General features: G+C 68.5%; 44 protein-coding genes and 5 pseudogenes (1 of these 49 running past the window's edge). 27 read left to right on the forward strand and 22 right to left on the reverse strand.

What is annotated here, in order from left to right; all coding sequences use genetic code 11:
• Window positions 1-248 precede the first annotated feature (248 nt).
• The gene (locus tag B0I31_RS35525; RefSeq protein ID WP_245950673.1) at window positions 249-1,529 is read left to right on the forward strand and encodes a PP2C family protein-serine/threonine phosphatase; all 1,281 of its coding nucleotides are present in this window, start codon (window positions 249-251) and stop codon (window positions 1,527-1,529) included.
• A gap of 720 nt (window positions 1,530-2,249) precedes the next feature.
• A complete protein-coding gene (locus tag B0I31_RS35530; protein WP_245950674.1) occupies window positions 2,250-3,374 on the forward strand; it encodes an AI-2E family transporter in 1,125 nt (374 codons plus the stop codon).
• A 994-nt stretch (window positions 3,375-4,368) separates the two neighbouring features.
• Here B0I31_RS35530 and B0I31_RS35535 read toward each other — a convergent pair.
• Window positions 4,369-4,641: a GlsB/YeaQ/YmgE family stress response membrane protein gene (locus B0I31_RS35535; RefSeq protein ID WP_106619804.1), complete on the reverse strand. Its 273-nt coding sequence runs from the start codon at window positions 4,639-4,641 to the stop codon at window positions 4,369-4,371.
• Between the two features lie 430 nt (window positions 4,642-5,071).
• On the opposite strand from B0I31_RS35535, the gene B0I31_RS35540 reads away from it, so the two are divergent.
• From B0I31_RS35540 to B0I31_RS35590, 11 genes are all read left to right on the forward strand, one after another.
• Window positions 5,072-5,665, forward strand: coding sequence for a hypothetical protein (locus tag B0I31_RS35540; RefSeq protein ID WP_146174072.1), 594 nt, complete (start codon window positions 5,072-5,074; stop codon window positions 5,663-5,665).
• A 243-nt stretch (window positions 5,666-5,908) separates the two neighbouring features.
• A complete protein-coding gene (locus B0I31_RS35545; RefSeq protein ID WP_146174073.1) occupies window positions 5,909-6,232 on the forward strand; it encodes a hypothetical protein in 324 nt (107 codons plus the stop codon).
• A 78-nt stretch (window positions 6,233-6,310) separates the two neighbouring features.
• A complete protein-coding gene (locus B0I31_RS35550; RefSeq protein WP_106619807.1) occupies window positions 6,311-6,796 on the forward strand; it encodes an antibiotic biosynthesis monooxygenase family protein in 486 nt (161 codons plus the stop codon).
• The gene (locus tag B0I31_RS35555) at window positions 6,793-7,401 is read left to right on the forward strand and encodes a SchA/CurD-like domain-containing protein (protein WP_181320704.1); all 609 of its coding nucleotides are present in this window, start codon (window positions 6,793-6,795) and stop codon (window positions 7,399-7,401) included. The genes B0I31_RS35550 and B0I31_RS35555 overlap by 4 nt, the downstream gene beginning before the upstream one ends.
• Window positions 7,398-7,787 carry a cupin domain-containing protein gene (locus B0I31_RS35560; RefSeq protein WP_106619809.1) on the forward strand — a complete coding sequence of 130 codons (390 nt, stop codon included), beginning with the start codon at window positions 7,398-7,400 and terminating at the stop codon, window positions 7,785-7,787. Before B0I31_RS35555 ends, B0I31_RS35560 begins: the two co-directional genes overlap by 4 nt.
• Window positions 7,784-9,040: a beta-ketoacyl-[acyl-carrier-protein] synthase family protein gene (locus tag B0I31_RS35565; protein ID WP_106619810.1), complete on the forward strand. Its 1,257-nt coding sequence runs from the start codon at window positions 7,784-7,786 to the stop codon at window positions 9,038-9,040. Before B0I31_RS35560 ends, B0I31_RS35565 begins: the two co-directional genes overlap by 4 nt.
• Complete coding sequence (locus B0I31_RS35570) at window positions 9,037-10,272, forward strand: beta-ketoacyl synthase N-terminal-like domain-containing protein (protein ID WP_106619811.1); 1,236 nt, start codon at window positions 9,037-9,039, stop codon at window positions 10,270-10,272. Before B0I31_RS35565 ends, B0I31_RS35570 begins: the two co-directional genes overlap by 4 nt.
• 1 nt (window position 10,273) lies before the next feature.
• Entirely contained in the window at window positions 10,274-10,516 is a 243-nt protein-coding gene (locus B0I31_RS35575) for an acyl carrier protein (RefSeq protein ID WP_106619812.1), read from the forward strand.
• A gap of 1 nt (window position 10,517) precedes the next feature.
• Window positions 10,518-10,976, forward strand: coding sequence for an SRPBCC family protein (locus B0I31_RS35580; protein WP_106619813.1), 459 nt, complete (start codon window positions 10,518-10,520; stop codon window positions 10,974-10,976).
• Entirely contained in the window at window positions 10,961-11,290 is a 330-nt protein-coding gene (locus B0I31_RS35585) for a TcmI family type II polyketide cyclase (RefSeq protein WP_106619814.1), read from the forward strand. The genes B0I31_RS35580 and B0I31_RS35585 overlap by 16 nt, the downstream gene beginning before the upstream one ends.
• Entirely contained in the window at window positions 11,283-12,869 is a 1,587-nt protein-coding gene (locus B0I31_RS35590) for an FAD-dependent monooxygenase (protein WP_106619815.1), read from the forward strand. Before B0I31_RS35585 ends, B0I31_RS35590 begins: the two co-directional genes overlap by 8 nt.
• Before the next feature lie 375 nt (window positions 12,870-13,244).
• Here B0I31_RS35590 and B0I31_RS35595 read toward each other — a convergent pair.
• The 5 genes and pseudogenes from B0I31_RS35595 to B0I31_RS35615 form a co-directional block, all read right to left on the reverse strand.
• Window positions 13,245-13,736 (reverse strand): annotated as a pseudogene (locus B0I31_RS35595) (IS3 family transposase); the annotation flags it as partial.
• Between the two features lie 140 nt (window positions 13,737-13,876).
• Window positions 13,877-14,275: a transposase gene (locus tag B0I31_RS43180; protein ID WP_425444463.1), complete on the reverse strand. Its 399-nt coding sequence runs from the start codon at window positions 14,273-14,275 to the stop codon at window positions 13,877-13,879.
• Between the two features lie 187 nt (window positions 14,276-14,462).
• Window positions 14,463-14,909, reverse strand: coding sequence for a hypothetical protein (locus tag B0I31_RS35605; RefSeq protein WP_181320707.1), 447 nt, complete (start codon window positions 14,907-14,909; stop codon window positions 14,463-14,465).
• A complete protein-coding gene (locus tag B0I31_RS43235; RefSeq protein WP_483880263.1) occupies window positions 14,903-15,142 on the reverse strand; it encodes a hypothetical protein in 240 nt (79 codons plus the stop codon). The genes B0I31_RS35605 and B0I31_RS43235 overlap by 7 nt, the downstream gene beginning before the upstream one ends.
• 194 nt (window positions 15,143-15,336) lie before the next feature.
• Window positions 15,337-15,846 (reverse strand): annotated as a pseudogene (locus B0I31_RS35615) (type VI secretion protein); the annotation flags it as partial.
• A gap of 381 nt (window positions 15,847-16,227) precedes the next feature.
• Between B0I31_RS35615 and B0I31_RS35620 the strand changes: the two are divergent.
• Window positions 16,228-17,016 (forward strand): hypothetical protein, encoded by a 789-nt coding sequence (locus B0I31_RS35620; protein ID WP_146174074.1) that lies wholly within the window; start codon window positions 16,228-16,230, stop codon window positions 17,014-17,016.
• 47 nt (window positions 17,017-17,063) lie between these two features.
• On the opposite strand, the pseudogene B0I31_RS35625 reads toward B0I31_RS35620, so the two are convergent.
• Window positions 17,064-17,288, reverse strand: a pseudogene (locus B0I31_RS35625) (conjugal transfer protein TraC); the annotation flags it as partial.
• A 644-nt stretch (window positions 17,289-17,932) separates the two neighbouring features.
• Window positions 17,933-18,586 (reverse strand): hypothetical protein, encoded by a 654-nt coding sequence (locus tag B0I31_RS35635; RefSeq protein WP_106619820.1) that lies wholly within the window; start codon window positions 18,584-18,586, stop codon window positions 17,933-17,935.
• Window positions 18,587-18,864: 278 nt separating this feature from the next.
• On the opposite strand from B0I31_RS35635, the gene B0I31_RS35640 reads away from it, so the two are divergent.
• On the forward strand, window positions 18,865-22,206 hold the full coding sequence (locus B0I31_RS35640; RefSeq protein WP_181320708.1) for a LamG-like jellyroll fold domain-containing protein: 3,342 nt from the start codon (window positions 18,865-18,867) through the stop codon (window positions 22,204-22,206).
• Between the two features lie 359 nt (window positions 22,207-22,565).
• Window positions 22,566-29,108 (forward strand): RHS repeat-associated core domain-containing protein, encoded by a 6,543-nt coding sequence (locus B0I31_RS42810; protein ID WP_146174076.1) that lies wholly within the window; start codon window positions 22,566-22,568, stop codon window positions 29,106-29,108.
• A gap of 73 nt (window positions 29,109-29,181) precedes the next feature.
• On the opposite strand, the gene B0I31_RS35650 is transcribed toward B0I31_RS42810, so the two are convergent.
• On the reverse strand, window positions 29,182-29,604 hold the full coding sequence (locus B0I31_RS35650) for a helix-turn-helix domain-containing protein (protein WP_146174077.1): 423 nt from the start codon (window positions 29,602-29,604) through the stop codon (window positions 29,182-29,184).
• A gap of 564 nt (window positions 29,605-30,168) precedes the next feature.
• Between B0I31_RS35650 and B0I31_RS40185 the strand changes: the two genes are divergently transcribed.
• The 3 genes from B0I31_RS40185 to B0I31_RS35665 all read left to right on the forward strand — a co-directional run bounded on the left by B0I31_RS40185 (window position 30,169) and on the right by B0I31_RS35665 (window position 31,778).
• Entirely contained in the window at window positions 30,169-30,744 is a 576-nt protein-coding gene (locus B0I31_RS40185; RefSeq protein WP_146174078.1) for a hypothetical protein, read from the forward strand.
• Window positions 30,705-31,130 (forward strand): NACHT domain-containing protein, encoded by a 426-nt coding sequence (locus tag B0I31_RS35660; RefSeq protein ID WP_146174079.1) that lies wholly within the window; start codon window positions 30,705-30,707, stop codon window positions 31,128-31,130. The genes B0I31_RS40185 and B0I31_RS35660 overlap by 40 nt, the downstream gene beginning before the upstream one ends.
• 327 nt (window positions 31,131-31,457) lie before the next feature.
• Window positions 31,458-31,778, forward strand: a complete 321-nt coding sequence (locus tag B0I31_RS35665; RefSeq protein ID WP_106619826.1) for a hypothetical protein — start codon at window positions 31,458-31,460, stop codon at window positions 31,776-31,778.
• A gap of 540 nt (window positions 31,779-32,318) precedes the next feature.
• Here B0I31_RS35665 and B0I31_RS35670 read toward each other — a convergent pair.
• Window positions 32,319-35,087, reverse strand: coding sequence for a SpoIIE family protein phosphatase (locus B0I31_RS35670; RefSeq protein WP_245950675.1), 2,769 nt, complete (start codon window positions 35,085-35,087; stop codon window positions 32,319-32,321).
• Window positions 35,088-35,864: 777 nt separating this feature from the next.
• Between B0I31_RS35670 and B0I31_RS43190 the strand changes: the two genes are divergently transcribed.
• Entirely contained in the window at window positions 35,865-36,812 is a 948-nt protein-coding gene (locus tag B0I31_RS43190; protein ID WP_106619827.1) for a cold-shock protein, read from the forward strand.
• Between the two features lie 227 nt (window positions 36,813-37,039).
• On the opposite strand, the pseudogene B0I31_RS35680 reads toward B0I31_RS43190, so the two are convergent.
• From B0I31_RS35680 to B0I31_RS35690, 3 genes and pseudogenes are all read right to left on the reverse strand, one after another.
• Window positions 37,040-37,880: pseudogene (locus B0I31_RS35680) on the reverse strand (IS5 family transposase).
• A 71-nt stretch (window positions 37,881-37,951) separates the two neighbouring features.
• Window positions 37,952-38,890: a M56 family metallopeptidase gene (locus B0I31_RS35685; protein WP_106619828.1), complete on the reverse strand. Its 939-nt coding sequence runs from the start codon at window positions 38,888-38,890 to the stop codon at window positions 37,952-37,954.
• Window positions 38,887-39,249, reverse strand: coding sequence for a BlaI/MecI/CopY family transcriptional regulator (locus tag B0I31_RS35690; protein ID WP_106619829.1), 363 nt, complete (start codon window positions 39,247-39,249; stop codon window positions 38,887-38,889). The genes B0I31_RS35685 and B0I31_RS35690 overlap by 4 nt, the downstream gene beginning before the upstream one ends.
• Window positions 39,250-39,575: 326 nt before the next feature.
• On the opposite strand from B0I31_RS35690, the gene B0I31_RS35695 reads away from it, so the two are divergent.
• Both B0I31_RS35695 and B0I31_RS35700 read left to right on the forward strand, forming a co-directional pair.
• The gene (locus tag B0I31_RS35695; RefSeq protein WP_106619830.1) at window positions 39,576-40,991 is read left to right on the forward strand and encodes an MFS transporter; all 1,416 of its coding nucleotides are present in this window, start codon (window positions 39,576-39,578) and stop codon (window positions 40,989-40,991) included.
• Window positions 40,992-41,153: 162 nt separating this feature from the next.
• Window positions 41,154-41,507: a hypothetical protein gene (locus B0I31_RS35700; protein ID WP_106619831.1), complete on the forward strand. Its 354-nt coding sequence runs from the start codon at window positions 41,154-41,156 to the stop codon at window positions 41,505-41,507.
• 15 nt (window positions 41,508-41,522) lie between these two features.
• Here the strand turns inward: B0I31_RS35700 and B0I31_RS35705 are convergent, their stop codons facing one another.
• On the reverse strand, window positions 41,523-42,056 hold the full coding sequence (locus B0I31_RS35705) for a DUF2269 domain-containing protein (protein WP_106619832.1): 534 nt from the start codon (window positions 42,054-42,056) through the stop codon (window positions 41,523-41,525).
• Window positions 42,053-42,328, reverse strand: coding sequence for a hypothetical protein (locus B0I31_RS35710; protein WP_146174080.1), 276 nt, complete (start codon window positions 42,326-42,328; stop codon window positions 42,053-42,055). Before B0I31_RS35710 ends, B0I31_RS35705 begins: the two co-directional genes overlap by 4 nt.
• A 76-nt stretch (window positions 42,329-42,404) precedes the next feature.
• Between B0I31_RS35710 and B0I31_RS35715 the strand changes: the two genes are divergently transcribed.
• A complete protein-coding gene (locus B0I31_RS35715; protein WP_106619834.1) occupies window positions 42,405-42,989 on the forward strand; it encodes a TetR/AcrR family transcriptional regulator in 585 nt (194 codons plus the stop codon).
• Between the two features lie 123 nt (window positions 42,990-43,112).
• Here the strand turns inward: B0I31_RS35715 and B0I31_RS35720 are convergent, their stop codons facing one another.
• Together B0I31_RS35720 and B0I31_RS35725 are read right to left on the reverse strand one after the other, a co-directional pair.
• The gene (locus B0I31_RS35720) at window positions 43,113-43,745 is read right to left on the reverse strand and encodes a DUF305 domain-containing protein (protein WP_106619835.1); all 633 of its coding nucleotides are present in this window, start codon (window positions 43,743-43,745) and stop codon (window positions 43,113-43,115) included.
• A gap of 79 nt (window positions 43,746-43,824) precedes the next feature.
• On the reverse strand, window positions 43,825-44,214 hold the full coding sequence (locus tag B0I31_RS35725) for a DUF6153 family protein (protein ID WP_245950676.1): 390 nt from the start codon (window positions 44,212-44,214) through the stop codon (window positions 43,825-43,827).
• Between the two features lie 566 nt (window positions 44,215-44,780).
• Here B0I31_RS35725 and B0I31_RS40985 point away from each other — a divergent pair.
• Together B0I31_RS40985 and B0I31_RS35735 are read left to right on the forward strand one after the other, a co-directional pair.
• A complete protein-coding gene (locus tag B0I31_RS40985; RefSeq protein WP_181320709.1) occupies window positions 44,781-44,948 on the forward strand; it encodes a hypothetical protein in 168 nt (55 codons plus the stop codon).
• A gap of 115 nt (window positions 44,949-45,063) precedes the next feature.
• A complete protein-coding gene (locus tag B0I31_RS35735) occupies window positions 45,064-45,273 on the forward strand; it encodes a hypothetical protein (RefSeq protein ID WP_106619836.1) in 210 nt (69 codons plus the stop codon).
• Between the two features lie 413 nt (window positions 45,274-45,686).
• On the opposite strand, the gene B0I31_RS40990 is transcribed toward B0I31_RS35735, so the two are convergent.
• From B0I31_RS40990 to B0I31_RS35755, 4 genes are all read right to left on the reverse strand, one after another.
• On the reverse strand, window positions 45,687-45,992 hold the full coding sequence (locus B0I31_RS40990; protein WP_181320710.1) for a S1 domain-containing protein: 306 nt from the start codon (window positions 45,990-45,992) through the stop codon (window positions 45,687-45,689).
• Between the two features lie 478 nt (window positions 45,993-46,470).
• Complete coding sequence (locus B0I31_RS35745) at window positions 46,471-49,548, reverse strand: type I restriction endonuclease subunit R (RefSeq protein ID WP_106619837.1); 3,078 nt, start codon at window positions 49,546-49,548, stop codon at window positions 46,471-46,473.
• A gap of 3 nt (window positions 49,549-49,551) precedes the next feature.
• A complete protein-coding gene (locus B0I31_RS35750; protein WP_219910963.1) occupies window positions 49,552-50,712 on the reverse strand; it encodes a restriction endonuclease subunit S domain-containing protein in 1,161 nt (386 codons plus the stop codon).
• Window positions 50,713-50,737: 25 nt separating this feature from the next.
• A complete protein-coding gene (locus tag B0I31_RS35755) occupies window positions 50,738-52,312 on the reverse strand; it encodes a type I restriction-modification system subunit M (protein ID WP_106619839.1) in 1,575 nt (524 codons plus the stop codon).
• Window positions 52,313-53,483: 1,171 nt separating this feature from the next.
• Here B0I31_RS35755 and B0I31_RS35760 point away from each other — a divergent pair.
• Window positions 53,484-53,711, forward strand: a complete 228-nt coding sequence (locus B0I31_RS35760) for a hypothetical protein (protein ID WP_106619840.1) — start codon at window positions 53,484-53,486, stop codon at window positions 53,709-53,711.
• A gap of 508 nt (window positions 53,712-54,219) precedes the next feature.
• Here the strand turns inward: B0I31_RS35760 and B0I31_RS35765 are convergent.
• Complete coding sequence (locus tag B0I31_RS35765) at window positions 54,220-56,853, reverse strand: tetratricopeptide repeat protein (RefSeq protein WP_146174081.1); 2,634 nt, start codon at window positions 56,851-56,853, stop codon at window positions 54,220-54,222.
• Between the two features lie 290 nt (window positions 56,854-57,143).
• On the opposite strand from B0I31_RS35765, the pseudogene B0I31_RS42290 reads away from it, so the two are divergent.
• A pseudogene (locus B0I31_RS42290) lies at window positions 57,144-57,671 on the forward strand (IS256 family transposase) (its annotated part continues 629 nt past the right edge of the window); the annotation flags it as partial.

Here is a 57,671-nt window from a genome sequence, read left to right on the forward strand (position 1 = left end):
GGTCAACTCGGAAGCCAGTGTGCGGACGGAGACGTCCTGGTCACGTGTCATCGCTGCACCCCTCGACAGGCCGCGCTCCGCGTGACGGCGGTGAGCCGGGCGGAGCTGGGAACCGGGATGCTGCACTGCTCAACACCCTCCAGGCGGCCAACATAACGCACCACCCGGGCCACGTTCCCCGACCTGCGGCGGGTCCGGTCGGGAACGCACCGACCGCAAGCACGGACGGTCTCGTTGTGTTCGGGCACGTGGGCGGTGTGGTTGGGTGGACCACCGAGTGGTCGGAGGTCGCCGTGGACGGTGGCGTGGTGGGAACCGGTGACGTGCTCGCAGCGGCGGAGAGCGCGCCGCCGGGGGAGTCGGTCGAGGTCGTCGCCCGTGACCTGGCCAAGCGGTTCGGGGCTTTCGACGTGTCGTACCTGCTGACCGACCTCGTCGACGAGCAGTTGGTGCGGCTGACGTCGACCTCGCAGGACCCGGACGGGCGCGACGCGGAGCGTGTCGACCTGCGGGGCAGCGCCTACGAAGAGGTCCTGCGCACCCAGCGACCATGGCGGGAGGAGGACGGCGACGGGGTGCGGGTGGTGCTGCCGGTGACGAATCGCGGCGACTGCGTCGGTGTGCTGGAGGTGACCGTGCCCAGCCTCGACGAGGATGTGCTGGCGCAGTTGGGGGAGGCCGCGCACGCGTTGGCCTACGTCATACTGACCGACCGCCGCTTCACCGATCTCTACCACACCGGTCGCCGCACCACGACGATGAGCCTGGCCGCGGAGATCCAGCACCAGTTGCTGCCCTCGGCGTCCTGTTGCGAGGCGGGTCAGTTCACCGTCGCCGGAGCCCTGGTGCCCGCCGACGACATCGGTGGCGACACGTACGACTACGTCCTCGACCGGGAAACCCTGCACTTGTCGATGACCGATGCAGTCGGTCACGACGTGGCCTCGGCGCTGACCGCGACCCTGTTGGTCGGCGCGCTGCGCGGGGCGCGTCGAGCGGGCCGTGACCTGACCGGGCAGGCGCGACAGGCCAACCAGGCGATGCTGGACCACGCCGGCGGGTCGCTGGCGACCGGGTTGCTGCTGCGCGTGAACTTGAACAGCGGCATAGGTGAGCTGGTCAACGCGGGCCATCCCACGCCGTTGCGGCTGCGCGACGGCGTGGTGGAGTCGGTTGAGCTGGAGGTCGACCTGCTGTTCGGCGTCGCGCCGCACGAGTACCGGGCGCAGCGGCTGGACCTGCGGCCCGGCGACCGGCTGGTGCTGATCACCGACGGCATGTTCGAACGCGACGCCGCCGACCTCGACCTGCCCGCGTTGATCCGCGACACCGAAGGGCTGCACCCCCGGGAAGTGGTGCGGGCGGCGACCAGAGCGGTGCGGCACGCCTGCGGCGATCACCTCCAGGACGACGCCACCGTGCTCTGCCTGGACTGGCACGGCACCAACCGCACCGAACGCCAGGCCGACAACGGCGCGGACATCGACACCGCCTCACCCGCGCGCGACAACGGGAACACACCGGGCTGAAGCGAGCGGAATCGGCAGCCGCTGTCGCACGGCGATCCCCGCACAACGTCACGGTGTTGTGCGGGGATGCAGGCGGGGGCGCGGATCGTCGTCATCCCCGCCGAGGACTACGCCGGTCCGCACCACCTGGAGACCGATGAACACCGCTGACCAGCGCGGGACCGCCACGTCGCCGTTTCTTCACACCGCGTTGGTCGTCGACAGCGACCCTGTCCTACGAAGCGCTGTGCAGCTACGCCTACGCCGCGTACGGCTGTCCCGTCACCTGTCTGTGGGACAGCCGCCGCCACCCGGCTCTGGTCATCGAGGGCGTCCGCAGCCTGCACCCCTATGAGCTGACCGTCGCCGGGGTGCAGGCCAACGCGGAGTACGTCACCACCGCCGAGTACCTGGCCGGTCGGAACCTGATCGTCCCGGAACCCCCGCCCGCCTGACCCACCGCGACCTGGCCTGACACCCTGAACCGTGGCCGGCCGGCGGCGTACCGCCGCCGGCCGCGAAGCCGCGCGGGTCGGTCGAGCACCGCGGCGGTCCGGTTTGCGATTCGACGCTGCCGCTCCCGTGTCACCGCCCAGGGTGTGGGTTCGCCCCGAGCCGGGTAGGTGGTGCTCGCCCCGGTTCGGGGCTTCGAGAAGAGGATGAGGTGCGATGGGCGGCCGGATGGACTTCTCACGCCGCGACGATGACACAGCACCGTCGGTGTCGGGGCATCACGAATTGGTGGGCCAGCCTCATCGGGAGGACGACGAAGGGCCGGTGGCCGAGGCCGAGGCGGTGGCGGCGGAGATCAGCACCCCGCAGCAGCCGTTGGGGCGCCCGGGCAAGCCGCTCAACCGGCGGTCGCCGTTCTTCGTCGGCATGCTCGGCGCGGCCGGGGTCGCGTCGACCTACCTGCTCGGGCAGATCGTCGTCACGGCGCAGGACATGTTGGTGCTGATCGGGTTGGCGTGGTTCATCGCGATCGGTCTGGAACCGGCGGTCTCGTGGCTGGTCGGCCTCCGCCTGCCGCGGTGGGCCGCGGTCACCGCGGTATTCGCCGGGGTGCTGGGCCTGGTCGGCGGCTTCTTCGCCGCCGCGATACCGGTGATCGTCGAGCAGGCCGGTGCGTTCGCCGACGACCTGCCCGAACACCTGCGACGGTTGCAGGACGACAACTCCGCGCTCGGGCGGCTCAACGACCGCTTCGGCGTCGAGGAGCAGCTGCGCCGACTGGTTGACGGCCAGGCGGCGGTCGAGGGGGCGCTGGGCGCAGGCCAGGCCGTGCTCGGCGTCGTCGGGGACCTGCTGATCGTCGTGGTGCTCACCGTCTACTTCCTGGCCGACCTGCCCCGCATCCGCCAGGGCCTCTACCGGCTGGTTCCGCACTCGCGGCGGCCCAGGGCCATCCTGATCGGTGACGAGATCTTCGCCAAGGTCGGCGGCTACGTCCTGGGCAACCTGACCATCTCCCTGATCGCCGGCGGCCTGACCTTCGTGTGGCTGCTGGCGTGGGGCGTGCCGTACGCGCTGCTGCTGGCCGTCACCGTCGCCCTGCTCGACCTCGTCCCCGTCGTCGGCGCCACGCTCAGCGCCGTGGTGGTGTCGCTGGTCGCGTTCACCGTGTCCCTGCCGGTCGGCCTGGCCACCATCGGGTTCTTCGTCGTCTACCAACTGCTGGAGGACTACCTGCTCGTACCCAGGATCATCGGCCGGGCGGTCAAGGTCCCCGCATTGGTTACCGTGGTCGCCGTGCTGCTGGGTGGCGTGTTGCTCGGCGTCATCGGCGCACTGGTGGCCATTCCGATCGCCGCCGCGGTGCTGCTCATCCTGCGCGAGGTCACCTTCCCTCGCCTCGACAAAGCCTGATCCACCCCGGTCGGGCGCTGCGCTCGTGCCCGCCGGGGACGCGGGCACCGGTGCGGGCGGCACCGACCGGATGCGGCCACTGCAGCTGCCGGCGAAGCTTGCGACGGTGCAGGCCGGTGGGAGGGCGGGGCGGACGAGCTCGGTGCGACGTTCGCGTTGGCCGACCTCACCGAGTCCGGCGCCGGGTCGCCCGCGAAGCCCGGCGGCACATCCGCAGGCCGCCCGACCGCCGGCTCCGCTGGTCTCATCGCTCGGCGGACCGGTCGAGGCATCCGCGTGTAGAGCACGCGTCGTCGGGGTAGATCGAATTTGCCGGAATCTGCGCAGAGCACGGCAGGACCGCCCTGCGGGTGGTCCGGCCAGGTTCGACGCGGTGTGTTGAGCAACCAGCGCTCGCGCCCCGGCCTGGTAGCGCGGTGCGGATTGCAACGCGCAGTGCGACTCGCTGCGATCCGCACCGCGCGCTCAGACCGGCATGATCCCGGCGGAATGCCGATCCCCGGACGCTGTCCCGCTGCTGGTGGACGCGATCTCCACCCGACCGTGCGTCGCGCTGGGCTATCGCGGTCGTTCCACGACGCCGTGACTCCAGGTGGGCGGCGTCTGGTTGTCCGGGGCCCGGACGGGTGCTGTGGATCACTCATCGGGGACTACGGCGGGGTGCGCGGGCCAGGTTGGCGCCTCGGGCCACCGCCGTGCGCAGGATGCGGATCCCGTCATGCTGGGCAGCCACCCGACCGACCAGGTCCCGAGAATCGGCACCCGTTCCGAGACCCGCTCACCGACGTCGGTCCGGCGGAGATCGACGTGCCGTGCGACCGCAACGCGAGTTCGAACACTTGATCGTCGTCGAATCGACTGACCGGTCGAGGTCTGCGGTGCCGGCGTCAGCTCCGGCCGCTCGGCTCGGGTTCCGCTGGATCCGATGCCGGACACGGGTCGGGCCCGCCGGTGGACTGCCCGGCGGGCCCGTGCGCTGTGGCGGTTTCGTGTGTCAGCTGTGTGCGCGGTGGCCCCGCTTGGTGACGACGTGGTAGATGCCGAGCACGATCAGCGAGCCGAGGATGGCCAGCAGCCAGGTGCTCAGGTCGAAGAAACTGCCGATGTCGGAGCCGAAGATGGCGCGGCCGATGAAGCCGCCGATGATGGCGCCGACGATGCCGAGCAGCATCGTGATGACGATGCCGCCGGGGTCCTTGCCGGGCATGATGGCCTTGGCGATGGCGCCGGCGATGAGACCCAGAACGATCCAGCCCAGGATGCCCACGGTGCTTCCTTGTCCTCGTGCCACGCCGCCTTGGCGCGGCGTGATCGTTGTCGACACCGGATTGCCCACTTCGCAGGGATCTCACACCTGCAAGTGTGATCGTGGGGTGGGTCGATCCGTGTCGCGAGCGGTGTTCCCCCTCGTCATCCGCTCGATCAGGCAACCGCGACATCGGCGAACGCCAGGGGTTCGGCCCGACTCGGACGCGAGCACACCCCGGTGGGCCGCGGTCGAGTGTGCTTCACCGCAGGTACGACGTCGGCCGCGGACTCGTGGAGGTCGGTGGCCCGGTTCCCACCGGGCGGACGGTCCGCAGTCCCGTTCTCGTACTACCGGTCCGTAGCGGGTATACCGGCTGAGGCACCGCAGGCACGGCCGCCGGCGGCGTCATTGCGGCGACCCGATGGTGATCAGCAGGAGGAGGCAGGTGGTGGAGCAGTCCCCGCGTCCGCGACGACCCCTACCCGACCCCGACGTCTACGGGGAGGCGGAGGTGCGGGAATTCCTCGACCCGTGGCACCCGCGGGCCAGCGTCGAAACCGACCGACCCGAGCAGGTGTTCGTCGATCCGGAACGCGTGCTGGACAACATCACCCTGGCGCTGCACCGGCTCGACGTCGACATCGACGCGCCGCCGGCGTTCGAACCCGACACGGTGACGGTGAACGAGCTGGCGGTCATGCTCGACGACCTCGACCGGACGGCGGCGCTGGTGGCTCGCCTGGTCAACATCGCCGTGCAGCTCATGGCGGCCCGCTATCCCGAGGCGCTTGTCCGCTTCCCGTTACCCGAAACCTACGACCTGCGTGATGTCGATCGGCTGACCATCGGCGACCGTGAACACCGCCTCGCCCGCGACATCCTCAACGAGCGCCTGGGCACCGACAGCGACCTGCACCCCGACGACCTCGTCGACCGGCTGCGCCCGCTGGGTCCCGGAGAGCAGGTCCACCTCCTGGTCGCCCTCTGCCGCATGTACCGCCACAAGCTCCTGGCCCTCAAACACCACACCGGCACCTACTGACCCCACCGGGCCGATCTCGGTCTGACACGACCTTCGGGGCAACCATCAGGCCGTGGCACGCTCCGCCCCGTCCGCCGGAAGCGTGACGCGGTTGAGTGATCTCTGGTACTCGATCGGAGGACGCGGTGGGGGTGTCGGCCTAGCCCGCGATTCGGCGGGCATCCCGGGTGTCGAGAAGGCCGCGACGCGGACGTGACGAATGGTCTGGAACCGCGCTCGGCACGGACAGGGAGGGATGATCCGATGTCACCACAGTCCCGTTCGGCGCGGGCTCGCGGAGCGATGGCCCGTGCGGTGGTGGTCGCCTGCACGCTGGTCGCGGCCTCCACGATGTCCTCGCTCGTCGCGGCCCCGGCTCATGCGGATCCCGGCATCTGCATCGACCACGTGATGGAGAACGGCTACGAAGCGACCGACGCCGTGCTCAGGGCGTGCAAGATCGCCAAGACGGGCAAGTCGGACGACGTCCGGGAGTGTCGCCGGATCCTGGCCGACGAGGGGGTCTCCCGTGATGTCGCGAAGCGGGCCTGCAAGATCGCCTCGTACCCCGAGGAGGACTCCGTCTGAGACCCGGCCGTACCCGGCGCCTCGGAGCGCGGTAGCGGACCGGTCCTCAATGGACCCGATCACCCTACTGATGGGTGAATGACGACGTATCGATCACACGGACGTGCGACGGTCGATCGTGCCGGCCTCCGAAGAATCGTGCGGCCGAGTCATCCCTCGCGGCGAGGAGGAGGCGTGATTCCAGTGGGGCATCACAACACCCGGCCGGGGCACAGCACCGCCCGACTGCGAGTCATCTTCCGGGTGCGGGTGGCAGACGGGGCGCAGGATCGATTCCTGCGGGAATACCGGCTGATCCGTCATCGCGTGGCGCGAGTGGACGGTTATCTGGGGGATCAGTTGTGCCAGTCGGAGGACGATCCGGCCGACTGGGTGATCACCAGCGAGTGGCGGACTCCGGCGCACTTCCACACGTGGGAGGCCGGTGCGGGGCATCGCGAGCTCGTGGCGCCGCTGATGGCGTGGGTCACGGCGAGGGAGTCACTGCGCTACCACGTCCGCCTCACCACCACAGCGGAACCGACACCGTTGCACGACGAGTACCGGTTGGAGGCGAAGTCGTGAACCGCTACGCGTTGACGTTCACCGTGCGGCCCGGATCCGAGGCCGCCGTGGCAGAGATCCTGTCCGGCTACTCTCGGCCGCCGGCAGGCGGACCCGGTACCGCACGGCCGCTGCTGGAGCGGACGTCGGTGTTCATGGCCGGGCCGGTCGTGGTCCGCGTCGTGGACATCGGCTGCCCGCCCGATCAAGCCGTCCGACACCTGGCCGGGCAACCGCAGATCCGGGCGGTCGAAGAGCGGCTGCGCCCGCACCTGACCGAGGATCGCGACCTGTCCGATCACAGTGGTCGCCGGCGGTTCCTGGCCAGGTCGGTGATGCGGGTGGTCGCCTCCCGCAACGGGCACTCGGGCCACCTGCGCCGCACCGCGGCGATCTACCAGGCCCTGCCGCGGCAGGGACGTGAGGTGGCCCGTCTGCTCGGCGCCCGTGACACGGCACCGGGCTGTGGCACCACGGTGTTCCGGCGGGGTGACCTGGTGGTGCACCTGCTGGAGTCGCCCGACGCGACGGTGGCGGCGCCGCTTGTGGCCGAGCTGGCGCCGATGCTGCGCATGGCACGCCCCCTGACGTTGGTGACCGACCGCGTCGCGGGGGTGTTGGCATGACCGGCCAACTCCATCGCGTGGTCAGCCCGCGCGACGCGGTGCCCAACCGGGCGCGGGGTGGTGACATCCGGGTCCTGCTGGGTCCGGCGACGGTCGATGCGACCAGCGGATTCCTGGGCGTGCTGCTGCTGGAGCGCGATGAGCAGGTGAACGAGCACTACCACCCGTACTCGGAGGAGTTCCTGTACGTGGTGCGGGGCGAGGTCGCGGTGGACCTCGACGGCGTGCCGTACACGGTTGCCGCCGACCAGGCGTTGTTCATCCCGATCGGGGTCCGCCACCGGGTGCGCAACACCACTCGCGGCACTGTCCGGGTGGTGTTCCACCTGTCCCCGCTCGCGCCCCGGCCGGAGTTGGGGCACGTGGACACGGAGGCGGTGCCGTGAGGCGCCGGGTGGCCGTCACGGGCTTGGGTGTGGTGGCACCGGGTGGTAAGGGGGTGAAGGCGTTCTGGGAACTGCTGACGTCGGGCCGCACCGCCACCCGGCCGATCAGCCTGTTCGACGCGGAGGGGTTCCGGTCCAGGATCGCCGCCGAGTGCGACTTCGACGCCGCCGCCGCAGGACTCGGCCCGGCCGAGGTCGCGCGCATGGACCGCTACGTCCAGTTCGCCGTCGCGGCCGCGGACGAGGCGTGGCGCCAGGCGGAGCTCGACGTCGCCGACCCGTGGCGGTTGAGCGTGTGCATGGGCTCCGCGGTGGGCGGCACGACGCGGCTGGAACGCGACTACGTGGCCACCTCGCACGCCGGCCGCGAGTGGTTGGTCGACGCCTCGCTGGCGTCACCGTTCCTGTGCCGCGCTCTGTCGCCGGCCTCGCTGGCCGCAGAGGTGGCCGACCGGGTCGGCGCTCGTGGAGCCGTGCGCACGGTGTCCACCGGGTGCACCGCCGGGCTGGACGCCGTCGGCCACGCCGCTCGCCTCATCGAGGAGGGACGCGCCGACGTGGTGATCGCGGGCGCGTCGGAGTCGCCGATCTCGCCGATCGCGGTGGCCTGCTTCGACGCCATCCGCGCCACGTCCACCCGCAACCACGACCCGGAGCACGCCGCGCGCCCGTTCGACCGCGATCGCGACGGGTTCGTGCTCGGGGAGGGTGCGGCCGTGCTGGTGCTGGAGGAGTCCGCGCACGCCCGCCGCCGGGGCGCGGTGGTGCACGCCGAGGTGGCGGGCTTCGCCACCCGCAGCAACGCCCACCACATGACCGGCCTGACCGCGGAGGGCGTCGAGATGGCCGAGGCCGTCCGGCACGCCCTGGCACAGGCCCGCCTCGGGATCGACGATGTGGACTACATCAACGCGCACGGTTCGGGCACCCGGCAGAACGACCGCCACGAGACCGCGGCGTTCCGGCGGGTGTTCGGCGCGCGGGCGTACCAGGTGCCGGTCAGCTCGATCAAGTCGATGATCGGCCACTCGCTGGGCGCCGTCGGCTCGATCGAACTGGTGGCCTGCGTGCTGGCGCTCGTGCACGGGGTCGTCCCGCCGACCGCGAACCTGGACACCCCCGACCCCGAGTGCGACCTGGACTACGTGCCGCACACCGCCCGGGAACGGGACCTGCGCGCGGTGCTGTCGGTCGGCAGCGGGTTCGGCGGGTTCCAGTCCGCGGTGGCGCTGACGGGGGTGAGGCGACCATGAAGGCCGTGGTGACCGGACTGGGGGTGATCGCCCCGAGCGGCATCGGGGTCGAGCGGTTCTGGCCGGCCGTGCGGGACGGGCACGTCGCCCTCGCAACGGTACGCAGGTACGAGCCCAACCCGTACCCGGTCCGCGTGGTCGGGGAGGTGCGCGGTTTCGGGCCGGACGGGTGGGTCGACCCGCGCGTGGTCGTGCAGACCGATCGGTTCACCCACTTCGCGGTCGCCGCGACGACCATGGCGCTGGACGACGCCGGGCTCGACCCGGCCACCGTGCCGCCGTTCGGGTTCGGCGTGGTGACGGCGAGCTACGCCGGCGGCGTGGAGTTCGGTCAGCGGGAGATCGAACGGCTGTGGGACGGCGGGCCGGAGCACGTCGGTCCCTACCAGTCGATCGCGTGGTTCTACGCGGCCAGCACGGGCCAGGTCTCCATCGGCAACGGTCTGCGCGGACCATCGGGTGTGCTCGTGGCCGACGAGGCCGGTGGCCTGGACGTCTTCGCCGTGGCGGACGGGGAGCTGTGCCGGGGCGCGAGTGCGATGGTGGTAGGTGGCACCGAAGCCCCGTTCTGCCCGTTCTCGATGTGCTGCCAGCTCGGCTTGGGCTTGCTCAGCACGAACGAGGACCCGGCCACCGCGTACCTGCCGTTCACGGCGCACGCCGCGGGGTTCGCACCGGCCGAGGGCGGTGCGATGCTCGTGGTCGAGGACGAGCGGGCCGCGTCCGACCGGGGCGCGAACGCGCGGGCCGTCATCGCGGGGTACGGCTCCACCTACACGGGCACCCGGTGCTTCGACCGGTCGGCCGAGGGCTTGTTGCGGGCTGCCGAGACCGCGTTGGCCGATTCCGACCTCGACGCCGGTGACGTGGACGTCGTCTTCCTCGACGCCCTCGCCGACCAGCGCGCCGACGCCGCCGAGGCAGAGGCCCTGCGCCTGCTGTTCGGCGACCGCACCGACCGGGTCCCGGTCACCGCACCCAAGTCCGGATACGGCCGCTGCTATGCCGGTGCGGCCGTTCTCGACGTCGCCACAGCGGTCCTGGCCATCGAGCACGGCGCCGTTCCGCCGACACCGGGCGTCCACGACTGCCGGTTCGACCTCGACCTCGTGACCGGGACCGCCCGTCGAGCCGACATCCGCTCCGCCCTGGTCCTGTCCCGCGGACAGCACGGCGGCAACTCGGCGCTGGTCCTCCGGCGCCCGGATCCGATCACCAGAGGAGGCGAGTGACATGAGCGCACACCTGTCCCCGGACGAGCTGGCGGCACTGATCAGCAGGTGCACCGGTGTCACCGTGACCGCCGAGCAGGTCACCGATCCGCACCACACCTTCGACGACCTCGGCGTGGACTCCCTCGGTCTCATGGGTGTCCTCGGGGAGCTGCAACGCAACCACGGCATGCCCCGCGACGTCGACATGCAGCCGGACCGGTCACCGCGCGAACTGCTGTCCCTGCTGACCGGGAGGGCTTGAGATGACCGGGCACACCGAGAACGAGATCGTCATCGCCGCACCGATCGACCTGGTGTGGGAACGCACCAACGACGTGGAGAACTGGCCGAACCTGTTCAGCGAGTACGCCTCGGTGCAGGTGCTGGAACGCGACGGCGACCGCGTGGTCTTCCGGCTCACCATGCACCCGGACGCCGACGGCAACGAGTGGACCTGGGTGTCCGAGCGCGTCGCCGACCCCACCACCAGGACGGTCACCGCCCGCAGGATCACCACGGGCCCGTTCGAGCGGATGAACATCCGGTGGACCTACGAGCAGCTCGACGCGGGCGTGCGGATGCGCTGGGTGCAGGACTTCGCGATGAAGCCTCACGCGCCTGTCGACGACGAGGCCATGACCCGCCACATCAACGACAACAGCCGTATCCAGATGGCACTGATCAAGCAGAAGGTCGAGGAGTTGGCGTGCACCGCACCCTGATCGTCGCCCGCATGCTCCCCGACACCGCCGGCAAGATCGCTGCGGTGTTCACCGATGCCGACCACCACTCCGGCCTGCCCGACGCGCTCGGCGTGCGCGCACGGACCCTGTTCCGGTTCGGTGAGCTGTACCTGCACCTGGTGGAGAGCGACGGGCCGCTCGACGAGGCCGTGGCCGAGCACCGCCACGACCCGAGGTTCACGCGCATCAGCGAGGACCTGCGCCCGTTCGTCACCCCGTACGACCCCGCAACGTGGCGCGAGCCCAAAGACGCCATGGCGCACGAGTTCTACCGGTGGGAACGCCATGGCTGACCGGCACACCACCGGCGGCCACGTCCCCGTGCTGATCGCGGGCGGCGGCGTGACCGGACTGTCCGCCGCGGTGTTCCTCGCCTGGCACGGTGTGCCGACCATGCTCGTGGAGCGTCGCGAGCAGCCGTTGGCCGACCCGAGGGCACGGGCGCTCAACCCGCGCACCATGGAGCTCTACCGCGCCGTGGACCTCGAAGAAGCCATCCGACAGGTGCGATCGCCGATCGCCGACCACGGCGTCGTCGCACACGCCCGGACCGTGGCCGGACCGGAACTCACGCGGCTGCCCGACCGCCTGGGCACCGACACCGGCGCGCTGAGCCCGTGCGACTGGGCAGCCATCGACCAGAACCAGCTGGAGCCGCTGCTGCGCGACCGCGCCGCCTCCGACGGCGTGGACGTGCGCTACAACACCGAGGCCGTGGCGGTGACGAACCGGCCGAACGGTGTCGAAGCGTTCCTGCGCTCCCACCGCACCGGGCACGAACAGCGGGTGCGCGCCGACTACCTCGTTGCCGCGGACGGAGCGCACAGCCCGCTGCGGCGCATGCTCGACATCGGCCACGACGACACCGGGACGCTCGCCCGCAAGGTGAACGTCTACTTCGACGCCGACCTGCGCGAAGTCCTGCGAGGCCGGAAGATCGTCGCACTGACCGTGCGCAACCCCGCCGTGCAGGGTTTCCTCACCTCGGTCGACGGTGTGAAGCGCTGGAGGTTCGCGATCTCCCTGGCACCCGGCGAGGACGGCGCCATCACCGAGACCCGGTGCGTCCAGTTGCTCCGGGCGGCGATCGGAGTGGACGACCTGCCGCTCGTGATCGAGCGGGTGTCCGAGACGCCGTGGGAGATCGCCGGGCGGGTCAGCCACCGGATGTGCACCGGTCGTGTCTTCATCGCCGGCGACGCCGCCCACACCATGCCGCCGGTCGGCACGTTCGGCGTGGCCACCGGTGTCCAGGACGCTTTCAACCTCGCGTGGAAGATCGCCCTCCACCACCGGGACCTGGCGGGGCCGGGACTGCTGACCAGTTACGAAACCGAACGCCTACCGGTTGCCCGGCACACGACCCGGTTGACGGTCGACCGGTACGGTCTGGTGAACGGCCGCTCCGGTGACGCCCGCGAGAGCGCCCGCGGTCAACGGATGACGATGTTCGGCTACACCTATCCCGCGGGCGCCATCTCGCCGAACGGTGCCACCCCCGACCTCGTCGAGGACCCCGACCACCCTTCCGGGGCCCCGGGCACCCGGGCACCGCACGTACTGCTGGAGCACCGGGGGAAACCTCTGTCTCCCGTCGACCTCATGGGCCGGGACTTCACCCTCCTGACCGACACCACCGACACCGATTGGGCCGGAATCGCAGCCGAGGCCGCCGCACGCACCGGAATCAACATCGGCCACTGCCGCATCGGCCACCCGTCGCACAACCGGACCGACCCCGCCGCCCGCCACTACCGCCTCGACGGCGGCGCCATCCTCATCCGCCCGGACGGCTTCATCGCCTGGCGCGCCCCGACATCCACCGACCGCGAAACCTTCATCGCCGCACTCGACCGCATACTGTTCCGCTGAAGCCGCCGCGTGGATCGAGTGACGTCGTGCGGGATGAGCCCGGTCAGCTCCGCTGTTGCACGGTCAGCGCCCGGTAGGACCAGGACAACACGGTCGGCAGGCCGGCCGCAGGATCGTCGTCGTCCAACGCCGCCAGACCGAGACCGCAGAGCTCTGCGACGAACTTCCCTCAACGGCACGTGGGACTGGGCCTGGGCTCGGGCCGCGATGATGCCCAACGCCAGCGGAAACCCGCCGCACAGCCGGATCACCTCGTCGACCACACCGGGTTCAGCGGCGGTTCGTGCCTCGCCCAACCGCCGGGTCAACAGCGCACGCGCCTCGTCGAGGTCGAGCGCGTCCAGAGTGAGGTGGCGACCAGTTGAACTCGCCTTGGGCTCCGTGGTCGCTGTGGAAGATCGCCCCGGCCAGGCTGCCCCGTGTCCGCTGCGCCGCGTGCAGGGCGTCGAGGACCAGGTCGACGCGCATGTGGTCGGCGACGGCCCAGCCGACCAGCCGGCGCGAGCACAGGTCCATCACGGTCGCGAGGTAGAGGAAGGTGCCGTCGGCGATGGGCGGGTAGGTGATGTCTCCGACGTAGCGGGTGTTGGGCTCCTGGGCGGTGAAGTCGCGTCCGAGCAGGTCCGGGGCCTTGACCGCGGTAGGGCCGGCCGTGGTGGTGCGGTGCCGGCGGCGCAGCCGCAGCCCGGCCAGGCCGATGCCGCGCATCACGCGGGCGACGCGCTTGTGGTTGACCTCGTGTCCGGTGTCGTGCAGTTCGGCGGTGATCCGCGGGACGCCGTAGGTGCCCGCCGACTCGCGGTGGATCACCCGGATGCGCGCGGCCAGGTCCGCGTCGGCCGCGGCGCGGGCCGCCCGGTCCGGGGCGTGCCCGTGATGAGCGTCGAGATCACCCGTGTGTGTCGCCATGCCGCGTGGGGCTTGCCCGGCCCTGCTCGAGTCCGCAGGCGCGGTATCCAGGCGGCGGAGGGGTGCGTGCGATCGGTGTCGTGCCGTGGGTGGCGATGTCAGGGTTCCATCGCCTGCCGGTGGTGATGACGGCGTGCAGGTGCTGCAGGACGGCGGCGATGACGGCCTGGGCCTGGGTCGGGTGAGCCTAAGGCGGTGCGGGTGTTCAGGTGGCGGTAGCGGGCGGCGTGGACCGGGTTGGCCCGATGTGCTCCCCAGACGGTGCGCCATGCCGCGAGCCGGAGGCCGGGGCGGGCCTGTCCGGTGAGTTCCGCCCGGCCGGTGAACATTCCGGAGGACTTCTCGCGAGGTGCCAGGCCGGCATGTTCGACCAGCGCGCGGGTGGTGGTGAACCGACGTGGGTCGCAGGTCTCGGCCAGGATCGCTGCGGCACCCACCGCCGAGAGAGGTGACCAACCCGAGTACGTCCACGGTCTGTCATCGGCCGCAGCCGCCACGCCGCCCGGCAAGGTGGCGTCCGGGCTCGGTGGGAGCGGCGCTTGGGCACCGGGGCCCGGTACGCGGTGCTCCGCGCTCGATTGCGGGAGCGAGGTCGTCGTCAGCTGTGAACGGGTGCCACCGAGGCGCCGCGACGCGTGTCCGGATGTGGGTGGTGGCGGCCACCCACATCCGGTCCGGGGGCGGTCAGGCAGCGGCGGCGGTGCAGGCGGGTGCCGCGGCCGGGGCGGCCATCGCCGTGGTCGTCACGGGCGGGCCGGCGTTTGCCGGGCGGGTGCCGGAGCAGTAGTGGGACGACACCTCGCCGCCGGTGGAGTCGCCGAACGCGAACACCAGGTACGACTCGCCGACGTAGAGCGAGAGTCCGCACATCGACCCGGCGTAGTTCGTCGTCACGGTCACGGTCGCCGGCACGTCGCCCTTGTACTCCTGGTCGACCTGCACGGTGTACGCGCGCAGGTCGTCCCAGACGTAGTCGGGCTTGCCGCGCTCCAGCACGGTGGACGCGGACACGTGGCCGCTGAACACGTGATCGGCCCGTGCGTAGCGCTGTGGTTCGGTGTCATAGGGCAGACAGCTGCACGCACTGGCAGTCCCGGTGAGCACGGCGGCGGACAAGACGGCCGTCAGCACCACGGCACCGGTAGCGTGAGCGAGAAAACGCAAGCGCGCCAATGAAAGCTCCCCTGGTCGGGTGAACGGTGGCGGTGCTCTTCCAGGGTATCGGCCGACGCTCCGGCAGGCATTCGCCCAGTTGCCACTTCGCGTCGTGAGGTCGGCAGCCACACCAGCAGCGGCGTCGTGATGCCGGTGGCCTGGGCGAGCGCGGCGTAGCCGGCCAGTTTCCCGGCGCGCTTGGCCAGCACCTCGGTGCCGAAGTCGTACTCGAGGAACCACTCGATGTGTCGGTTGCCGTCGTGCCACAGCCGCAGGCTTGGGCGATGCCGAAGACCCGGTCGTGCCGGTAGCCGAGTTCCTTGACGTCCAGGCCGTCCTCGGTGGCGAGTGAAGCCGCCTGGGCGCGAGGCACGCCGGGGCGGGGTGGGCGAGAGGGGTGAGGTCAGCCGTTGCGGCGGGGGTCGGCGCTGCGTGGGCGCGTGACGGGCTCGATCCGCTCTACAGGTCGAGACGGACTCGACGCGCCTCGCGAAGGCCGGGTGTTGACGGGCTGAGGGCTGTCACCGGTAATGGCCTTGGTCGTGCGAGTCCGTGCCGTGCGGCGGGCTACGGCGCGGATCTCCCGGGCGCGGCCGGCTACGGCGGGCGGGAGTGGCCGGGTGAGCATGGTGAAGGGCTGGGCTTCTTCGCCGTGCAGGACCAAGCGGGCGGCGGCGTGGTATACGCCGAGGTGGCCGAGGTCGTGGTCGGACAGCCGTGGTGCGGTGTGCCGGGACAGTTCGCGTGCGTCCTCCGGGCTCGCGTTGAGGAAGATCTTGCTGCGGGCGTTGGTGGACATGCCTGCGCGTTGTTCGCGGGGGAGTTGGCCGAGGTGTTGGTGGGCCAGGGTCATGGCGACGCGGAAGCTGCGGGCTTCGGCGAGCATGTCCTCGATGGGGTAGAGGAGGTTGAGGGATCGACGGTGGGCGGGGCGAGCACGGTGACCTGACGGGCGTCGGCCAGCAGCAGCTGGTGGCAGTGCCGTGCCCACCACCGCCGGCCGATCACGATCGGGAGCGGTCGGTACCCAGGCGGGTGTTCGAGGCAACACGAACGAGTCCCTCCACGGAAGGTGTCCTCAAGGCGCAGACGACACCAGGGGAGCGCGACGGGTCAGGCGGCATCGAGGTGGATCTCGTCGGCGCCAGAGCCGAACTCGTCCCAGCGGCCTGGCAGTCGTTCCCGTCGGAGCCCAGGTCGACGAAGGCAGCGTCGCCTGTCTCGCCGGTGTCGGCGTGGGCGGCGAGTTCGGCAGGGTCGCCCATCCTGGAGGTTGCAGCTGTAGTGGCTCCTGGTGCCCTTGCGGCCGATAACTGCTGGTCGGAACCCAAAGGACTCCGACTACAGTGACCAGGTGCCGAATCGACTGACCGTCGTCGTACTGTCTCCCGGTGAATCCCCGTGGGATCAGCTCGAACTGCGGTTCCACATCGATGGCGAGGACGTCATCAGCCGGGTGTTCGACAAAGGCCCCGGCGAAGATCCCGACCGGCTGCTCACCGTCGACAGCCCGCTGCTGGCCCTGCACGGACCGACCACCGTCCGCGTCGCCGAGGCAACGTGCACCTGGGGATGCTGCGGCTGCATCGACGTCCACGTGCGCCGCGAGGACGACCAGATCGTCTGGGACCGGTGGCACAACCCCGACACCGGCCACGTCCCGCTCGGCGAGTACCGCTTCGACGTACGGCAGTACGAAACCGAACTTCTGCGCGCCCGACAGGACCGAACCTGGGAGTGGCCGGGTCGTACCATCGCCCGCCTCGTCAACGCCGCGCTGCTCGGCGAGCCCGAGGTGATGCAGCAGTGGAACTGCAGTCTCGACTTCACCGGCTCGCTGCCCGCCCGGCGCTCCGAGGTCGAGGTCGTGTTCACCTGCCCGCCCCGCGCGGCGATACGGCAGTACGAGGAGCAGCACGGCCACCCCCTGGAGCACACGCAGTACCGGCTCCGCTTCCCCGTCACCGAGCAACCAGCACAGACCCAGGCCGACCACATCGTGGCCACCATGAGGACCAAGGACCCGCGCGACACGGCAGAAACGTGCGGCGGGTTCCAGCCCCGCGGTACCAAGTCCACATGAGACAGAACAACCCGGAGTAGCGGGAACTCCGGACACCGGTACCCGCATCACAGGTCCACCCACTCGAGGTTCGACTCCGGATCTGGTAGAGATGCGAGGAACTCCGGGGACGTGGTGGCCAGGTAGTGCTCGGTCGGGGATGCGATGCTCTGGAACGCCACCCGCTGCGTACCTGCCGACAGCAGGCCCTGTCCGCGGTCGGCGGAGAGCAGGAACGCTCGTTCTCCGGCGGAGAGGTCGAAGGTCCGGGTGATCTCGTCGATGGCCTGCGATATCCCGGTCTGCACTTCCATGATCGACGTCACACGCACAAGACGTGGCTCATCGAGGACGGCGTGCCGGAAATCCTCCAGTGCAAGCGACTCGGACACCGGATGGCGGGGGTCTGGGGCACCTACTCGCACGTGACGCAGGTCATGGTCGACGCGATGCTCGACGGGCTACAGCGACGGCGGGAACGTTCACTCGTCGCTCCCGCGGGTCCGACAGGGGTGACCACATACGGTGTCAACGATCACGCCAAGATCGCTTGCTCCCAATTTGCTCCCACGACAGCAGAACGGCCCACCGGTGAGGATCACCGGCGGGCCGTCTGACCTACGTTATAGATGGTGGACGATACTGGGATTGAACCAGTGACCCTACCGTGTCAAGGACCTGGGGATCCGGTTCTGACCTGCGCTTTCTCGACTCGCGCAGGTCAGAACCGGTCGTTCCTCACGGTCAAATCCAGTCCGGCGTATTCCGCACTGTTCTCGTCGCCGCCAGATCGCCGTTTGATCTCGCAGTAGCCGAGTCGATCAGTAGCGGGCAGGTCGGATGTCAGCCGAGTCCTTCTCGACACCTCCAGTGCTGGAGTTGCGGTGGCGACGAGCGTGCGTCGGATGCGGCGCGCCGAGGTCGGCGGGGGCGTGGGTCAGGCGGTCAGTAGTGGTGCGGTGGCTTGTCCGGCCTTGGCCAGGATGCCGGCGGCGTCGGCTTCTTTGGGGCCGTAGAACAGGATGCTGGTGAGGATGTCGGCTTTGCTCATGACGAGTTGGCAAATCCGCATGAGCTGGAAGGTGTAGCAGACCCCGAACTGGGCGTCGGCGCCCAACGGTGGCAGGGTGAGTTCCCGTTCCGGAGTGTAGGGGCCTTCGTTGCCGAACATGAACGGCTGGCATTCCAGAGCTTTGCGGGCGTGTTCGACGGTTTCCGCTGCGGCAGCGATCCGGCGGTACGACACACGGAATTGATCGACGTAAGAGAACGCCGGCTTGTTGATCCATGAAGTGGACAGTCGCGTCATGGACATGGCGCCGTCAGTGGGCAGTTCGGCAGGGCACAGCACGACCGAGTAGTTCTTCTGCTCGGCGGAGTCCTCGCGGGTGAAGCCGAGCGGGACCAGGACGTCGTCAGGCAGCTGGGCCTTTATGAGTCGCGCCTCGATGAGGGCCGGATCGGGTGCTGTCGGCGTGCTGCTGCTGGTCGTCGTGGTGGTCGGCGTGGTGCTCGACGGTGGTGTGGCCACTGATGCTGTCGAACACCCGGCCAGCAGGACGGTCGTGAGGATGATCCCCCCAATTCGCATGGGCGGGGACCGTAGCAGCACGCTCGGTAACCATCGTTGCTGGTGGGCGTCACCGCACGTGCGTGGCGGCGGTCACATACCGGCCGGTGATCATTGGGCCGTTCGGCTGCTGCCGTGGGTTGGTTGAACGGACATGATTCCTCCTCGGGTCGGGGGACTCAGCACAACGCCGCGTGGTCATGCGGTTCGGGGGGATCTTCGTGTGGTCGCGCGTCCGTGCGCGTGGGTTCGGCCTGCGCGTTTTCGGTGTGGGGGTCGCTGTCGCGGTGGTCGCTGGTGTGCTGACGGCACCTCCGGCGGTGGCGGAGTTGCCTGGCTCGGCTCCGGATGAGGCGACGGCGTCGCGGTACGCGGAGGCGCGTGGTGAGCCGGTGCTGGTCGAGTCGGCGACCACGGAGACCGACGAGTTGACGGCGAACCCGGACGGTTCGTTCACGTTCAGGCAGCACGCCCAGCCGGTGCGGGTGCGGCGTGGTGACGGTTGGGTGCCGGTGGACCTGTCGTTGGAGCGTCGTGCGGATGGTTCGTTCGGGCCGAAGGCCGCCCCGGTCGACGTGGTGTTCTCGCCTGGTGGCCCCGGATCGGCGGATGACGCGGTCGCCCGTGTGGTGCGGGGGGAGGACGAGGTCGGGCTGGGTTGGGGGCGTGATCTGCCGCCTGCTGTGGTGGACGGGTCGTCGCTGACGTACCCGGAGGTGCTGCCCGGGGTGGACCTGAAGGTCGAGGTGACGGTCAACGGGTTCAGCGAGGTCTTGGTGGTGAAGACGGCGCAGGCGGGGGCGAGCGCCGAGCTGGAGCGGATCGCGTTCCGCACGCACGCCGAGGGTGTGCGGGTGCATGACGGTCCCGGCCCGGGTGGTGACCTGATGGTCAAGGACTCTTCCGGGAGGCCGGTGTTCTCCGGTGATGCCTCGTCGATGTGGGACTCCTCCGGTGGTGACGGGGACAACCACACCGAGGGGCCCGCGGAGGGGGACCGCAGGGCGGAGATGGGTGTCGAGGTCGGTGCGGACACGGTGGCGGTGTTGCCGGACCGTGAGTTCCTGGCCGATCCCGACACGAGGTACCCGGTGGTGATCGACCCGGAGTACTACTGCGGCAACTGCGGGAAGGTGCACCACGTCGTGGTGCAGGACCCGTGGCCCGACGCGCGGAACTTCGACAAGACCAGCGGTGTGTTCGGCGATCTCAAGGCCGGGTACCTCAACGCCGCGTCCTTGAACGCCGATCGCGCGGGTCGGTCCCGGTCGTACCTGCAGATGCACACGGCCCCGGTCGTGGGCAAGTACATCATCAGCGCGACGCTGCAGACGCGGGTGATCCACACGTTCGACTGCTCGCCGTCGCCGACGGAGTTGTTCGTGAGTCCGCCGGTGGATGCGAACACGACGTGGGACAACCAACCGGGCTGGTACTACCGGCTGTCGGAGACCAATGTCGCCAACAACGCGCTGCACTGCCCCAACGCCGGCAACGCCGAGCTCGACGCGACGGCGGCGGTGCGGCAGGCGGCGAACGAGGGCTGGGGTTGGACGACGTTCCTGTTGCAGGCCAAGTACGAAGGCGACCTGGACAACTCCTGGCGACGCTTCGACCTGAACCCGTACCTCGAGGTGAAGTACAACAGCTGGCCGTACATGCCCACCGCGTTGGGCATGGAGGGATGGGGGCCGGACCCGTCGAACGCGATCTCGTGCGGCATGGGTGCCGGGCGGCCCGCGGTGTTCTCGAAGACGCCGCGGTTGCGGGCGAGGATGAACGATCCGGACGGCGGCATCATGGACGCGATGTTCCGGGTGTTCAACGGTGTCGCACCGGTCTCGGCCGAGACGGGCACCAACATCTATGTGAACGGGATTCCCGCGGGTTCGTACGCGGAAGTGACGATTCCACCGAACCGCATCGCGAGCGACGGCCTGTACACGTGGCGGGCGTGGGGCAGTGACCACGGTTTGCTCACGGGTTACGTCGACTGCGAGTTCGAGGTGGACACCCGGAAGCCGAGCACACCTGTCGTCACCTCGACCGACTACCCGGAAAACGGGACTGCGCCCGACCTCGGCGGTAGGACGGGCATGTTCACCTTCAAGCCCGGCACGCCGACCGGGTTGGGTGGCACGATGGATGTCCGTCGTTACGGCTGGACGCTCAACGACAGCAGCGCGATCCCCCGGTCGGTCCCCGTGCAGTCGGCTGACGGCACGGTGACGGTGCCGATCGCCCCGACGAAGAACGGGGTGAACACGTTGTACGTGACGGCGTTCGACGGCGCGGGCAACCGTTCGGCGACCTACGCTGCCTACGACTTCGTCGTCGCGGAGCCGGTCGATTTCAAGGCTGGGTGGCATTTCGACGAGGCGGGCGGCACGGTGGCCGCGGACGTCGCAGGCAACTACCCGCTGGCGGTGGCAGGTGGCTCGTTCGCCGCGGGCTACGCGGACAACGGCCTGACGTTCACCGGTGGCACCGCGGTGTCGTCCGGCACGGTGGTGGACACCTCGCAGGCGTTCTCGGTGTCGACGTGGGTGAAGCTGGACCGCACGGACGGCTACTTCACGGCGGTCAGCCAGGACGGGGAGAGCGCCGGTTCGTTCTTCCTGGGTTACAGCCAGGACCTCAACGGTTGGACCATGGCCGCGCCGTACACCGACTCGAAGAATTCGTTGTTCGCGCGAGCGGCGTCGACCAGTCCGCCGGTGACCGGCGTGTGGACCCACCTGGTCGGTACCTATAACCCTGGCCTCGAAACCATGAAGCTGTACGTCGACGGCAAGTACCAGAGCACCGCCACGGTGAAAGCGTGGAACGGGGGCGGCGCGTTCGTGGTCGGTGCCGCGAAGTGGGACCGCATCCGCGTCAACCACTTCCCGGGCGCCGTCGACCACACGCTGGTCTGGGACCGGGTGCTGGATGCCGACGAGGTCGCGGCTCACGCCAACCTGGCGGTGCCGCGCGCCCGGTACGCGCTCGATGAACGATCCGGCACCACCACACTCGACCAGATCTCCGGTCGCACCCCGACGCTCGCTGGTGGGTACGTGTGGGGTGGTCAGTCGATGGTGTCGGCGGCGAGCGAGGACAAGTGGCTCAACTTCACCGCGCCGGGCACCGGGCAGGTTCCGGTGCCACGCCCGGTGAACTTCCGGACCGACCGCTCGTTCACCGTGAGCGCGTGGGTGCGGCACACCGGCGAGCCGGGTGCCCGACGTGTCGCGGTGAGCGGCCATGACAGTCAGAACTCCCCGTTCACGTTGGGCTACAACGGCTGGCGGTGGGAGTTCTCCATCGCGGGTAGTGGTGGTGCGACGTGGAGCGCACTGTCGGACGACTTGGCGATGTCGAACAACTGGGTACTCCTCGTCGGCAGCTATGACGCGGTCACGGGGCGGATCTACCTCAACGTGGACCGGAATCGCCAGAAGTCCTATGCCGGTACGACGTCCGACGGCAGTGGTGTGGTCGGGCGCCAGATCACGTCGAACCTGTGGCTGGGGCGCGCGACCGCGGCGGGTGCCGGCGTCGCGCGCTGGGTGGGTGACCTGGACGATGTCCGGATCCATGCCGGTGTCCTGCCGGACGTTGACGTCTGGGCCTTGTACGACGCGACGATCCACTTCTGAGTGACCCACCGATCGATCCGAAGCGCAAGACGAAAGGCCTCGTGGTGAGCGTTTCCCTGCGTGCATGGGCCCGGAAGGCGGTCGCCTTCGGTGTGGTGGTCGTGATGACCACTTCCACCGCGCAAGCCGTTGCAGTTGCCGCGGAGCCGGATTGGCGGGCGGAGATCCCACAGGAGGCTTCCGTCCCGACGCATCCGGTGGAAGTGCGTCCACTTCCACCGGATCCGGCAAACGGCGCGGTGGTCACCGCACCGACTGCGCCGGGTGCGCAGTGGCCCGGGGCAGCGGTCGGCGAAGTGGACTTCGCGGCGACGGGTGGAACTGGCGGGCAGGCGGTGGCACGTGCGCTGGGTCGTCCGGTGCGGGCAGTCGGGACGCCGGTCGCGGTGGGTCTGAAGGACGAAACCGGTGCGCGCCAGGTGAAGTCGGGCAAGGTCCGCGTCCAGGTGCACGAGCGGAAGTCGGACGCGCTGCTGTTCAGCGTGTCGGATGCCGGTGGTGTGCGGGGCAAGCCGTTGGACCTGACGTTCGACTACTCGTCGTTCAAGTCGGCGTTCGGTGGCGACTACGCCGCCAGGCTGCGGCTGGTGACGTTGCCGTCGTGTGCGGTGGCCACGCCGGAAAAGGCGGAATGCCAGGTCGCCACGCCGGTGGAGGGCGCGAAGAACGACACGGCCGCGTCCGTGTTGTCGGCTCCGGTGACGGTGGAGTCGGAGCCGGTGGTGTTCGCAGCGATGGCGGCGGCGTCGGGGCCGGCGGGTAGTTACGCCGCGACGTCGTTGGCTCCGGCGGGGTCGTGGAGCGCGGGTGGTTCGTCGGGTGACTTCACCTACGGCTACCCGATGCGGGTGCCGCCGGCGGTCGGTGGCGCGGCGCCGAAGGTGTCGTTGGGGTACTCGGCGCAGAGCCTGGACGGGCGGACGTCGTCGACGAACAACCAGGCGTCGTGGGCCGGTGACGGCTGGGACCTGGCGCCCGCAGGGTTCATCGAGCGGCAGTACAAGCCGTGTGGCCTGGACCTGGGCGGCAACAACGGTCAGACGAAGACGGGTGACCAGTGCTGGGCCGCGGACAGCGTCTCGATCAGCCTGGTGGGTGTGTCCGGCAAGTTGATCCGGGTCGGCACGACCAACCAGTGGCGCGCCGAGTCGGACGACGGCGCGCGCATCGAGCGCCTGGAGAACGCGGTCAACGGCGACAACAACGGTGAGCACTGGAAAGTCACCACGCCCGATGGCACGCAGTACTTCCTCGGGCTGAACCGACTGCCGGGGTGGACGGCGGGCAAGCCGGAGACGCAGTCGGCGTGGACGATGCCGGTGTACGGCAACCACGCGGGGGAGGAGTGCCACCAGGCGGGATCGTTCGACGCGTCGTGGTGCCAGCAGGCGTACCGGTGGAACCTGGACTACTCGGTCGACCCGCACGGCAACGTCAGCACCTACTACTACAACCGCGAGGTCAACCGGTACGGCCGCAACGCTGATGCGAACAAGGGCACCGAGTACGTGCGCGGTGGGTGGCTGGACCGCGTGGAGTACGGGCTGCGCGTCGACAACGTGTTCGGCCACCCCGGTGCGAAGGTCAACTTCGAGACCGCCGAGCGCTGCCTGCCCGGTGGTGCGGTGACGTGCGACCCGTCGCAGCTCAACAGCTCCACGGCGGCGAACTGGCCGGACGTTCCGGTCGACCAGATCTGCAACGCGGGTGAGCCGTGCACCCACCGGTTGACCCCGTCGTTCTTCACGCGCAAGAAGCTCACCAAGGTCGTCACCCGGGTCTCCAACGGGGGTACAGGGTTCCGCGACGTGGACTCGTGGGCGTTGGAGCACGAGTTCCTCGGCACCGGTGACGGTCTCGCGCCGGCGATGAACCTGAAGTCGGTCAGGCACACCGGTCTGGTCGGTGGCAGCGTGCAGCTGCCGCCGACGGTGTTCGGCCACAAGGCGCTGCCCAACCGGGTCGACACCGCCATCGACAACCGGCCGCCGATCACCCGGCACCGGATCGTGTCGATCACCGGTGAAGCGGGCAGCCACACCCAGGTCGAGTACAGCGACAAGGACTGCGTGGCCGGTTCGCGGTTGCCGACCGCGCCGGAGTCGAACACGTTGCGCTGCTACCCGTCGTGGTGGACGCCGGACGGTGGGTTGACGCCCGAGCTGCACTGGTTCCACAAGTACGTGGTCACCTCCGTCGTGGACGACGACCGCACCGGCGCGTCGAGCCTGGTCAAGACCAACTACTCCTACCTGGGTGATCCGGCCTGGCACTTCGACGAGGCGGAGTTCGCCGAGCCCGAGCGGCGCACGTGGTCGCAGTGGCGCGGGTACGCCACCGTGCGCACCACCAAGGGCGACCCGGCCGGCACGCAGTCGGTCACCGAGGTCGTCTACGGCCGCGGCATGGACGGTGACAAGCTGCCGTCCGGCACCCGTGAGGCGTGGATCACCGACTCGGAGCAGGTGTCGATCCGCGACGTGAAGCGGTTGCGCGGCTACGTCCGCGAGACCCGTCAGTACAACGTCGGGCAGCTGGTGTCGGCGTCGGTCAACGACCCCTACCTGCCCGAGACCGCGACCGCGACGGACGCCGCGGGCAACAAGGCGTACGTGACCGGTGACGCCTCGGTGCGCGGCCGGACGTTGCTGGAGAACGGCACGTGGCGGCGTACCCGCGTGGACAAGACCGACTTCACGCCCGAGGGCGTGGCCGCGCGCACCGAGGACCACGGCGACACCGCGGTGACCGGTGACGAGACCTGCACCCGCACGAAGTTCGCCCGCAACGAGACCGCGTGGCTGCTCACCATGGCGTCGCAGGTGGAGACCGTGGTGGGCACGTGCGAGGTGACCGCGTCCGCGACCACGATCCAGTCCCTGGCCCGCTCCTACTACGACAACCAGGCGCACGACGTGGCCCCCACCCGCGGGTTGATCACCAAAGTCGAGGTGCTGGACAAGTGGGACGCCACGGGGCAGACGTGGGTCACGGCGTCCCGGGCGACCTACGACGCCGTCGGCCGCCCGCTGGACGTGTGGGACGCGCGCGGTGAGAAGACCACCACCGACTACACCCCCGACACCGGGCCACTGACCGAGATCTCCAGCACCAACCCGCTCGGCCACGTCAGCAGGGAGTACCTCGACCCGGCGTGGGGCCTGTCCACCGCGTCCGTGGACGCCAACAGCCGCCGCGCCGACCTGACCTACGACCCACTCGGCCGGCTGACCGCCGCGTGGGTGCCAGGCCGGTCCAAGGCCGCTGGGTTCAGCGCCAACGCGGTGTTCGAGTACCAGTACAACACCGACCGGACCAGCGTCGTCGTCACCAAGCAGCTGCAGGACGACGCCCGGTACCTGACGGCGTACACGCTCTACGACGGACTGCTGCGCGAACGCCAGACCCAGGCCCCTTCCCCCCATTCCCAGGGTGGGCGGCAGATCACCGACACCTTCTACGACTCCCGCGGGCTGCCCTACAAGACCAACGGTGTGCGGTGGGAGAACCAGGCACCCAGCGACGTCCTGGCCGCCAGCTACGACAACCAGGTCCCGGGTCAGACCATCACCGAGTACGACGGCCTGGGCCGACCGACCGCCGCGATCCTGCGCAAGTTCGGTACCGAGCAGTGGCGCACCACCACCTCCTACGGCGGCGACCGCGTCAAAACCACTCCTCCCCAGGGCGGCACCGCCACCACGCTGATCAACGACGCCCAGGGCCGCACGGTCGAGAAGCGCCAGCACACCGCGGGCGTCGACAGCCCCTTCGACGCGACGAAATACGCCTACAACGCCGCGGGCCTGCTCAGCACGCTGACAGACCCCGCGGGCAACCAGTGGCGCTACACCTACGACCTGCGCGGCCGGCTGATCGCCACCGACGACCCGGACACCGGCCGCAGCACCGTCACCTACGACACCGCCGGCCAGGTCCTGACCACCACCGACTCGCACGACCGCACGATCGCCAACGCCTACGACAAGCTCGGCCGGCTCACCGCGAAGCACAAAGACTCCCTCACCGGCCTCAAGTTGGCGTCGTGGGAGTACGACACCCTGGCCGGTGGCGTGGGCCTCCTCGCGTCCTCCACGCGTCACGTGGACGGGAGGGACTACAAGCGCGCCGTCCACGGCTACGACCTGGCGGGCCGTCCGACCGGTGAGCTGGTGACCATCCCGTCCAGCGAAGGCGTGCTCGGCACGACGTATGAGCTGCGGCAGAACTACGAGAACATCACCGGTCTACCGAAGTCGACCGCCTACCGCGCGGTCACCTCCGGCACTCGCGAGATCTACCCGCAGGAAGTGGTGACGGCCCAGTACAACACGGCCAACAGCGCCCTCCAGACGACCAGCTCGAACCTCGGTGTCTACGTCGGTGAGACCGGCTACTCCGGGGTCGGCGAAGTCCTCTGGCTCATCTACGACAACGCGACCCCGAACGCCGCCAAGAACGTCGAGGTGATCAACAGCTACGAGGTCGGCACCGGTCGCCTCGAACGCACGATCGCCAGCCGTGAGACAACCACCAGCAGCCGTCTGGCCGAGCGCACCTACACCTACGACCCGGCCGGCAACGTCACCAAGATCGCCGACACCCCAGTGGGACGGGTGGCGGACACGCAGTGCTTCGCCTACGACCACCTGCGCCGGATGAACGAGGCCTGGACCCCGGCCTCCGGCGACTGCACCGCGACCAGGTCGGCCACGTCTCTGGGCGGCGCGGCACCGTACTGGCACTCGTGGACGTTCGACAAGACCGGCAACCGCCTGACCGAGACCCAGCACACGGCGGCCGGTGACACCAAACGCACCACCGGCTACCCGGACGTGGGTACCGCGCAACCGCACACGGCCACCTCCGTGACCACCGAGGGCCCGAACGGCAAGTCGCTGGACACGTTCGGCTACGACTCCACCGGTCGCACCACGTCCCGCACGATCGGCGGCAACACCCAGAAACTCGAATACGACGCCGAGGGCCGCGTGGCGCGGATCGCCAACGCCGACGGCACCCAGGCTTCGACCTACCTCTACGACGCAGACGGCAACCGCCTGATCAGCCGCGAGCCGTCAGCGACCACGCTGTACGTGTTCGGCCAGGAGATCCGCCTGGAGAAGGGCACCTCCACCCCGTCCTGGACCCGCTGGTACAGCCACGGCGGCCAGACCGTCGCGGTGCGCAACAGCATCACCGGCCTGAAGTGGCTGATCCCCGACCACCAGGGCACCAACCAGCTCAGCGTCGCCAAGGACACCAACCTCACCGTCACCCAACGCCGCCAGACCCCCTACGGCGCCAACCGCGGCACCGCACCACCCTCGTGGCCGGACCGCCTGGGCTTCGTCGGAGGCCGCAACGACGAGTCCGGCCTGACCAGCGTCGGCGCCCGCCTGTACGACTCGTCGCAGGGCCGGTTCCTCTCGGCCGACCCGATCCTGGACAACAACGATCCGCAGCAGCTCAACGGCTACGCTTACGCCAACAACAGCCCGGTCACCTACAGCGACCCGACCGGTCTGATCATCGACTGCGGCCCTGATGGTGTGCTGTGTGGCAGGAACCCGGCCGTGCACGGCGAGGGTGCCAACGACACCTACGAGCGGGAACGGACGACGTTCTACGACCGTCAGCGTGCGTGGCAGCAGTCCAACAGCGGCAACGACGCGGCGCTGAAGAACCGGTTGGCCACCGAGGGCATCTCCTGGGAGGACTACCAGCGGGCGTTGGCCGATGTCCACAAGACGAAGTGGGATGTGATCAAGGAGGTCGCCTGGGAGGTTTTGAAGGAGATCTCCGGGTGGAACGACATCGTCGACTGTTTCACCAAGGGCGACATCTGGGGCTGTGCCGGTCTGGTCGCGGGCCTGGTTCCGTGGGGCAAGGCCGCGAAGGTCCTGGAAGCCGGCTACAACGCCCTCAAGGCGGTCGGTCGCCTCGCCGGCATCGTCGACAAGGCCAAGGGCGTCCTGCGCCGGGTCCAGACCATCACCGACGACATCACCCGCGCCGCCACCGAGAAGTTCCAGAAGCTGCTGGCCAACGGCAGCACCAGTTGCGCCAAGCACAGCTTCGTCGCCACCACTCTGGTCCTGATGGCCGACGGCTCCACCAAACCGATCTCCGAAGTCGAGATCGGCGACAAGGTCAAAGCCACCGACCCCACCACCGGCGAAACCACCGACCGCGCCGTCGTCGCCACCATCGTCCACACCGACGAAGACGACATGACCCGCCTCACCGTCACCAACACGGACGGCCCTACAGGCACCGTCGACGCCACTTCCTGGCACCCCGTCTGGGTCGACGCCGAAAACCGATTCGTCAACATCGGCGACCTGGAATCTGGCCAACTCCTTACGTCGGCCGAAGGCGCCTCGCCAAGGGTCATTGACATCGACCGCTATATCAAAGTTGAGCCGGTTCACGACTTGACTGTTGAAGGTGTGCACACCTATTACGTGGGCATTGGTAACTCGTCGGTTCTCGTGCATAACTGTGGCGATAAACTATGGCATGCAGGGGCGGAGGGTGCTGATGACAGCCCGCAGGACTGGGTGCCTATGAATAGCTGGACGCGGGAGGGTAGGGATCTTCAAGAGGGCGGCTACCACTACGTGGTTATGCCCGATCAGTCGGTACGGTCATTTCATGATGAAAGCATGTGGGCGAGAGCGCCTGGCGCGGGGCATACGAGCCTATCTCGGCAAAGCCCGGTGCTTGCGGCTGGGACATTCGACGTTGGCTCCGGTGGGATCATTACGCGATTCGACAACTTCTCGGGTCATTATCGGCCGGGTGCTGAAGTTGAGGGTGTGGCGCGTGCGGCCATGGAACGAAGTGGGTTTGGTTTGGGGAGTGCTCGATGGGACCCGTTCTCTTTGGGTAGAGGTTGATCGCTGAGTGAGTTCGTACTCCGGCTTGCCGCACCTCATGTGGGTGCGGCAAGCCAGCAAGTTTGGGCGATGTCTACTCCTGGTCCCGAAGGGCCTGGTCCTTGAGGTCTTGAGCCCGCTCGACCAGTTGTTGTACATGTTCAGGGTGCAGGGAGCTGGACAGGGCGATCAGACGGCCTATTTCCTGTGCTGCCGCGTATGCCTGTCGGTGGGTTGCCTCCGATTCCCCAGGCACGTCGGCAATCACCATCAGGTCGGAGACTTGCATCTGCAATACCGGTGCGATGCTGTGTAGAATCTTAAGGTTCGGAGCTAGGCTTCCGTTCAGTAGCTGATTGACCGTCGATTCGGCCAGTGCGGCCGAGCGGCTAATTGTCCTGGGTGATAGGTTGCGGTTCTGCATGAGTCCTTGCAGTATCTTGCCAAACGCTGAATTCATTTCTCCATTATAGGGCTTCGTTCCTGCCGCCGCCCGGCATTCGGAGCTATCCTTCACTCTGGCGAACCATCACCTCGTCAGCCCCCTCGACGCCCCATACTGGACCCTGCCCGGAAACGGGTAGACCCTGCGGGCGAGGTAGCGCTCGAGACAGCGCATGTGACCGGTGCGTTGGAGTCTCCCGAAGGCGCGCAGGTCTTGCGGCGGGTTATCGCCTTGCACTTGGAGGCGTACAGCCGCGAGAAGCCGGCCGGCACGGAGGGCGTCGTCCCGAAGCGGATCGGTGACAAGATCAAAGCTTCACTCGTCGCGTTGATCAGTGCGAAGGTCCATGCTCGTCACCGAGGCCCGTAGCGGCGACAGGTACGACCGGAGGATGTGCGGTCGGATAAGCTCGACCGGTACGTCGTCGGGCTGTACGAGCTCTTGGTGGAGCGGGGACGAACCTGAGCCGAGGCGTTGGTGAGCGCGCTGCGTGAGCTCGAGCAGGGTCTCGAGTGGGCGTTCCGGACGCTGGTCCGCGACCAACTGGCCGAGATCGAGCACTACCTGGAAGTGCTGGCTTAGGCCGTAGCCTCCGGTGCCGAGACGTTCGAGGAGTGGCAGCGCGCGTACCGAGTGGTGTTCGAGGCGCAGCATTCGACGATCCAACTTCCGCAGTTCGAACGGCGGCTTGTGCCCTACGAGGCCCTGTTCGAGCAGGGGGAGTTCCGCCCCTGGGGAACCAGTGTCCGCAACCTCGTCCCTGAAGGGCGGGTGTCGTTCGAGGACTTCGCGGCACGCACCGGCAAGACCGTCATCCTCGGCGACCCCGGCGCGGGCAAGTCGACCACGTCCACACTGCTGGCCCGGCAGGCGTTCGACCGCGGCCGAGTGCCCTTCGTCAGCCGGCTGAAGAACGTCGACGTGACCGCGACGGGTTCAACCTCGAGGATGCGTCGAAGCGGTACTGCGCGCCCGATACCAATGCCCCGCACCCCGGGCGCCGTACGCAGGCTGCTGGTCGAGGGGCAGGCGTTCCTGGTCTTCGACGACCTGGACGAGACGAACTCGTCGACACGATCGCCCGAGAAACGACCGCGCAGACCATCGACGCGGTCGCCGCGCTGTACCCGTTCAGCCACATCATGGTCACCTCCCGGCGGGTCGGCTACTCGATGGCTCGCCTGGACACCGAACTGTTCGACGAGTTCCTGATCGGCACTTTCGACCAGGGCCAGGTGCGGGAGTACGCGCGCCGGTGGTGCACCGTGGTGTGTGAACCGGACGACCCACCGGTCGAGAGCACGGCACGGGGGTTCCTGGAGTCCGGGCGGCCCATCGCAGACCTGCGCGTGAACCCGTTGATGTTCGCGTTCATCTGCATCCTGTACCAGGGGCGGGGAACCATCCCGCACAAGCGCCCGAAGATCTTCCGGCAGTGCGTGGAATTGTTCCTGCACCGATGGGACGGCAAGCGCGGCATCGGCAGTCCGCCAGCCAACCTCGACCTGGTCGAATTGGCGCTGAGTTACGTCGCCCACGCCCTGCTGACCAACCGGCAGTACCGCGACGGCGTCACCGAGGACCAGTTTTCGACCTGATGGTCGACCCCTGTCGGAGGAGGGCGTCCCCGACCGCCGGGGGCGCCCGGCGCGTGGTGCGCGAACTGCTGGACCTGTGCAGAGGGCGAGCGTGGATCGTCACCGACGTCGGCGATGACCGGCACGGCGACGCCTCAGGAATGCCCGCGCTGGCGCCGCCCACGTTTACGCAGGAGGGCTTCCCGCTGCGCCGGTCGAACTTCCGACAGCGCTTCTGGCGACCCGTGTGGGACGGCGTCAAGGCGGACGACCCGTGTCCGATGGTCACATTCCGGCGATCCTGCCTTGGTTCACGTTCTACGAAGGCGTCACAGCCACGCCACGTGGATGGCCGAGGACGGCATCCCGGAGGTGGCACGCCGGGCGAGGCTCGGGCACCGGATGAAGGGCATCGCGCGCGTCTACGACCATGTGACGAGCGTCATGCACGCGCAGTTGATCCATGCGCTGGAGGTCCGGTGGGCGACCTCGCTGCTCACCCTCCGACCCGACGAGTTGGCCACAATCATCGGATGGTTCCCGCACCTGGGTGCCGTGGTGGCGGAGTTGAGGTCGAGCGGAGTTTCGACGGTCGGCTCCGGATTCGCTCCATTGATCTTGCCTGGCATGCAAGAAGCCCGGCCTCAAGATCGAGAACCGGGCTTCTGACCTGCGTTTATCTATGGTGGACGATACTGGGATTGAACCAGTGACCCCTACTGTGTCAACGTACATCGATATCTGCTCTGACCTGCGGAAACAAGCCTTCAGCAGGCTGTGTGGGTGCAGTTGACCGTGGTTGGGAGCCGTTGGCTGCGGTTGGACGCAGCCAACGGCTCCCAATCTGCTCCCACCGCGCTGCTCCCAGGCGGCTGGTCCTACGTGGAGTGTCGGCGACTGTTCGTGCCGCAGAGCGGTCGTTATGGTGTAGCGGTGTGGTTGAGCGGCAATGTCAGAGGTGCAAGCAACCGGGCGCTGGATTGTCCGGCAGTTCGGCGGTGATCGAAGGCGAATCCCGCTGATCATCTACGACATCACGGGCTGCTCCCGCCCGCCGCGTGGTCATCGAGTGGATCGTTGAGGACTCGGTGGAGGAGGCGGCTCCCGATCGAGGGCTTGGTCCCGGCTTGTCGGCTCCGAGTCGGTCGAGCGGCAGGCTGCCGAGTGGGCCGACCGCCTCGGCGCCCTGCCTCGGCACGTGCGCCGGGGCTAACCGGCCTGCGCCTGCTCGGAGGCCCGGATCCGGACGGCCAGGGCGTCGGTGGTGAGGCCGTGCAGGCCGGACAGCGACAGCACCCGCGCGGGAGGAGTTCCCTCGACGGCGTACACGGTCAAGGTCCGGCGGGCACGGGCCGCGGCCGCGGCCGCTTCAAGCAGCAGCGCGATGCCCGAACTGCTGAGGTAGCCGACTCGGGCCAGGTCGATCTCGATTGGTCGTCGGTCAGCCGAATCGATCCGGGCGGTCAGGACCGTGCGCAGGTAGTCCACCGTCGTGACGTCCACAGCGCCGGTAAGCCGGAAGACCTGGACCGGGGTGTCGTCAGCGGACTCGGTGACGCCCGCGTGCCCGCGGCTCGGTTCCGCCACCGGCACTGCGGAATCCCGTGCGCGCGAGGGCTTGGCGGTGAGGTCGAACCTGACGGTGGTGCCGTCCCCGGTGTGGTCGAACACCGCTCCGTCCCCGATCGCGCGGATGATCTGCAGGCCGCGGCCGCGGTAGCCCTTGTCCTCGGGTTCGGGTCGCCAGCGGCCGTAGTCGCGGACCGTGACGCGCACACCGGCGGCGGTGGTGGCGACGTTGTAGGTGAAGTCGCCGGGCGCGCCGTGCGGGTACGCGTGGTCCACGGCGTTCGCCGCCGCCTCGCCCAGGGCCAGTTGCAGGTCGTCCAGCAGGTCCGCGGACAGGCCGGCGGTGGCCGCCCATGCCGTGACGTTGCGGCGCATCACCGACAGCTCGGCGGGACGCGCGGGCACGGTGTCGCGCAGCGGCGGGGGCAGGTGACGGGCGACGACCAGCGCCACGTCGTCGTCCTGACCGTCGGCCAGCAGCGAGGAGGTGATGGCGTCGCTGAGTGCCTGGGGCGGCAGGTCGTGCGCGTCGCGGACGGTGTCGAGCAGCCGTTGCAGGCCCTGGTCGACCACCGTGTTCCGGTGCTCGACCAGCCCGTCGGTGTAGAGCACCACGGAGGCGCCCGGTGGCAGGTCGGTGGTCCGGTCGAGGTACGGCGCGCGGCCCGGTGTGCCCAGCACCGCTCCGGCGTCGCCCGGCAGCAGGCTGGGCCGGCCGGACGCGTCGAGCACCAGCGGGGGAGGGTGCCCGGCGACGGCCCAGCACAGCTCGCCGGTGCTCCAGTCGAACGTGAGGCAGGCGCAGGTGCTGCCCACCGCGCCGTTGACCCGGGCGGTGAAGGCGTCGAGCCGTTCCAGCGCGGCGGCGGGGGAGTGGCCGTCGAGCAGGTAGCCCGCCAAGGCGCTGCGGAGCTGCCCCATCACCGCGGCGGCGCTCGGGCCCTTGCCGACGACGTCGCCCACCGCGAAGGCGACCGTGGTGCCTCCCAGCGGCAGCACCTCGTACCAGTCGCCGCCGATCCGGGAATAGCCCGAGCCGGGCAGGTAGCGGGCGGAAGTCGCCAGCCTGTCCAGCGCGGGCAGTTCGCGCGGCAGCAGGCTGCGCTGCAACGCCTCGGCGATCTCGTGCTCGCGCTGCAGGAGCCGCTCGCGTTCGGCCTCGGCGCGTTGTCGCTCGGTGACGTCCCGCCCGATGGCCTGCACGCCGGTCGGCGTGGCCTGGATGCTCAGCTCGACCTCGACCTCGCTGCCGTCGGCCCGGCGCAGGCCCCACACCTCGGTGACCACCCGGGCGGCGGACAGGTCGGCGGTGAGGCGGGTCAGCCGGTCCAGTGCGTCGGGCACGACCACGTCGCCGACCGGACGACCGACCAGGTGGTCGCGGTCGTGCCCGAGCAGCGCGCAGGCGGCCTGGTTGACCTCGACGAACCGCAGGTCGTGGTCCAGCACCCAGATGGCCTCGGTGGCCCGCTCCACCAGCAGCCGGTGGCGTTGCTCGCTGTCGCGCAGCGCCCTGTCGGCGTGCGCGCGTTGCAGCGACTCCCAGCACCGGTTGACCACCACCGACACCACCTCGACCTCCTCGGGCGTCCAGCGCCGGGCGGTCGCCTGGTGCACGGCCATGGCGGCGACGAACCGCCCGCCGCGCAGCAGCGGCAGACAGATCACCGCGCGGATGCCGGTGAGCCGGTAGGCGGACAGGTCATCCGGACCGAGCCGGAGGTCGTCCTCGCTGTCCACCACCACCCACGGCTCGCCCGCGCGCATGGCCCGCAACGCGCCCTCGCCGAACTCGGCCATGGCGAACCGGCCTGGCAGCGGTGGCAGCCCGGTGGCGTAGTCGCCGCTCATCACGAAGTGGTTTTCGTCGGCCTCGGCGCGCGCATAGGCGCACCGGTCGACTCGCAGGTGCTCGCCCAGCATGCGGGTGGCCAGCGCCATCAGCTGCTCAGCGTCGTCCAGGCGCTGCAGCTCGCTGTCGAGAACGGCGAGGAACCGCTGCCGCTCGTGTTCCGCGTGGCGCGCGGTGACGTCGTTCAACGCCCCGCGCACGGTTCTCGCGGTGCCGTCGGCGTCCCGCACGACGTGCAGCTTCTCCTTCAACCGCAGCACGTCACCCTGGGCGGTGACCACGCGGTACTCCACCTCGAACACGTCCAGGCCCGGCTCGTCGCGCCACCGTCGCGCGGTGGCCTCGGCACGGTCGTCGGGATGGATCAGCGAGCCGAGGAAGTCCGCCTCGTCCAGCCAGCGGCCCACCGGGTGGCCCAGCAGCCGCTCGGCGTGGGCGGACACGAACGTGCAGCGGCGGGTCCGCGCGTCGGCCTGCCAGAGCACCACGGCAAGCCCGTCCACCAGTGCGCGCAGGTCGGTGGCCTCATAAGGCACAGCCTCGGATGCCGAATCCACGTGCGTCAACCATCCCGTCGCTCGAACCGGACGCCGGCGGCCCAGACCGGAACCGGTGCGACCACGCGAACGACCGAGCGGAAGAGTACCCACGCGGCAGCCGATCATGCCGACCCGCCGCGACCGCGGCGCGGGACCGCCGTCGCGGGTGGTCACCCCGGTCCGGTCGGCCTCGACTCCGCACGGCTCAGCGAAGTCCTCAGGGCGCGGAGCCGAGAGTGGTGATGGGCCTCGCCCTGTTTCCCGGCCCGAGCGGGCCTCGGGCACTGTCGCTCTCTTGCAACCGGCGACGATCATGATCGGAAGGGTCCGACGGCGGTTCGCCGTGAGGTGACCACACTTGGCGTCGCTACTTCCGTATGTGGTCGTTTGCGTTCGAGGTTTGTCGCAGGTGCGGTTCGGTCCTGTTACCTGCGGTTTCGTGTCGTTGGGTGCAGTTGGAGGCGTCTCCGGGGACTCCTACTGTGTCAACGTACATCGCCATCTGCTCTGACCTGCGGAAACGAGCCTTCAACAGGCCACGTGGGTGCAGTTGACCGTGGTTGGGAGCCGTTGGATGCGGTTGGACGCGTTCTGCGGCTCCCAATCTGCTCCCACAGCGCTGCTCCCAGGTGGTTGGTCGTGCGTAGACCTGGTCTCAAAACTCGGCGTGTCGCTAGGTGAACCAACGGCCCGCCCCTGGCCCCGCACCGCCCGCCCATGGGCCCGGCCCGACGGACCGGAAGTCCGTCAGAGAGACTGGGGGCCAGTGCCCGCCCTCTCGACCTGGAGCCTTTGATGCCGCAAGGGACCGTCCGTTGGTTCGACGCCGAACGTGGTTTCGGCTTCCTCGCGCCCGAGGACGGCTCGCCGGACGTGTTCGTGCACGCCTCCGAGATCGTCGAGGACGGCGGCGCGAAAGTGCTCCGCGAGGGTCAGGCCGTCGTGTTCGAGGTCGGTAAGAACGACCGCGGGCCCCAGGCGCTGCGCGTTCGCGTCACCGCCGACGCGGCCACCGGCAGCGCCGTGGGCCTGCTCGGCACCGTCAACTGGTACGAGCCGGGCAAGGGGTACGGCTTCGCGTCGCCGGACGGCGGCGGCGCCGACATCTTCGTGCACAGCTCCGCCATCGTGACCGGCGGCGTGGTCACCGAGGGGCAGCGGGTGGCATTCCTGGTCGTCGAAGGCGAGCGCGGCCCGCAGGCCGGGCACGTGATCCCGCTGGGAGCAGGGGCCGGCTCACCCGCTGCGGCTGGTATCTCGGACGGTGCCGACGGCACGGTGGCCTGGTACGACGAGGACAAGGGCTTCGGCTTCATCAACCCCGACTCCGGCGCCGGGGACATCTTCGTTCACGCCCAGGCCCTGGCCGAGGGGCTGACGTGGCTCGCGGAGGGCGACCGCGTCGCCTACGAGGTGGCTAGTGGAGACAAGGGCCCGCAGGCCCGCGACGTGCACCTGGTCCGGAGCGCCGACCCCCAGACGGCGCCGCAGCGGTCGGCACCTGCCGCGGCCGCAGGGCCGGCCGCGCGGGACGTGCCCGTACGAGGCGGCGAGGGCGTCGTCGCGCGCTACGACGGCGACCGCGGCTTCGGCTTCATCACCCCGGACGCAGGCGGCGACGATCTCTTCGCCCACGTGTCCGTGATCATGGGGTCGGAGCCGCTGCAGAAGGGTGACCGGGTCCGGTACGCGGTGCGTCAGAGCGACCGGGGCCCGCAGGCCGACCGCATCGAACGCCTCTGAAGAGGCGGCCCCACCGATGGCTGATCGCTTCCCGACGAGAGTGCTCGTTCATCCCCGTCGATGGTGCCGTCAGCAACGCGGCTGCAGCCTCCTCCAGGAGATCGATCTCCCTCGTGGTGACGGGGGCCCCGTGCCGACCCGAGGACCTGCTCCGCGCTCAGAAGCTCACCAGTCACCCCACAACGACACGGAGCCACCGATGTATCCCCAACGAGTGAATGGATGCGTTAGACCTGGTCGCAGAGCTCGATCTTCATGAGCCGGCGGACGTTGATCACGGTGCAGGCCAGCGTGAGCAGCGCCGGCGTGGTGCGTTCGGTCCGGTCGTAGCGCAGCCCGAGGCGTTTGAACCGCAGCAGCCAGGAGATGGTGCGTTCGACGACCCAGCGGACCCGGCCGAGGCGGGACTTGCCCTCAATCCCGCGCCGGGCGATACGGACCTTGATACCGCGGCGGGTCAGGTAGCGGCGGCAGCGGCGGTAGTCGTAGCCCTTGTCGGCGTGCAACTTGTCCGGTCGGCATCGTGGCCGGCCCGCCCGGCCGTGGTGGCCACGCACGGTCGGGTTCGTGTCCAGCAGCGGCTCGAACAGCATGCTGTCGTGGGTGTTTGCCGCCGACAACATGATGTGCAGCGGTAGCCCGTTCGCGTCGCACAGAACGTGGTACTCGGAGCCGGCTTTACCCCGGTCAATGGGGCTGCGGCCGGTCAGCTCGCCCCCCTTTTCGACCGCACCGACACCGCGTCGATGCAGCCTCTGGTCCAGTCGAGCTCGTCGATGTTGGACAGCTCGTCGAGCACGAGCTGGTGCAGCCGGTCCCACACACCGGCGTCCTGCCACTCACGTAACCGCCGCCACGCCTGTGCCCGGAACCGCATCCGAGCTGCTCGGGTAGGTCTCGCCAGCGGCAGCCGGTGTCGAGCACGAACAAGATCCCCTCTAGCGCGGCACGGTCATCGATCCGGGGCCGCCCACCCGGACCGCGCGGCGCTGGTCGGGACGGGATCAGGGGTTCGATCAGCTCCCAGAGCCGGTCTTCGACCCGCCGCTGCTGCGTCGTCTTCGCCATGACTGCCCACGATCGACGACCAGGACCGGCAGGTTACGCAGTGACACACCCTTAAGTTTTGAGACCAGGTCTTAGTGACAGGCGACCAGGATCACGGCCAGCAGCCCGGCGAACGCGGTGATGACCGGAACCGTCAGGGCGGTCACGCAAGCTGTCCCGTACGCCAGCAGGCTGCGTGCCGAGTCCGGACGTCGATGGGTATGGGCCAGGAGTGCCAGCCTCACCTCGACCGAATCCCTTCCCATCGCGAGCGCGGAGCCGGGTGCGCGGTGGCCCGACACCCCGAGCAGGGCGGTCCGGACCGTCTCGACGCCGCAGGCGCGCACCGCGGCGGCGTCCGCGGCGACCTCCACCAACTCCCGCACGACACCGGGGGTCCGTCGGAACAGGGGGAGGAACGGCAGCAGGGTCGACAACGCGTCACCCGCGGCGACGAGGAGGTGGTGCCTGCCGTCGAGGTGGGCACGTTCATGGGCGAGCACCGCGTGCACCTGCTCGTCGGTCAGTCGCCGGTTGAGGCCTTCGGTGGCGACGACGACGCCCGGCGTGCCGGCCAGGCTGAAGGCCAGCGGTTCGTCGTGGTCGAGCCAGAGCGTCGAAGGCGAACCGGGTTCGCGGCGGGCCGCGACCCGGAGCGCGGCGAGGTGGTCGCGACGCCTGCGCGCCCGATGCCGTGCGCCCTTGACGCTCAGGACCGCGAGCCGGATCAGGAGTCCGGTCAGCAGCACCAGGCCGATGACGCCACCGGTGGCCTCGACGCGCGGGGCCATCCCGTGTTCGAGCGATGACCAGCACTCGTGCGCGAGTGCCAGTGCGTCGGTGCCGTGGTCCGGCAGGAGGAGCAGGGTCACGGCCAGTGCGGAGGTGGTGACGACGCTCACCGCGGACGCCAGCCACGCCAGCAACGGGACGAGTGGGTCGGCGCCGCGCGTGACCAGGCGCAACAGCTGACGGGGCGCGAGCACCCCCATCAGACCTGCCGTCACCAGCAGTGCGACGGCCACGGTCATGTCTTGCGCGATCTCTTCGGCAGGGCTTTGCGCAACAGTTCCGTCTCGTGCTCCGAGGCCGAGCGCGCGAAGTGCAACAGCACGCCGTCCGGGTCGCCGGAGGCGTTCACCAGCTCGCGCACCGCGTTGGCCGCGGCTTCGGCGCGGCTGGTCGTCGCTTCGTAGTGGTAGGCCTTGCCCACCAGCTCGCGCTGGGCCCAGCCCTTGCGGTGCAGGTTGTCCAGCACGGTCAGCACCGTGGTGTACGCGAGTTGCCTGCCGGTGTCGAGTCGGTCGAGGACGTCGCGCACCTTCACCGGCCCCGGCGCGCGCCACAGCACGTCCATCACCGCTGCTTCCAACTCACCGAGCCCGTGCATCCCGCCCCCTTCGACCACGACATGTTACGCGGTCGAGGAGGGCCGTCGAAGGTGCAGCTGCTACTAGGGAATATAGTAGGAGGCGGGTCGCTGTCGCCCGCGCGCGACCCTGTCCGTCGAGACTCTCCCCCTCCTCGGCGGCCGCGTCGGGCGAGCGGATGTGCGTTTCCCGTCCGCTCGCCCGACGCCTCTCGTGTTCCCGTTCCGGCGTTCGTCCGCGTTCCACGCTACCGCTTGACAATCAGATACCTCTAGGGGGTATGTTGCGCAGGCTCCACAACATACCCCCTGGGGGTACCAACGAGAAGGACTGGAAGGGACCTGTCATGAACCCCGATCCCCGGCGCTGGTGGGCACTGGTCGTGCTCGCGGCGGCGCAGTTCATGGTCATCATGGACACTTCGATCATCGCCGTGGCGCTGCCGGACATGCAGCGCGAACTCGGCTTCACACCGGGTGGCCTCCAGTGGGTGTTCAACGCCTACGCGGTCGCCCTGGGCGGTCTGCTGCTGCTCGGCGGCAGGCTTTCGGACCTCTGGGGCGCACGCCGGGTGTTCGCCGCGGGGTGGACCACCCTCATCGCCGGTTCCGTCCTCGCCGCCGCCGCGACCGGCGCCGGTGTCGAGGTACTCGGACGTGCGGTGCAGGGTGTCGGTGCGGCATTGATCGCGCCGGCCGCGATGACGCTGCTCATGGTGCTGTTCGCCGGTCAGTCGAACGAGCTGCCGAAGGCGATGGCCTTCTACGGTGCGGCGGCTCCGGCGGGCGGCACGGCGGGTGTGTTCCTCGGTGGCGTGATCACCGAGTGGTTGAGCTGGCCGTGGGTGTTCATCATCTACATCCCGATCGGTGTGCTGACCCTCGCCCTCACGCCCAAGCTGCTCCCGGTCGTGCCCGGACGCCGCGGTGGGCTCGACGTCGGCGGTGCGATCGCGGTGACCGGCGGGCTCGCCCTGGCCGTCTATGCCATCGTGCAGGCACCCGAACGCGGCTGGGCGTCGACCGCCACGCTCGTGCAGCTCGGCGCGGCGGCGGTGCTGCTCATCGGGTTCCTGCTGGTGCAGCGTGCGGTCAGGAACCCGTTGATGCCGCTGGAAGTGTGGCGCACCCCCGACCTCGCGGCGGCGAACGTCGCGATGGCCCTGCTGGGCGCGGCGTGGATCCCGATGTGGTACTTCCTCAACCTCTACGTCCAGCAGGTGCTCGGGTTCGACTCGTTCGCCAGCGGCGCGGCGCTGCTGCCGATGACGGTGTTGATGACCGTCCTCATGACCACCGTCAGCGGACGCCTGATCGGACGGTTCGGCACCAAGCCGCTGGTCGTCGCCGGACTGGCGGTGCTCGCCGCCGGCCTGGGCCTGCTGGCCACCGCCGACCCGGACGGCAGCTTCGCCGTCGACGTGCTGCCCGGCTCGCTGATCTCGGCGGTCGGCATGGCACTGGTCTTCATCCCCGCGACCATGGCCGCCATCGGCGCGGTCGCGCCCGACCAGGGCGGACTGGCCTCGGGCATCGTCAACACCACCTACCAGATCGGCTCGGCCCTCGGCCTGGCCGCCATGACGGCGGTGGCGACGTCACAGGGCGCGGACGGGCTGGGTGACGCGGTCGCGCTGACCGAGGGCTACTCGGCCGCCTTCACCGGCGCCGCACTGGTCGCACTGGTGGCCGCGCTGCTGGCCGCCTTCACCCTGCGCGGCCGGGTCGCCGAACCCGCCGAGCAGGTGGCGTTCAAGGTCTAGCCCGGTGGTGTGTGCAGCGCGCGCCGGTCTGCTCCCCACGTACCCCTGGACGGGGCATGTGGGGAGCAGTTCCGCAGGTACCTGGGTCTTTCGTCGGTGCTGGATGAAGCACTACCCGTCCTAGTAGGTTCACGGCCGTAACAGCGACGGTGTGGAGATCAGGTGTCCGAATCGAGTAGGTTGACCGTCTGTCGAGGCTGCTGCTGTGGCACCGTCAAGAAGCACCCGGACGTCGACCACGTGACGCAGCTGCGCCGGTTCCGGGAAGCCGTGGGGCCCCGGGCGGTCACCGTGGCCGACTGCCTGAGCTCCTGCGAGTTCTCCAACGTCGTCGTGGTCAGACCGGCACGGGGCACCGGTGCGAGGCCCGTGTGGTTGGGCGGCGTGCTCACCGACGAGGCAGTGGACCACATCCTCGCCTGGGTCGCCGCGGGCGGGCCGGGCCGTGCCGAGATGCCGGCAGGCTTGACCGAGCACCTGCTCGACCGACCGGCCGACGACAGCGCCGCGAGCTGAGTCCCGAGTGGTCGGTCATCGAGTCGATGTCGGCTGCTGTCCGCTCCGCTGACGCCGCTGTTCCTGCTGTCGGCGCCACCCGTAGCGCGTCACGCCGCGTGGCTTGTACACCGACAGGGCCACGATGAGCAGCAGCACCACCGAGCCGCCGATCGAATGCGGCAGCGTGCCGGGCAGCTCACGGGGGTCGATGTCCGAGGTTGCCGCGTCCGCGAGGTAGTGCACCGTCGAAGTTTCGATCAGGAGCACGGTCGCGGCGAAGACCGTGAGCAGCAGCTTCACCAGGATCCAGTAGTGCCGGAGCAGGCCCCACGGGGTGCCCAGCGCATTGACGATGCCGATGATCGCTGATGCCAGCGCGAGCGGAACGATGGCGTAGGAGACCATGATCGCCATCGCGACGTACGCGGCGCGGACCGTCTCCACGTCCTGGCCGGTGGCGGCGGTGATGTCCAGCGCCAGGTAGGCGAGGACCGCGCCCAACCACCCCACCGAGATCGCGATGTGGGTGAGCAGCACGAACTTGCGCATCCCCGGTGCGAACCTCATACCTCACCGCCGGGTGCGATCCCCTCGGCGGTGACGCCGACCGCGGGGGAGGCGCCGCTGCCTGTGTGGCGACCGGGGCCGTGCCCGCCCCCAAGACCGGTCAACACCAGGATCAACGCCAGCAGGGCCAGGACGCCGGCGATGACCGCGAGCGCCTTCACCCAGCGCGGCACCCTGGGTGGTGTGTCCGAGATCGGGCCCAGGTCGGACATCGGGGCGGTGTCATCGCTGGAGGGATCGGGCGGTGTGCTCACGGTGGATCTCGTCGCCATGTCGATGAGTTTATCGAGACACTGTGTCGGCATCTAACCATAGTGTCTTCATGTTGCCGCCCCGTACACTTCAGCTGTGCCCCGGCTGTGGAACGAGACGATCGACGCGCATCGCCAAGCGGTGCACGAGGCGATCCTCCATGCCACCGCCGAACTGGTTCGCGCGCACGGTCTGCTGTCGGTGACCATGTCGAAGATTGCCGAGAACACCGGGATCGGGAGGGCGACCCTCTACAAGTACTTCCCCGACGTCGAAGCGATCCTGCGCGCCTGGCACCAACGGCAGGTCGAGGACCACCTCCGGCAGCTCGCCGACATCCGGGATCGGGTCACCGACCCCCGCGACCGGCTCGATGCCGTTCTGCACGCCTACGCGCGCATCTCACGGGAACGTCACTCCCACGACCGTCCCGGCCACCAACTCGCCGCGGTCCTGCACCAGGGCCCACAGCTCGTCCATGCCCAGCAGCAGGTCCAAGACCTGATCAAGGACTCGCTGATCGAAGCCGCGGCGACCGGCGACCTCCGGGACGACGTCGCACCCGACGAACTCGCCGCCTTCTGCGTGCACGCCCTCTCGGCAGCCGCGAGCCTGCGCTCCGAGGCCGCCATCCGCAGGCTCGTCACAGTCACGATCGCAGGTCTGCGACCGCCATCCTGATGAGGTAGCTCGGGACGGCCGCCGGTGAAGTGCGGACCGTGGCTTCCGGTTGGCCGAGTCCCGCATCACGCCTGCTACGGAACGTAGCAGGCGTGATGCGGGTGCCTGGAACTCCGCCTACGGTCAGCTGGCCGCGAGCAGTCCCTGCATCTCGGTGATCTCGCTCTGCTGCGAGTCGATGATCTGCTGCGCGAGCTTCCTGGCGTCGGGGTTCTCGCCCTGCTGGAGTTCCGCCTTCGACATGTCGATCGCGCCCTGGTGGTGCTTGATCATCATGTCCAGGAACATCCGGTCGAAGTCGGCGTCCTTCGCCTGCTTCAGCATGTCCACCTCGGCGTCGCTCATGCCCGCCATGTCCGAGCCGTGGTCCATGCCCGGCATGCCCGTGGTGTGCACCTCGGCGCCCCAGCTGTTCAGCCACCCGGTCATGGTCTTGATCTCGGGATCCTGGGCTTTCTCGATGCGTGACGCGAGGTCGAGCACCTCGGCGTTCGAGGTTCGGCCCTGGGCGAGTTCGGCCATCTCGATCGCGCCCTGGTGATGGGGGATCATGTCCTGGGCGAACGTGATGTCGGCGTCGTTGTGTCCACCCGACGGCGCGGTGGCAGCACTGGTGGAGTTCGTGGGACTGGTGGTTCCGGTCATGCTGCCCATGTCGTGGCCGCCGGAGCCTGAGTCGGAGTTGCCGCACCCGGCGAGCACGAGTCCGGTGGTCAGGAAGGCAAGCGCCGTCCCGACCAGGTTCTTCCTGGTCATGATGTCCTCTGCGGTGGTGAAGTCCGGTCGGGTGCGCGGCGTTGCGTCAACGTCCTCGGAGGACGTCACGCGCCGCCTGTCACAGCCGCAGGACGCAGAGTTCGGCCAGCCGTGCCGGTGCACCGCCGGGTCTCGGAGGAGGGGATCGCGGCCGTGCTGCTCGCGTCGACAGCGAACTGAGGCGTTCCGCGACGGTTCGAGCCCGTAGGGCGAGCACGGCGAGCGTCAAGCCCAGCGCGGCGCACAGGATCGCCAAGCACAAGTGCAGCGCGTCGTGCTGCCCGGTCGGTACCGGAGTGTGCTCTTCGGACGCATGGTCACAGCAGTCGACCACCGTCGCCGCTGCCGAAGCGGTCGCCGCATGCCCGACGGGCTCCTGCGTGCCGAGGTGGTGCATGCCGACCACGGCGAACGCGACAGCCCACACCAGAGCCCATTGCGAAGGTCTGGTCCGGAAGCGGTGGAGCACGATCCCACGATACACAAACCTCCTATGGCGGATAGTTGACAGGGTGCGTGGCCGGGCCCGGCGACTGCCGGTCGGGCACGGCCCCGCGTTCGGCCTGCGCACCTCCCGGCCGCGACTATGCGGTCGATGTCTAGCGAGGCCATGTAGTCGCGTTGACGGTCACGACGTCCGTGATGGCGCACGACCCTTCGAGCGGGTCGAGTACCCGCGCACACCGCACGCGTGGTCAGCTGCGACGTGAGTCTGACGCGCAGGTCCGGCTCGCCGTCGTCGACCCGCTCCAACCCGTGGTGCCGTCGCCGATCCACCCGCGTGGATCGGCGATGTCTGAGTTCCAGTGGCGGCGTACGGCCGTGCCGAGGACGCGGAAAGATCTTGTCCACGGTCCCGATGCCCTGGGACCGCGGTCGCGGATCAGGAACCGGGCGGTGCTGCCGGCGTCGTCGAGGTCCACGATGAGGTTTCTGGCGACTTGGATACCCCAGGATGGCCCGTGACGCTGCGCGGGTGGTGGCAGCCAGGTCCAGCTGCGCTCCAGCGGGTCGTGCCGCTGCTCCAACGGCCTGGTGAACGCCCTGCTGTCGGTCGCCAAGGTGATGGGCGGCGGCGGTCCGCTGGCCCTCGACCCGATCGAGTACCAGCAGGACCAGTTCCGATTCGTCGAGGGGACGATGCAGCCGCCCTGCAAGCAGAGCGAGTTCACGCGGCGCGGCGAGCACGGCCCGTTCGGGTAGGCCGAGGTCGGCTACTGCTGACCAGGCATGATCACCCGTGGTGGCGGGCGCTGCCGTCCGCCACCACGGGCGCCGCCGGCCCGATCGTCGTCCCGTGAGCACCGAGTGGAGTCCGATGGAGAAGTCCCGAGGCAGTTGGGCGAGCTGGCTCGCGGTCGTCGCGACCGGCGTCCAGGCGGCGTCTGCCCTGCTCCTGTTCGGCGGTCCGCCCGGTGAGGTCACCAGGTTCGACCACGCCGCTCTAGGCGTGCTGGGCCTGCCGGTCAACCTGGCCGCGCTCGTGCGGGCGGGGGCCGAGGGCGGCCCGGATCGACTACGTGGTTGACCAGAGGTTCGGTCGTGAGGGCTTGCCGCGGCTGGAGATGTCGGCGGGTCTGACGGGTCCTCGGTTTTCCGGTGGTCGATGACCACACTTGGTGTCGTGGGTTCTGTATGTGGTCACTCGTGTTCGAGGTTTGCCGCAGGTTCGGTTGGGCGGTCTTACCTGCGGTTTCGTGCCGTTGAGCGCAGTTGGAGACGTCTCTGAGGACTCCTACTGTGTCAACGTACATCGCCATCCGCTCTGACCTGCGAAAACAAGCCTTCAGCAGGCTGCGTGGGTGCAGTTGACCGCGGTTGGGAGCCGTTGGACGCGGTTGGACGCGTCCTGCGGCTCCCAATCCGCTCCCACAGTGCTGCTCCCAGGCGGCTGGTCGAGTGCGTGCGGTTGACGTCCGCGCATGCCGATGAACGGACAGGTCAAGGCCTCCGGTTGGCGAGGCGCACTCTCACCTGGTGGTTGTGCTCGGCGTGCGAGACGACCGTGCCGGTGATACGCGCACCCATCGGCGGGAGTTCCCCCTCACGGGGCATCGTGGTGACCTCGGCCAAGCCCACGGCATCAGGCGCTCCGTCGATGCGGATGAAGACCCCGAAGGGCTGACGTCCGATCACCTCGCCAGCGATCGGGGCGCCGACGGGGAGCGCTGCCACCGTCGCGCTCCATGCCAGGCGGCTTCGTTCCGCCAGCAGTCGACCGTCCGCGGGCCAGGAGTAGTCGTTCACCGCCCTGAGTGTGGCATCAACCGTGCGCCTCGATGTTCACGTCCGCTCATGCCGCAGAGCGGTCGTCATGGTGTAGCGGTGTGCTTGAGCGGAGGTGGAGGTTCAAGGGATCGGCAGCGCTGGGTTCTCCGGCTACCTGGCGGTGACCGAGCGTGGAGCCCGCTGGTCATCTACGACATCGTCGGTGCCCGCCGCCGCGCTGGTCGTCGAGCGGATTGCCCAGGAGCCGGTGGAGAAGGTGGCCCCCGATCGAGGATCTTCTCTCGGCCTGTCGACTCGAGTCGGTCGAGCAACGGGCCGCTGAGTGTGCCAACCGCCGTGGCGCCCCTGATCCGGCCTGTCCGCCTGAGGCCGTCACTCCATGCTCGATAATTTCCGTAGTTTCAGTGTTGGTCAAATAAACTGTTTCTACCGCCGGGTTCCGGGCGTCGCGGTGAGTCTTGCGACCTTGATAGCGGTGTCGAACGAAGTCCGTTGGTCAGTCAACGAGATAGTGGGCCTCGATGTAGGCGACCGTGGAGTCGTACGGCTCTCCTACCGGCTTCAGCATGTACCGGCGGAAGACCGCGGCGGTGGCGCGGCGGACGCCTCGGTTGCGGGCGTCGGCGTTGTCCCATGACCGGGCGAGGGTGTGGGTGACCACTTGGTCGATCTCCTCTGCCAGGTTCCTCTCTGTGACTGTGAAGCCGGGTGGCGCGTGGTCGTGGATGATCCGCGATAGGACACCGACGTGGTCGTCGTCCAGCACGACTACGGCCTCGCCGGGGTGCTTCTCAGCGTCCACGATGGCGCGGGCGATGCGGAGTGCTTCAGACAGGAACGCCAGGGCATCCTGGGCGTTCTGGATGATTCGGTCCCGCAGCAGCTTGATCCGCTCCGCGAGTGCGGTGTACTTCGCGGATCCCGGTTCGACGCCCTTGTCGAGTGCGGCCTTGATGCCGTCCAGGATCTCCGCCGCAGACGGCGGGGTCTTGTCCTTGCTGCAGGCCCTGTCAGGCTTGGTGCGGACGAGTGCCAACAGTTCCTTGAGGATGGCGATGCCCTGAGCGTCCAGAACGAGAGGTTCCTCGTGGGAGGCGGCTACGGAGAAGGAGTGGACGTGGGCGTTGATGATCTCCAGGACCATCGGCCCCAGCTCGCCGAGCCGTTCCTTCCGTTCCTCGTCGGAGGACTTCTTGAACAATGTGGTGTACACGGATCCGAACAGCCCGAAGCCGTCCCGGTACTTTGCGACCCGCTTGTCGGTGTTGATGAGCGGGTACAGGCGGGCCAGGAGGCGGTAGTCCCTGGTGAACACCTCGGCGGCGCCGGGGTTGGCGTCCAGGAAGGCGTTGATGGTCCGCACGGACTCGTATCCGTGGACCGTGAGGTCCAGGTCGTCCACGTCCACGAGGAGGTCTTCGATGCGGGCGAAGGTGGTGCGGAACTCGGCGACCAGCTCGGACAGGTCGGTGACGAACCCACCGCCCTTTCCGGTCTCATTCGCGGTGGGGTCGGCGACGGCCCGTTGGACTTCTTCGGCCAGACCGATGTAGTCCACGACCACGCCGGAGGTTTTCACGAATCCGGTGGGGGACACCCAGGTGCGGTTCGGGCGGGTGATCGTCTGGAACAAGGTGTGGGCCTTGAGCGGCTTGTCCAGGTAGAGAACGCCCTCGTTGGGGGCGTCGAACCCGGTCATCAGCTTCGCGGTGACCACCAGGAAGCTCAGCGGGTCATCTGGGGCGAGAAACCGCCGCTTCTGTTCCTCTTCCTCGGTCTCCGAGAGCTGGAACGGCCGCATGGCGGGGTCTTCGTCCTTGGAGTCCGAGACGGAGATGTTGACCTCGGCGGTGATCCGGTCGTGCTTCCCGACTTCGGCGAGCACGTGTGACGCCTCGAAGCCGACCAGCAACTCGTTGATCTTGTCCGTGTACGCCACGGCCAGGTCGCGGTTGTAGGCGACGACCTGGGCCTTGAGGCCGTTGCGGTAGGCACCGGCCAGGTAGTGGTCCACGATGTTCTGGCAGACGGCCTGGACGCGGTCGGGGTTGGCGAACACCGAGGTGAGGCGCCCGAACTTGCGGGACAGGGCCTCGCGGTCGGGGTCGTCGAGGTCGAATTCGTCGGCGAACCGGTCGAACTCGGCCTGCAACGCCTGGTCGTTCATCTCGAAGGAGACGGGGTGCGGGATCAGCATGACCGGGACGGTCGCCTCGTCCCGCAGAGACCGGGACACCGAGTACCGGTGCAGCACCTTGGCCGGGTCCGTCTCCTCGCCGAAGAGGGTGAAGGTGTCGGTAGTGAGATTCCTGACAGGGGTGCCGGTCATGCCAAAGAACTTCGCGTGCGGCAATGCTGCGCGCATCTGTCCGGCCAGGGACTTCGATCTGGCGGACTGGGTGCGGTGTGCCTCGTCGACCAGCACGACGATGTTGGTCCGGGTCGACAGGTTCCTCCCGGCGTCGGCGAACTTGTGGACGGTCGTGGAGATGACGCCGCGCACGTCGTCGGCCAGCAGGGAACGTAACTCCTGGCTGGTGGTGGGCTGGTGGAAGTAGGCGTCCCCCATCGCGGAGGTGAACACACCGGAGGTCTGTCGGACGAGCTGGGTTCGGTCCGAGAGCAGGATGATCGTGGGCGAGTCGGTGCGGTTGTCGGCCAGCAGCAGCGAGGCAGCGAACACCATCAGCAGCGTCTTCCCGGACCCTTGATGGTGCCAGATCAGGCCCTTCGACCCGCCCTCCAGGACCCGATCGTGGATCAGGTGCGCGGCCTCCATCTGCGGATAGCGGGGTAGGTACTTCTTGTCCGCCCCACCCCCAGAGGTGTCGAACAGGGCGAAGTTGGCGAGCATGTCCAGGATCGTGGCCGGGTTCATCAGCAGCTCGACGGAGCGCTGCACGTCGGCCTGCCCGGACAGGTTCTCGTCGTCGGCGGTGGACCGGAACGGCTGCCACAGGTTCGTGGGTGCGCCTGCGGCACCGAACCGCAACTTCAGTCCGTCGGAGGCGACGGAAAAAACGTTGGGCGTGAAGAACCACGGGTACTCGGGGACGTACACGTCGTTGATCTCGCGGGCGGCATCGGCCCATCCGGACTTCGCGGTCGGTGACTTCACCTCGACCACTACCAGGGGCAGGCCGTTGACCCAGTACACGAGGTCGAACCGGCGGGAGGTCTTGCCGGGGACGGTGATGGTCACCTCGTCCGACACGACCAGCGTGTTGGTGGTCGTGTGCTCGAAGTCGATGACCTTCAGGGCGTGCCACACGCCGTCGGCGTCCCGGAATTCCTTATGCCCGCGCAGCAGGTGCAGCACCTGCTCGTTGGCCCGCACCAGCCCGCCCTCGACGGCGTTGATCGTGGCGAGGATCTCTTCGACCACCGCGTCCACGTCGAACCCGCCGATCACTCCGGGATTGAGCCGGACGATGGCGTCCCGCAGCTGACCGGTGATCACCGTCTGCGTCGTCTCACGCGGCAGCGACCTGCCCGCTGTGAAGTCCCAGCCCATCGGGAGGGACCACTGGATCATCAGGTTCTGGAACTCACGCTCCCGGATGCCCTTCGCCACGGCTCAGACCTCCAGCTCGGCGGACTCGATGTCGATGGTGCGATCCAACAACCCCGCCAGCAGCCTTGCCCGCACAGAACGGAGACGGTGTGCCTCGGCCCGGGTCGCGGCGACGACCTCGCTCATCGTGTCGAGCTCCGCAGCGATCCGCTCCTGGTCTGCGACGTCTGGAAGGCGCACCGGCATCCGAACGGCACGCATGGCGGTGATGTGCTTGATGTTGGTGCCTCCCGCGATGTCGAGGAACGTGCCCGACTCATAGGCCCACAGGCACCAGTGGTTCACGAACCCCGGGACGCTGACGCCTTCGATGGCTCGATACCGCATGAGCGTCTTCTGGAAGCAGATCGGTTCTGGCAGTTCTCCACGCCACATCGCCGGCATGCCGACTGCGGACTGGCTTGCGCTGCCTTCCGACACGAGTACATCGCCGGGGACGAGGCCGAACGCCTCGCGTTCCTTCGGGTCGAAGTTCATCTCCAACACATCGGTCAGGTCGAGCGTCCCGTAGCCCACATTGGCGGAACGCAAGTACGGTGTCATGTGAGGTCCCGTGGCGTACTTCGGCGCCCGCTGCCGCCCCATCGTGATGTCAAACGCTTCGTCAGCACGGACCGCCGGAGCGCTTTGATCGTTGACGAGTTCGGAGCGAAGTCGTCGCAGCACCACATGCAACGTGTCGGCCTCTGCGTCGAGTGCAGTGATCTGGTTGTCCACCACGCAGATCACTTCGACGATCCTCTCCTGCACCGGTAGCGGCGGCAGCACGACGGGGATGTTCACAAAATCCCGCTCATGGAGACGCCGACGTTCTGTGGTGCCAACCGCGCGGCCTGCCGCCTCAGACTGGAACGGCTCGGTGTGGAAGATGGCCTCAACGTATTCCGGGAGGATCGCCTCGGGATCGACGGTAAACACTGGGAAGTCGTTAGTGACGAAGCAGCCGTCAGCATCTTTCTTGACCACCCCGAAAGAAACTTTGGTCGCCCACATCCGGTTATAAACGATGTCGCCATGCTTGATCAGGTAAAGTGTCTTTCCTTTGATCTTCTCAGCGGGGACTGTCTCACGGTCGTACACTCCTCCCGCATACCAGCGCACCCCTGCGTATCGAGCCTCGGTCAGGTCCTCGACCCGGGCCGCACGGGAAATCTGGGTCAGCACCTTCCCAAGCGTGGTTCGCTGCCAGTCACTCATCGAAGCCTTCGATTCCAGCATCCGCGAGGACAGCGAACATGCGTTGCTCAGTCTGCTGACGCTCAGCCCGAGAAATTTTGTACGCCTTGATCAATATGACGAGGTCTTCGGTCTCGGCGGTAACCTGCTTGATGTAGCGGCTGATGCTGAGGTCGTACCCGTTTGCCACGATCTCCGTCGTGGGCACAAAGCGTGCAGCCAGGCCACCGTCACCGCCAGGGCCCACTGGGTTACCTTCGACGTCGAAGGCGGAGTGATAGGACGTCAGCGTATCGGCGATGTCGGCGTCCGTGAGGACGTTCCGATTCTTGGCTTTGGTGAACCGCTTGGATGCGTCGATGAACAGTACGCCGCCCTTCCGCTGAGGGGCCTTAGTGCCGGGGGCGCGGAACACGAGGATGCAGGTCGGGATCGTCGTGCTGTAGAAGAGGTTCGCGGGCAACCCGATCACGGCTTCCAGGAGGTCGTCGTCCAGGACGCGCTGGCGAATGGCCGCTTCCTGACCGCCACGGAAGAGGGCACCGTGAGGCAAGACGACGCCGGCGCGCCCCTTCCTCGGGTCCATTGACGCGATCATGTGCTGCACGAACGCCCAGTCAGCAGACGACTGCGGAGCGACTCCGCCGATGGCGCGTGGGTCGTTGTTCCAGGGCTTCCACTTCAAGCTGTAGGGCGGGTTGGCGACGATCACATCGAACTGCTCGATCGACCCGTCCGGCTTCTTGAAGCGTGGGTCCTTGAGGGTGTCGCCGATCTCCACCTGGAACTCGGTGAGGTTGTGCATGAAGAGGTTCATGCGAGCCACACCTGCGGTGTCCGGTACGGCCTCCTGCCCTCGCAGGCGGAGCGTGTAGCTACGCCCGCCGCGGGCCTTCAGGAGGTTCGCGGCGGCGATGAGCATGCCGCCCGACCCGCACGTCGGGTCGTACACCGACTCGAAGTTCTTGGGGTCCAGGACCTCGATGATCAGTTCGACGACCTCGCGCGGGGTGAAGAACTGGCCGGCGCGGGTGCCCGACCCGTCGGAGAACCGCTTCAGCAGGTACTCGTACGCCCCACCGAGCACGTCGTGGGACATGTTGCCCTCGTGCATCTTCGGGGTGCGGTCCATCGCCTGCATGACCGCCGCCAACACCTCCCCTGACAGCACCTCTTCGGAGGTCCAGGTCATTGACCCGAACAGGCGGGAGAACTTGTCGGGGTTGGCCGTCTCGATGGCCTGCAGGGAGGCGCGGACTCGTTGTCCTAGGCCCGGTTGGGTGATGGTGGCGAGGATGGACGTCCAGGAGGCGCGGCGCTCCCGGACGGTGCCGGGGTAGATGAGCGGGATCTCGAACGACTGGTAGTCGCGGTACTCGATCTCGTGGGCTTCCTCGGCGGAGAGGCCGTCCAGTCCCTGGTTCTCGGCCAGGAACTCCTGGTGCTGGTGCTCCCAGGTGTCCGACAGGTACTTCCAGAACATCAGCGGGAAGACGACCGAGGAGTACTGCGCCTCGGGCATCGCCACCCGCAGTTCGTCGGCGGCGTCCCATAACCGGTTCTCGATCTCCTGCTGGGTCACTGCCATCAGTCGGGGTGTCCTCGCTCGTGAAAAGGCGACCCGAAGGCCGCAGTACTACCGCTGGTCAAATGGTTCGGCTGTGTCCGGCATGCGCACGTCGGTCTGTGCCACCGGTGAGCGCAACAGGCGCAGATTCCCGCGCGTACCGCCCGCCAACGATATCTCTTCAGTGCGACGACCTAAAGAATGCTGCAAATGGATTAACGTCATTCGTGCGATAGCAGGAACGCGCCAAATTGAGCAAGACTCGCCTATCCGGAACTTTTCATAGACAATGAATGATTCTCTATGGAGTCGTCACGACTTCTATAGAGAGGAATGCTCGACTTCGTGACCGTCGCCGCACGTCGGACGATGTGAGGACAGTGATGGTTGTGAGCACCTGTGCGATCCAGGGCGAGGGACGCGCGGTGTGAACCTGCCCGACTTCATAGTTGGGTGATCCTCGGCAACCGTTCCGCAACGGGTCCTCGGAGGTGGCTGACACGTTCCGAAGGTTGACAGGTTGAGGCGACCAGACCGGGCCGTTTTTCCAGACGTGGCCGCCGGACGGCCCGCGAGGACACGGCGCCTGCCGGGACGGAGGAGATCCGCGCAGTGTTCGCCAGCACACCCTTGAGTCGTCAAACGGTGCCGAGCGCCCGGACTGCGGCTTGCCCTGGGTGCTCGGTGTATCGGGGAGGGCGACGATCGGTAGGCCTGGAGACATCACCGGCGTGCCGGAAGTTGGCGATCGAGTGTCCGGCAAGGTGACCACACTTGGTCTTGCGGGCCCCGTATGTGGTCACTTGTGTACGAGGTTTGTCGTAGGTGCGGTTGGGCGCTTTTACCTGCGGTTTCGTGCCGTTGAGCGCAGTTGGGGACGTCTTTGAGGACTCCTACTGTGTCAACGTACATCGCCATCTGCTCTGACCTGGGGAACGAGCCTCCGGCAGGCTGCGTGGGTGCAGCTGACCGTGGTTGGGAGCCGTTGGCTGCGGTTGGACGCAGCCAACGGCCCCCAATCTGCTCCCAGGCGGTTGGTCGTACGTCGTGAGTCGACGGCCTCTCACGCCGCGGGTCGCGCGTTTGGAACGTCCGTTTCTGCCGATGTGCGAGCACAGCCTTGTGGTGCCGATGTACGTGTTCGGCCTCGGCTCCACGACCCCTTGCCGAACCATAGCCCTAAGCTGATCACATGGCGGGCAACCTGCTCATCCGTGGCGGCGACGGGGACACACTTCGCTCTCTGAACGGCACCGGCCAGTACCAAGGCATGGTCAAGTCGGCATACTTGCGCCCGTCGTGGGACACGCAATGGGGATTCGAGTGTCACGAGCCTCCCGGCCCTGCCTCCTGGCTCAGCATGCTGCAGGAATACGTGCGTGTGGTGGGCGACCTGCTCGCCCCTGGCGGCTCTGTGTGAGTGCATGTCGACGACCACCGGATGGCTGCCTGGCGTGCGCTCATGAACAAGGTCTACGGCTGGTCGAACTCCCTCGCCACGGTCGTCGTTCAGAAGCCTGGGCGGTTGGACTCCCGTCACTTCAGGGCCACCCACGACTACCTGCTTGTCTTTGCGGAAGACGCCTCGACATGGCGACCGAACCCACTCCCGTGTATGGCCGATTCAGAACCGAGTTACCGCAACTCTGACAACGATCCCCGAGGGCCGTGGCGACCGGTCGATCTGTCCGCCCCTGTTCATCGTGAGAACCTCGGATCTGATCGAACGCGCGGAAGAAGCACTCCGCTTCGTCGAGGACGACCTCGAAACTCCGGGCATCCCGAGCGAACCCTGAGGCGCGCGCCGGTCTCTCTGCTGGACAGGTCAATGCACTCTCATGCTGTGAGCCTTCCGCCGATCGGACACCGCCGGCCTTATGGGATGCCGCAGATTCCCACTTGGTTCGGCGGCCGGTCGTGACAACCGGCTACCAGAGCTCGCGGCGCCATTCCTCCACGGCCGCAGAAATCTTCGGATCCTGCGCCTTGTCCGCGTGCGCGGCCAGCTCGGACAGTTCGGCGAGCGCGGCTGCCCTCTCCCCGAGGTCGTGGTGGGCCTTCACAAGGGTCAGTCGGGCAGCCAGAGTGCGCTCATCCGCCGGACCCAGGAGGCGGACCAACGACGGGAGCAGGACGGTCAACCCATCGCGGGCTTCCCTCGCCAGACCGCGGAGGCAGACGGCGCTCCATGTTCCCACCATGCTCTGCAGTGTGTCGGGGCGGTGTGGTCCGAGCACTTCCATCTGCAGGTCCAGTGCGAGTTTGTACTGTACTGCGCCGGCTTCGAGCTGTCCGGACTCGATCAGGTATTTCGCCAGCGCGTGCCGGATCCGTCCGACAGCGGGAACCTGATCGGGCCCGCGTCCGAGCGCGGTCGCGAAGCCGTGCATCTCAACTGCGGCCTTCTCGATCCATCCGCTCTGGGCTAGGACGAACCCGTGCTTCTCGACCCGGCTGACGGTATCGGGGTGCGTCGGTCCAAGCCGTGCCGCGCTGTCGGCCATCACCTGGTATACCTCCTCCAGGGCCGTCGTCAGGTCACCGCGGGCGAAGGCGAGGTCGCCGAGCGCCTCCCGCACGCTGATGGCGGAGGGATGGTCCGGGTCGATCCGCAGCCAGGTCTCCAGCAGCGCTCGCAGATCGGCTTCGACATCCTCGCCCCGGGCCCAGCGGGCTTGCGCGACGCCGAACAGGGTGGTGAGCCGGGCGGGGTGCTCCGGCCCGAGCGTCCTGGCTTCACCGGTTGCCACCTCCCCGAACAACCGCAGCGCCCGCCTCGCGTCGCCGGTGCGCAGGAGAACGGCTGCCAACTCGTGCTTGGCGTACAAGGCCACCGATGACTCGACGCCGTACTCGGCGTCCGCAATGTCCACCACGGCGTCGAACTCAGCCGCCGCGGCCGCGAGATCACCGGTGGCGGACAGGGCTCGTGCGCGTTCGTGTCGAGTGATCAGCACCTTCTCGCTGCGCTCGCCGTATACCGTGACCAGCAGTGGGAGGAGTTCGCTGAACTCCGCGCGGGCCTGAGCGGCCTGGCCCTGCTCGATCAGGGCCATCGCGTGGTTGTGCCAGTTCGTGGTGAACGTGTCGAGGTTGGTGAAGTCCGCGCGCAGCGCCCGCAGTGCGCGCTCAGCCTTGTCGAGTCGGCCGGTCTCCTGCCATACGTTCGCCAGGCGTTGGCGTGCGATCGTGATCGTATCGCGCTCGTGCGGGAGATGGCGTTCCACCACCTCCAAGGCCACGGAGTGCATCCGCTCGGCGACCGCCCAAGATGCCGCTTCCTCGGCGTGCCTGCCTGCCCAGAACAGTGCACCCGCCGTGGCCGGGGCATCGTCTGCCGCCACCTCGGCCCCGCGCTCGGCCAGGAGTTCGCAGTGAGGCAGCAGGAGCCTCCACCTCGCCCAGTCCATCGGGTTGGTCATCTTGGTGACTTCGAACAGCAGCTTGTCACGGACCGAAACCGACGAGTTCGCATGTGGCAGGACGAGTTCCCGGACGAACGAGTGCACGTTCAAGGCATCCGGGTCGCGATCGGCATGAACCAGCCCGAAGCCGAGAAGGCCATCCACCGCCGTTTCCAACTCCTGCTCCGCGCAGATCACGTCGGGCAGCAACAAATCCACCGGGACGGGGGCCGGAGCGAAGGTCGACAACAGGTGCAGCAGCGATCGCGCCGAAACAACCCCTCGTGCCTCCAGCAGCGCGACCGACCGCTCCCATACCCGAGCCAGCACCTCCGCGCCCGCCGTACGCCGCACCAACACCGGGAACTCCCGGTCCAACGCCCCCACGTAATCGGCGAACGTGCGCGGCGCTGTGGACCCCGGCAGCCGAAGCGCTGTACTCGTCCGGGCGAGGTAACGACCCGCCAGGAACAACGCGAGCGGCAGTCCGCCGAGCCGCTCGGCGAGCACCCGCGAGTCATCCCACGACCCGGCGTGCGGGGCGATCTCGCACAGCATCGCCGCGCCGTCCTCCACCGAGATCGGGAGGACCTCGCGCAGTGTCCACGCCCTCGGCCATGAGTCGCGCCGCCGGTCGCGACTCGTCACCAGCACAGTGCCACTCCGCGGGGTGCGCACCCAACCGTCGAGCAGCTGCGGCTCATCTGCGTTGTCGATCACCAACAACCACTCGTCGAGCTCATCGAGAGCCTGCCAGAGCAGGTCCTTCACCGCCGCCGCCGGTGAGCGCAGCACCTCCCTGGGCACACCCGCCTGCGCCGCCACCTCTACGAGCCCGGCCACCAGCTGCTCTCGCGACGACGCGTCCACCCACCAGACCGTGCGTCCGCCCGCAGCGGCGACTGCGTGAGCAACCGTGCTCTTGCCGTTCCCACCGCCGCCGCACAGCACGACACCCCCCTCGACCGACCGCAACTCGGCGAGCAACGCGTCACGGCCTCGCACGCGGTGCTCCACCAAACGCTCCGGAAACGCGACCGACAGCTCGACCGGCGCAGCCGCACCGGAGTTGATGTGCACATCTCCGTAGACATCGCGTCCCTGGAAGAGGACGCCGTGCAGACTCCCGCTCACGCTGTTGCCGACCTGAGGTTGCACGCCCCACTCCCGTCGCCGCACGACCGGACCTGTGAACTACCCGAGAACCCGGAGTCAGCCGGACAAGACTCTTCTACCAGCGCAACCCAGAAGATGGCCACCGGGACGGGGTCGACGGGGATCCCCTCAACGGCAGCCGCCACAAGCTCGTGAGCGACATCGCCGCCCTCCTGAGGAGCACACTCGATCGGAACACCAAGCCGTCACGGACATCCGCTCATGCCGCAGAGCGCGCGTCCTGCGGGACTGTAGAACGAGCGGTGTAACTCCCGATCATGGAAGTGCACCTGATGACCGAGATGATGTCCGGCGTGGAGCACGCTGAGGACGCCAAGCCTGAGACCGTTCTGGACGGCCTGGGCGAGCAGTTGGTCGACCAGTTGGTCAGCCGGGCCCGCGCCGGTGGACTGAAGTTGACCGGTGAGGGCGGGGTGCTCCAGCAGCTGACCAAGCGGCTGTTGGAGTCCGCCCTGGAGGGCGAGATCACCGACCACCTGGGCTACGACAAGTACGATCCCGCTGGTCGGGGCACGGGCAACTCGCGCAACGGCACCCGCTCGAACACCGTGCTCACCGACGTCGGGCCGGTGGAGATCGACGTGCCCCGCGACCGTGACTCCAGCTTCGAACTGCGGATCGTGGCCAAACGGCAGAAGCGCCTGACCGGCGTGGACGAGATGGTCATCTCGCTGTCGGCGAAGGGGCTGACCACCGGGGAGATCAGCGCGCACCTGGCCGAGGTCTACGGCGCCGAGGTCTCCCGCCAGACGATCTCCACGATCACCGGCAAGGTGGTCGAGGGCATGGTCGAGTGGCAG

The sequence above is a fragment of the Saccharothrix carnea genome (genome assembly GCF_003014735.1).
In the GTDB taxonomy this organism is placed as follows: domain Bacteria; phylum Actinomycetota; class Actinomycetes; order Mycobacteriales; family Pseudonocardiaceae; genus Actinosynnema; species Actinosynnema carneum.

Coding starts and splice junctions, on each gene's coding strand:
- B0I31_RS35570 (WP_106619811.1), top strand. CDS start 9,037: ATGAAGGCCGTGGTGACCGGACTGGGGGTGATCGCCCCGAGCGGCATC.
- B0I31_RS35635 (WP_106619820.1), bottom strand. CDS start 18,586: ATGCGAATTGGGGGGATCATCCTCACGACCGTCCTGCTGGCCGGGTGT.
- B0I31_RS35575 (WP_106619812.1), top strand. CDS start 10,274: ATGAGCGCACACCTGTCCCCGGACGAGCTGGCGGCACTGATCAGCAGG.
- B0I31_RS35760 (WP_106619840.1), top strand. CDS start 53,484: ATGGCGGGCAACCTGCTCATCCGTGGCGGCGACGGGGACACACTTCGC.
- B0I31_RS35710 (WP_146174080.1), bottom strand. CDS start 42,328: ATGGCGACGAGATCCACCGTGAGCACACCGCCCGATCCCTCCAGCGAT.
- B0I31_RS35550 (WP_106619807.1), top strand. CDS start 6,311: ATGACGACGTATCGATCACACGGACGTGCGACGGTCGATCGTGCCGGC.
- B0I31_RS35665 (WP_106619826.1), top strand. CDS start 31,458: ATGGCCGAGGACGGCATCCCGGAGGTGGCACGCCGGGCGAGGCTCGGG.
- B0I31_RS35690 (WP_106619829.1), bottom strand. CDS start 39,249: ATGCACGGGCTCGGTGAGTTGGAAGCAGCGGTGATGGACGTGCTGTGG.
- B0I31_RS35560 (WP_106619809.1), top strand. CDS start 7,398: ATGACCGGCCAACTCCATCGCGTGGTCAGCCCGCGCGACGCGGTGCCC.
- B0I31_RS35545 (WP_146174073.1), top strand. CDS start 5,909: ATGTCACCACAGTCCCGTTCGGCGCGGGCTCGCGGAGCGATGGCCCGT.
- B0I31_RS35755 (WP_106619839.1), bottom strand. CDS start 52,312: ATGGCAGTGACCCAGCAGGAGATCGAGAACCGGTTATGGGACGCCGCC.
- B0I31_RS35590 (WP_106619815.1), top strand. CDS start 11,283: ATGGCTGACCGGCACACCACCGGCGGCCACGTCCCCGTGCTGATCGCG.
- B0I31_RS35705 (WP_106619832.1), bottom strand. CDS start 42,056: ATGAGGTTCGCACCGGGGATGCGCAAGTTCGTGCTGCTCACCCACATC.
- B0I31_RS43190 (WP_106619827.1), top strand. CDS start 35,865: ATGCCGCAAGGGACCGTCCGTTGGTTCGACGCCGAACGTGGTTTCGGC.
- B0I31_RS35660 (WP_146174079.1), top strand. CDS start 30,705: ATGGCTCGCCTGGACACCGAACTGTTCGACGAGTTCCTGATCGGCACT.
- B0I31_RS35720 (WP_106619835.1), bottom strand. CDS start 43,745: ATGACCAGGAAGAACCTGGTCGGGACGGCGCTTGCCTTCCTGACCACC.
- B0I31_RS35735 (WP_106619836.1), top strand. CDS start 45,064: ATGGAGAAGTCCCGAGGCAGTTGGGCGAGCTGGCTCGCGGTCGTCGCG.
- B0I31_RS35580 (WP_106619813.1), top strand. CDS start 10,518: ATGACCGGGCACACCGAGAACGAGATCGTCATCGCCGCACCGATCGAC.
- B0I31_RS35685 (WP_106619828.1), bottom strand. CDS start 38,890: ATGACCGTGGCCGTCGCACTGCTGGTGACGGCAGGTCTGATGGGGGTG.
- B0I31_RS35695 (WP_106619830.1), top strand. CDS start 39,576: ATGAACCCCGATCCCCGGCGCTGGTGGGCACTGGTCGTGCTCGCGGCG.